56 protein-coding genes, 1 pseudogene and 1 riboswitch (1 of these 58 cut by a window edge) are annotated in these 55,102 nt (G+C 61.3%); of the genes and pseudogenes, 35 read left to right on the top strand and 22 right to left on the bottom strand.

Annotated features, from left to right (window positions below):
* The first annotated feature begins 328 nt into the window (after positions 1-328).
* The 3 genes from ACVWVP_RS15735 to ACVWVP_RS15725 all read left to right on the top strand — a co-directional run bounded on the left by ACVWVP_RS15735 (position 329) and on the right by ACVWVP_RS15725 (position 2,422).
* The gene (locus tag ACVWVP_RS15735; protein WP_178925563.1) at positions 329-1,450 is read left to right on the top strand and encodes a beta-ketoacyl-ACP synthase III; all 1,122 of its coding nucleotides are present in this window, start codon (positions 329-331) and stop codon (positions 1,448-1,450) included.
* Between the two features lie 130 nt (positions 1,451-1,580).
* A complete protein-coding gene (locus ACVWVP_RS15730; RefSeq protein WP_176996277.1) occupies positions 1,581-2,195 on the top strand; it encodes an RNA polymerase sigma factor in 615 nt (204 codons plus the stop codon).
* The gene (locus ACVWVP_RS15725; protein WP_178925562.1) at positions 2,189-2,422 is read left to right on the top strand and encodes an anti-sigma factor family protein; all 234 of its coding nucleotides are present in this window, start codon (positions 2,189-2,191) and stop codon (positions 2,420-2,422) included. The genes ACVWVP_RS15730 and ACVWVP_RS15725 overlap by 7 nt, the downstream gene beginning before the upstream one ends.
* Before the next feature lie 121 nt (positions 2,423-2,543).
* Here ACVWVP_RS15725 and ACVWVP_RS15720 read toward each other — a convergent pair whose 3' ends face one another.
* A complete protein-coding gene (locus ACVWVP_RS15720) occupies positions 2,544-3,866 on the bottom strand; it encodes a putative porin (protein WP_178925561.1) in 1,323 nt (440 codons plus the stop codon).
* A gap of 282 nt (positions 3,867-4,148) precedes the next feature.
* Between ACVWVP_RS15720 and ACVWVP_RS15715 the strand changes: the two genes are divergently transcribed.
* Entirely contained in the window at positions 4,149-5,273 is a 1,125-nt protein-coding gene (locus ACVWVP_RS15715; protein ID WP_457407043.1) for a GNAT family N-acetyltransferase, read from the top strand.
* A gap of 91 nt (positions 5,274-5,364) precedes the next feature.
* Here ACVWVP_RS15715 and aqpZ read toward each other — a convergent pair whose 3' ends face one another.
* The 5 genes from aqpZ to ACVWVP_RS15690 form a co-directional block, all read right to left on the bottom strand.
* Positions 5,365-6,066, bottom strand: coding sequence for an aquaporin Z (aqpZ, locus tag ACVWVP_RS15710; protein ID WP_259172954.1), 702 nt, complete (start codon positions 6,064-6,066; stop codon positions 5,365-5,367).
* Positions 6,067-6,327: 261 nt separating this feature from the next.
* Positions 6,328-8,160, bottom strand: a complete 1,833-nt coding sequence (locus tag ACVWVP_RS15705) for an ABC transporter ATP-binding protein (protein WP_457407041.1) — start codon at positions 8,158-8,160, stop codon at positions 6,328-6,330.
* 83 nt (positions 8,161-8,243) lie between these two features.
* A complete protein-coding gene (locus tag ACVWVP_RS15700; RefSeq protein ID WP_178925282.1) occupies positions 8,244-8,807 on the bottom strand; it encodes a peptidylprolyl isomerase in 564 nt (187 codons plus the stop codon).
* A gap of 3 nt (positions 8,808-8,810) precedes the next feature.
* The gene (locus ACVWVP_RS15695) at positions 8,811-9,614 is read right to left on the bottom strand and encodes an alpha/beta fold hydrolase (RefSeq protein ID WP_178925280.1); all 804 of its coding nucleotides are present in this window, start codon (positions 9,612-9,614) and stop codon (positions 8,811-8,813) included.
* A 14-nt stretch (positions 9,615-9,628) separates the two neighbouring features.
* Positions 9,629-10,552 (bottom strand): LysR family transcriptional regulator, encoded by a 924-nt coding sequence (locus ACVWVP_RS15690; protein WP_178925278.1) that lies wholly within the window; start codon positions 10,550-10,552, stop codon positions 9,629-9,631.
* Between the two features lie 49 nt (positions 10,553-10,601).
* Here ACVWVP_RS15690 and ACVWVP_RS15685 point away from each other — a divergent pair, with 49 nt between their 5' ends.
* From ACVWVP_RS15685 to ACVWVP_RS15675, 3 genes are all read left to right on the top strand, one after another.
* Positions 10,602-10,916, top strand: a complete 315-nt coding sequence (locus ACVWVP_RS15685) for a 3-phosphoglycerate kinase (RefSeq protein ID WP_259172951.1) — start codon at positions 10,602-10,604, stop codon at positions 10,914-10,916.
* Between the two features lie 151 nt (positions 10,917-11,067).
* On the top strand, positions 11,068-11,667 hold the full coding sequence (locus ACVWVP_RS15680) for an FMN-dependent NADH-azoreductase (RefSeq protein ID WP_457407036.1): 600 nt from the start codon (positions 11,068-11,070) through the stop codon (positions 11,665-11,667).
* Positions 11,668-11,870: 203 nt separating this feature from the next.
* The gene (locus ACVWVP_RS15675) at positions 11,871-12,737 is read left to right on the top strand and encodes a carboxylate/amino acid/amine transporter (protein ID WP_178926095.1); all 867 of its coding nucleotides are present in this window, start codon (positions 11,871-11,873) and stop codon (positions 12,735-12,737) included.
* 126 nt (positions 12,738-12,863) lie between these two features.
* On the opposite strand, the gene ACVWVP_RS15670 is transcribed toward ACVWVP_RS15675, so the two are convergent.
* Positions 12,864-14,162, bottom strand: coding sequence for a mechanosensitive ion channel family protein (locus ACVWVP_RS15670; RefSeq protein WP_259172948.1), 1,299 nt, complete (start codon positions 14,160-14,162; stop codon positions 12,864-12,866).
* Positions 14,163-14,355: 193 nt separating this feature from the next.
* Between ACVWVP_RS15670 and ACVWVP_RS15665 the strand changes: the two genes are divergently transcribed.
* Entirely contained in the window at positions 14,356-15,702 is a 1,347-nt protein-coding gene (locus ACVWVP_RS15665) for a DEAD/DEAH box helicase (RefSeq protein WP_176996262.1), read from the top strand.
* A 51-nt stretch (positions 15,703-15,753) separates the two neighbouring features.
* Here the strand turns inward: ACVWVP_RS15665 and ACVWVP_RS15660 are convergent, their stop codons facing one another.
* Positions 15,754-16,029, bottom strand: coding sequence for a hypothetical protein (locus ACVWVP_RS15660; protein WP_178919852.1), 276 nt, complete (start codon positions 16,027-16,029; stop codon positions 15,754-15,756).
* A 154-nt stretch (positions 16,030-16,183) separates the two neighbouring features.
* Between ACVWVP_RS15660 and ACVWVP_RS15655 the strand changes: the two genes are divergently transcribed.
* On the top strand, positions 16,184-16,573 hold the full coding sequence (locus ACVWVP_RS15655; RefSeq protein ID WP_017134854.1) for a hypothetical protein: 390 nt from the start codon (positions 16,184-16,186) through the stop codon (positions 16,571-16,573).
* A gap of 127 nt (positions 16,574-16,700) precedes the next feature.
* Here the strand turns inward: ACVWVP_RS15655 and ACVWVP_RS15650 are convergent, their stop codons facing one another.
* From ACVWVP_RS15650 to ACVWVP_RS15635, 4 genes and pseudogenes are all read right to left on the bottom strand, one after another.
* Positions 16,701-17,567, bottom strand: a complete 867-nt coding sequence (locus ACVWVP_RS15650; protein ID WP_259172947.1) for a DUF6279 family lipoprotein — start codon at positions 17,565-17,567, stop codon at positions 16,701-16,703.
* A gap of 66 nt (positions 17,568-17,633) precedes the next feature.
* Complete coding sequence (locus ACVWVP_RS15645) at positions 17,634-18,356, bottom strand: TorF family putative porin (RefSeq protein ID WP_176996257.1); 723 nt, start codon at positions 18,354-18,356, stop codon at positions 17,634-17,636.
* A gap of 207 nt (positions 18,357-18,563) precedes the next feature.
* On the bottom strand, positions 18,564-18,743 hold the full coding sequence (locus ACVWVP_RS15640) for a hypothetical protein (RefSeq protein WP_003193095.1): 180 nt from the start codon (positions 18,741-18,743) through the stop codon (positions 18,564-18,566).
* Positions 18,744-18,877: 134 nt separating this feature from the next.
* A pseudogene (locus ACVWVP_RS15635) lies at positions 18,878-18,928 on the bottom strand (hypothetical protein); the annotation flags it as partial.
* 138 nt (positions 18,929-19,066) lie between these two features.
* Here ACVWVP_RS15635 and ACVWVP_RS15630 point away from each other — a divergent pair.
* From ACVWVP_RS15630 to ACVWVP_RS15620, 3 genes are all read left to right on the top strand, one after another.
* A complete protein-coding gene (locus ACVWVP_RS15630; RefSeq protein WP_034099624.1) occupies positions 19,067-19,903 on the top strand; it encodes a CvfB family protein in 837 nt (278 codons plus the stop codon).
* A gap of 153 nt (positions 19,904-20,056) precedes the next feature.
* Positions 20,057-20,455, top strand: a complete 399-nt coding sequence (locus ACVWVP_RS15625; RefSeq protein ID WP_457407030.1) for a DUF2177 family protein — start codon at positions 20,057-20,059, stop codon at positions 20,453-20,455.
* Positions 20,456-20,653: 198 nt separating this feature from the next.
* The gene (locus tag ACVWVP_RS15620; RefSeq protein ID WP_457407029.1) at positions 20,654-22,096 is read left to right on the top strand and encodes an NCS1 family nucleobase:cation symporter-1; all 1,443 of its coding nucleotides are present in this window, start codon (positions 20,654-20,656) and stop codon (positions 22,094-22,096) included.
* Here ACVWVP_RS15620 and ACVWVP_RS15615 read toward each other — a convergent pair.
* Complete coding sequence (locus ACVWVP_RS15615; protein ID WP_259172940.1) at positions 22,008-23,207, bottom strand: MFS transporter; 1,200 nt, start codon at positions 23,205-23,207, stop codon at positions 22,008-22,010. The two genes, ACVWVP_RS15620 and ACVWVP_RS15615, sit on opposite strands and share 89 nt — an antisense overlap.
* Before the next feature lie 103 nt (positions 23,208-23,310).
* Here ACVWVP_RS15615 and ptrR point away from each other — a divergent pair, with 103 nt between their 5' ends.
* The 3 genes from ptrR (at position 23,311) to ACVWVP_RS15600 (ending at position 25,313) form a co-directional block, all read left to right on the top strand.
* Complete coding sequence (gene ptrR / locus ACVWVP_RS15610; RefSeq protein WP_178919847.1) at positions 23,311-24,204, top strand: putrescine utilization regulator PtrR; 894 nt, start codon at positions 23,311-23,313, stop codon at positions 24,202-24,204.
* Between the two features lie 143 nt (positions 24,205-24,347).
* Positions 24,348-24,470, top strand: a complete 123-nt coding sequence (locus ACVWVP_RS15605; protein ID WP_003193089.1) for a PA1414 family protein — start codon at positions 24,348-24,350, stop codon at positions 24,468-24,470.
* Positions 24,471-24,710: 240 nt separating this feature from the next.
* Positions 24,711-25,313, top strand: coding sequence for a peptidoglycan recognition protein family protein (locus ACVWVP_RS15600; RefSeq protein ID WP_457407025.1), 603 nt, complete (start codon positions 24,711-24,713; stop codon positions 25,311-25,313).
* 432 nt (positions 25,314-25,745) lie between these two features.
* Here ACVWVP_RS15600 and ACVWVP_RS15595 read toward each other — a convergent pair whose 3' ends face one another.
* The 4 genes from ACVWVP_RS15595 to speB are packed head-to-tail and all read right to left on the bottom strand — an operon-like array spanning position 25,746 to position 30,069.
* Entirely contained in the window at positions 25,746-27,128 is a 1,383-nt protein-coding gene (locus ACVWVP_RS15595; RefSeq protein WP_176996250.1) for a sodium:solute symporter, read from the bottom strand.
* 35 nt (positions 27,129-27,163) lie between these two features.
* Positions 27,164-28,675, bottom strand: coding sequence for a purine-cytosine permease family protein (locus ACVWVP_RS15590; protein WP_457407021.1), 1,512 nt, complete (start codon positions 28,673-28,675; stop codon positions 27,164-27,166).
* Between the two features lie 21 nt (positions 28,676-28,696).
* A complete protein-coding gene (locus tag ACVWVP_RS15585; RefSeq protein WP_178919843.1) occupies positions 28,697-29,119 on the bottom strand; it encodes a YybH family protein in 423 nt (140 codons plus the stop codon).
* On the bottom strand, positions 29,119-30,069 hold the full coding sequence (gene speB / locus ACVWVP_RS15580) for an agmatinase (protein ID WP_259172935.1): 951 nt from the start codon (positions 30,067-30,069) through the stop codon (positions 29,119-29,121). Before speB ends, ACVWVP_RS15585 begins: the two co-directional genes overlap by 1 nt.
* A gap of 265 nt (positions 30,070-30,334) precedes the next feature.
* Here speB and ACVWVP_RS15575 point away from each other — a divergent pair, with 265 nt between their 5' ends.
* From ACVWVP_RS15575 to ACVWVP_RS15545, 7 genes are all read left to right on the top strand, one after another.
* On the top strand, positions 30,335-31,228 hold the full coding sequence (locus ACVWVP_RS15575) for a LysR family transcriptional regulator (RefSeq protein ID WP_017134867.1): 894 nt from the start codon (positions 30,335-30,337) through the stop codon (positions 31,226-31,228).
* 6 nt (positions 31,229-31,234) lie between these two features.
* Positions 31,235-31,840, top strand: a complete 606-nt coding sequence (locus ACVWVP_RS15570; protein WP_457407017.1) for a tRNA-uridine aminocarboxypropyltransferase — start codon at positions 31,235-31,237, stop codon at positions 31,838-31,840.
* A gap of 131 nt (positions 31,841-31,971) precedes the next feature.
* Entirely contained in the window at positions 31,972-32,874 is a 903-nt protein-coding gene (gene cysM, locus ACVWVP_RS15565) for a cysteine synthase CysM (RefSeq protein WP_178919840.1), read from the top strand.
* Complete coding sequence (gene rlmD, locus ACVWVP_RS15560; RefSeq protein ID WP_457407014.1) at positions 32,874-34,226, top strand: 23S rRNA (uracil(1939)-C(5))-methyltransferase RlmD; 1,353 nt, start codon at positions 32,874-32,876, stop codon at positions 34,224-34,226. The genes cysM and rlmD overlap by 1 nt, the downstream gene beginning before the upstream one ends.
* Positions 34,227-34,363: 137 nt before the next feature.
* Positions 34,364-36,607: a GTP diphosphokinase gene (gene relA, locus ACVWVP_RS15555; protein ID WP_176996244.1), complete on the top strand. Its 2,244-nt coding sequence runs from the start codon at positions 34,364-34,366 to the stop codon at positions 36,605-36,607.
* Positions 36,608-36,745: 138 nt separating this feature from the next.
* The gene (gene mazG, locus ACVWVP_RS15550) at positions 36,746-37,579 is read left to right on the top strand and encodes a nucleoside triphosphate pyrophosphohydrolase (protein ID WP_259172931.1); all 834 of its coding nucleotides are present in this window, start codon (positions 36,746-36,748) and stop codon (positions 37,577-37,579) included.
* Between the two features lie 25 nt (positions 37,580-37,604).
* A complete protein-coding gene (locus ACVWVP_RS15545; protein WP_176996243.1) occupies positions 37,605-38,150 on the top strand; it encodes a DUF2058 domain-containing protein in 546 nt (181 codons plus the stop codon).
* 167 nt (positions 38,151-38,317) lie between these two features.
* On the opposite strand, the gene ACVWVP_RS15540 is transcribed toward ACVWVP_RS15545, so the two are convergent.
* The 4 genes from ACVWVP_RS15540 to purM all read right to left on the bottom strand — a co-directional run bounded on the left by ACVWVP_RS15540 (position 38,318) and on the right by purM (position 41,315).
* A complete protein-coding gene (locus ACVWVP_RS15540; RefSeq protein ID WP_178919837.1) occupies positions 38,318-38,506 on the bottom strand; it encodes a hypothetical protein in 189 nt (62 codons plus the stop codon).
* A 378-nt stretch (positions 38,507-38,884) separates the two neighbouring features.
* On the bottom strand, positions 38,885-39,598 hold the full coding sequence (locus ACVWVP_RS15535) for a DUF3108 domain-containing protein (RefSeq protein WP_178919836.1): 714 nt from the start codon (positions 39,596-39,598) through the stop codon (positions 38,885-38,887).
* A gap of 8 nt (positions 39,599-39,606) precedes the next feature.
* A complete protein-coding gene (gene purN / locus ACVWVP_RS15530) occupies positions 39,607-40,257 on the bottom strand; it encodes a phosphoribosylglycinamide formyltransferase (protein WP_178919835.1) in 651 nt (216 codons plus the stop codon).
* Positions 40,257-41,315: a phosphoribosylformylglycinamidine cyclo-ligase gene (gene purM, locus ACVWVP_RS15525; protein ID WP_457407007.1), complete on the bottom strand. Its 1,059-nt coding sequence runs from the start codon at positions 41,313-41,315 to the stop codon at positions 40,257-40,259. The genes purN and purM overlap by 1 nt, the downstream gene beginning before the upstream one ends.
* Before the next feature lie 355 nt (positions 41,316-41,670).
* Between purM and ACVWVP_RS15520 the strand changes: the two genes are divergently transcribed.
* The 5 genes from ACVWVP_RS15520 (at position 41,671) to ACVWVP_RS15500 (ending at position 46,263) form a co-directional block, all read left to right on the top strand.
* A complete protein-coding gene (locus ACVWVP_RS15520; protein WP_457407005.1) occupies positions 41,671-42,711 on the top strand; it encodes a DUF2066 domain-containing protein in 1,041 nt (346 codons plus the stop codon).
* Positions 42,712-42,753: 42 nt separating this feature from the next.
* Positions 42,754-43,827, top strand: coding sequence for an AI-2E family transporter (locus ACVWVP_RS15515; RefSeq protein WP_176996238.1), 1,074 nt, complete (start codon positions 42,754-42,756; stop codon positions 43,825-43,827).
* A 203-nt stretch (positions 43,828-44,030) separates the two neighbouring features.
* Positions 44,031-44,735 carry a DnaA regulatory inactivator Hda gene (gene hda, locus ACVWVP_RS15510; protein ID WP_457407003.1) on the top strand — a complete coding sequence of 235 codons (705 nt, stop codon included), beginning with the start codon at positions 44,031-44,033 and terminating at the stop codon, positions 44,733-44,735.
* A gap of 213 nt (positions 44,736-44,948) precedes the next feature.
* Positions 44,949-45,578, top strand: a complete 630-nt coding sequence (locus ACVWVP_RS15505) for a C40 family peptidase (RefSeq protein WP_178919833.1) — start codon at positions 44,949-44,951, stop codon at positions 45,576-45,578.
* Between the two features lie 145 nt (positions 45,579-45,723).
* Positions 45,724-46,263: a C40 family peptidase gene (locus ACVWVP_RS15500; RefSeq protein WP_176996236.1), complete on the top strand. Its 540-nt coding sequence runs from the start codon at positions 45,724-45,726 to the stop codon at positions 46,261-46,263.
* A 42-nt stretch (positions 46,264-46,305) separates the two neighbouring features.
* Here ACVWVP_RS15500 and ACVWVP_RS15495 read toward each other — a convergent pair whose 3' ends face one another.
* Positions 46,306-47,619: a PQQ-dependent sugar dehydrogenase gene (locus ACVWVP_RS15495; RefSeq protein WP_457407000.1), complete on the bottom strand. Its 1,314-nt coding sequence runs from the start codon at positions 47,617-47,619 to the stop codon at positions 46,306-46,308.
* A 99-nt stretch (positions 47,620-47,718) separates the two neighbouring features.
* Positions 47,719-47,976, top strand: a riboswitch (cobalamin riboswitch).
* Between the two features lie 79 nt (positions 47,977-48,055).
* Between ACVWVP_RS15495 and cobO the strand changes: the two genes are divergently transcribed.
* From cobO to cobT, 8 genes are all read left to right on the top strand, one after another.
* Complete coding sequence (cobO, locus tag ACVWVP_RS15490) at positions 48,056-48,667, top strand: cob(I)yrinic acid a,c-diamide adenosyltransferase (RefSeq protein ID WP_025855821.1); 612 nt, start codon at positions 48,056-48,058, stop codon at positions 48,665-48,667.
* A complete protein-coding gene (locus tag ACVWVP_RS15485) occupies positions 48,664-50,055 on the top strand; it encodes a cobyrinate a,c-diamide synthase (protein ID WP_457406998.1) in 1,392 nt (463 codons plus the stop codon). The genes cobO and ACVWVP_RS15485 overlap by 4 nt, the downstream gene beginning before the upstream one ends.
* Positions 50,052-50,702 carry a 5,6-dimethylbenzimidazole synthase gene (gene bluB / locus ACVWVP_RS15480; protein ID WP_178919829.1) on the top strand — a complete coding sequence of 217 codons (651 nt, stop codon included), beginning with the start codon at positions 50,052-50,054 and terminating at the stop codon, positions 50,700-50,702. Before ACVWVP_RS15485 ends, bluB begins: the two co-directional genes overlap by 4 nt.
* A complete protein-coding gene (cbiB, locus tag ACVWVP_RS15475; RefSeq protein WP_176996231.1) occupies positions 50,699-51,607 on the top strand; it encodes an adenosylcobinamide-phosphate synthase CbiB in 909 nt (302 codons plus the stop codon). The genes bluB and cbiB overlap by 4 nt, the downstream gene beginning before the upstream one ends.
* Positions 51,600-52,589, top strand: a complete 990-nt coding sequence (gene cobD, locus ACVWVP_RS15470) for a threonine-phosphate decarboxylase CobD (RefSeq protein ID WP_259172925.1) — start codon at positions 51,600-51,602, stop codon at positions 52,587-52,589. Before cbiB ends, cobD begins: the two co-directional genes overlap by 8 nt.
* Positions 52,586-54,037: a cobyric acid synthase gene (locus ACVWVP_RS15465; protein WP_457406996.1), complete on the top strand. Its 1,452-nt coding sequence runs from the start codon at positions 52,586-52,588 to the stop codon at positions 54,035-54,037. Before cobD ends, ACVWVP_RS15465 begins: the two co-directional genes overlap by 4 nt.
* Before the next feature lie 175 nt (positions 54,038-54,212).
* Positions 54,213-54,734 (top strand): bifunctional adenosylcobinamide kinase/adenosylcobinamide-phosphate guanylyltransferase, encoded by a 522-nt coding sequence (gene cobU, locus ACVWVP_RS15460; protein WP_457406993.1) that lies wholly within the window; start codon positions 54,213-54,215, stop codon positions 54,732-54,734.
* A protein-coding gene (cobT, locus tag ACVWVP_RS15455; RefSeq protein WP_457406990.1) for a nicotinate-nucleotide--dimethylbenzimidazole phosphoribosyltransferase crosses the window boundary here: on the top strand, positions 54,731-55,102 show its beginning. Its footprint extends 684 nt past the window's final position; the window shows 372 of its 1,056 coding nt (coding positions 1-372); its start codon is at positions 54,731-54,733; its stop codon lies beyond the right edge, outside the window. Before cobU ends, cobT begins: the two co-directional genes overlap by 4 nt.

Here is a 55,102-nt window from a genome sequence, read left to right as displayed (position 1 = left end):
TTTGTGTGGGACCGGGCTTGCTCGCGAATACGGTGAGTCAGTCAACAGATGTACTGACTGACACTCAGCTTTCGCGAGCAAGCTCGCTCCCACAATTGAATGCATGCCAAGGCAAACCGGTGTTTGTCCGCAGATAGCGCCAAATATCGAGGTTTGTGGCAAACTTCGCGCCTATAAATGCCGGGATCGTCGTGACAGGCTGGTGCGCAGCCACGGCGCGATGGAATAAAGCGTTGCCAGTTTGATGCCCGCTGGACTGCATCGAACGACTTAAAGTTTGGTACGACGGTACCAATATCTTCTGCCTGACAGATTTAGAGGAACGACCGTGCATAACGTCGTCATCAGCGGCACCGGCCTGTACACCCCGGCCAACAGCATTTCCAACGAAGAGCTGGTGCAGTCTTTCAATGCTTACGTGCAACAGTTCAACAGCGACAACGCCGCCGCCATCGAGCGCGGTGATGTGCAGGCGCTGACCGAATCCAGCGCGGCGTTCATTGAAAAAGCATCGGGTATCAAGAGCCGCTTCGTGATGGACAAGGACGGCATTCTCGACCCGCAGCGCATGGCCCCGCGTCTGCCCGAGCGCAGCAACGACGAGTGGTCGGTGCTCTGCCAGATGGCCGTCGGCGCTGCCGAACAGGCCCTGCAACGTGCCGGCAAGACCGCGGCCGACATCGACGGCGTGATCGTCGCCTGCTCCAACCTGCAGCGTGCCTACCCGGCCATCGCCATTGAAGTCCAGGAAGCCCTGGGCATCGAAGGCTTCGGCTTCGACATGAACGTGGCGTGCTCGTCGGCCACCTTTGGCATCCAAAACGCCGCCAACAGCATCCAGCTGGGCCAGGCCCGTGCGATCCTGATGGTCAACCCGGAAGTCTGCACCGGCCACCTGAACTTCCGCGACCGCGACAGCCACTTTATCTTTGGCGACGCGGCCACCGCCGTGGTCCTGGAGCGTGCCGACCTGGCGACCTCCGAGCACCAGTTCGACGTGGTGAGCACCAAGCTGCTGACCAAGTTCTCCAATAACATCCGCAACAACTTTGGCTTCCTCAACCGCACCGCGGAAGAGGGCATCGGCGCGCCCGACAAGCTGTTCGTGCAGGAAGGCCGCAAAGTCTTCCGCGACGTCTGCCCGATGGTGGCCGAACTGATCGGCGTGCACCTGGAAGAAAACCAGCTGAACGTGGCCGACGTTAAACGCTTCTGGCTGCACCAGGCCAACCTGAGCATGAACCACCTGATTGTGAAGAAACTGCTGGGCCGCGAAGCCACAGTGGAAGAAGCGCCGGTAATTCTCGATACTTACGCCAATACCAGCTCGGCCGGTTCGGTGATTGCCTTCCACACCTACCAGGACGACCTGCCCAAGGGCTCCGTCGCGGTACTGAGCTCCTTCGGTGCGGGTTATTCGATTGGCAGCGTGATCCTGCGCAAACGCTGATCCATCAGCCGGTCACGGTCCAATGTGGGAGTTGGCTGGCCTGCGATGACGAGGGTGAATTCACCGCCGCTATCGCAGGCCAGCCAGCTCCCACAGGTATCGGATTTCCACAGCAGGATTGAGGTAAACGATGGCAGCAGCGGACGACACGCACCTGCTTGAACGGCTGCTCAAGGGTGAGCAACGCGCCTACAAGGAGCTGGTCACCACCTACCAAAGTGCCATGCGTGCAGTGGCCTACGCCATCGTCGGCCAGCGCCATGCCGATGAAGTGGTGCAGGACGCCTGGTTGTCGGTGGTGCGCAACCTGGCCAAGTTCGAAGGGCGTTCCAGCCTCAAGACCTGGCTGCTGACCATCACCGCCAACTCTGCCAAGGGCCGCTACAAACAGAATCGCCGCGAAGTGCTGCTCGACGACTTGCCGTCACCCCACGGCACCATCGGCGATGACCGCTTCGTGCCGGACGACGGTCATTGGGCGGTCGCCCCGTATGCCTGGCACCAGGACACGCCCGAGGCCCTGTTGACCGAGGATGAACTGCGCAAATGCCTGGAGCATACGATCCTGAGTTTGTCCGAATTGCAAAGCAGCGTGCTGGTGTTGCGTGAACGCCAGGGGCTGGAATTGGAAGAGATCTGTAATCTTCTGACGCTCTCGCTCTCCAATGTCCGTGTGCTGTTGCATCGAGCACGGCTTAAAGTCTTCGCCACGGTGGAGCATTTTGAGGAAACGGGCGAATGTTGACCTGTAAAGAACAAGTGGCGCGGTCCAGTGATTATCTCGACGGGCAATTGACCTTTCGCGAGCGTCTGCTGGTGCGTCATCACTTGATGTTCTGCCCCAACTGCCGGCGTTTTATCCGCCAGATGCGCCTGATGCAGGCGACGCTGAAGATCATGCCGGAGGAACCGGTCAAGGATGTGGACGCGCTGGCTGAACGCCTGGCGGCCGAGCGGCTGAAGGATCAGTAAAGGCGGGGGTAAAGGCAGACTCGCGTGACGGAGTCGAACGGATGATGGGGACCGACCCATTCACGCGAGGCTGTGAAAGGCGCCTCGGGCCGTCCTGGCCCAAGGCGTGTTACGTGCTGAATCAGAACTTGGCTTCAGCATCCAACTGCAGGGTGTTGGTGTTGGCGTCGCGCTGAGTACGGCTGGAGAAGTCAGCCTTGGTCAGGAAGTACGTGGCGCCCAAGGCGAAGTTCTTGTCGATGTCGTAGCTGACCTTGAACTTGTGGCCACGGGAACCGGTGGTGCCGTTGGCGAAGTCAGAGTCGGTGAAGGCACCCACGACCGCGTTACGCTGAATGTCGCGGTAGTTGTAGTCCAGGTTGAAACCGAACACCTTGGACTTGGCACCCAGCAACCAGGCAGTGTCCTGGTCGGTCACAGCGTCGTTGTTCTTCACGTACTGGCCGTAGAACGCCAGCGGCACTGCCAGGCCACCGATGTCAGCCTGGGCAAACCCTTCGTACAGACGGAATTCGTTGTCCGCCGAGTTGCCGTTGACGGCCAGTGCGCACGGCGTCGTGGTGGTGGTGCAGCGGCTGTCCTTGTCGTTCTGGTAGGCGTAGACGCTGCCGCCCAGGGTCAGTTTCAGGTTGTCGGTGACCGAGAAGCGGGTCCCCAACTGGCCGGACGTCAGGCGCAGGTCGTGACGGAATTGCACGCCGTCGCCGTCGACGTTGTCCTTGAGGTTGTAGTTACCGATGCTGCCGAACAGCTCGGCGCTGCTACCCAGAGGGTATTTGTAGGTCAGTGCCAGACCTTCGGGGTTGATGTCGCTATCCCAGATCACGTCGCCCATGTTGACCCACGGTTGCAGCATCTTGCCGCCAATCACGTGCAGGTTCTTGATCTGGTCAGGGTGGTAGTCGATGTAGCCGAGGTCCAGCCAGATCGACTTCTTGTCGAAGTAGTTGTCCTGGTCCTGGTTGGTGGAGCGAGCGTCGTCGCTGCTGCCGGTGGCGATACGGATGCCGGTATCAACTTGGGAGTTGATTTCGGTGTACGCGCCCAGGCGGGCACGGATGCGCTGACGGTCCTTGTCGCGGCCGCCGTTGTTGGATTCGCCCTGGATCTTCACGGTTTCCTGACGGAAACGCACGTCACCCTTGAACTGAGTCTTGGCAGCCCAAGCGAGCTTCTGGTCGAAGCTGCTCAGCTCGTTGGTTTTTTTCGCGGTGGCCGCGATCTGCTCGTTGGTCTCTTGTTGAGCTTGCTGTGCGATCTGCTTTTCTTTCTGGTCTTTGGCCAATTCCGCTTGCAGCTCGGTGTACTGCGAAGCGGTGATCTGGCCGTTGGCCTTGAGCATGTCGAGCAATTTAGCGTCGACTGCGGCGTTGGCCGGAATGCTCAGGGCCAGTAGCAGGCCGCCGCACAGGAGCGCCGCAGTTTTAGTGGAAGCAAGACGCATATCAATCTCCGAAAGTGAGGAGGGATGGCAAACCATCCAGGACACAACCGACCGATTTCGGACGGACAAGTAGCCGCTCGGTATAACCGGGCGCTCTAAAAACAGGCGTCAGTATCACGATCGTTTATGACGGAGCAGTGGCTAAGTGATGTCATGTAGATGACAAATAATTTAAGAAGGAACTAACTGGCATGGGTTTTGTCGCGCCATTTGAAGGTGTGCGAACCCCGGCGATAAGCGATACTCGCCAGGCTTTCACGCCCCGACGTAGTGAGGATGCCGATGCCGTTGCAACGCCTGGACAGCCTGTCCGAAATCGCCCCGCAGGCCTGGGATGCCCTGGTGCCGCAGGCCCAACCGTTTGTGCGGCATGCGTTCCTGAGCGCGCTGGAAGACAGTGCCAGCCTGGGCCCGCAATCGGGCTGGCAGCCGGAGCATTTGCTGCATTGGGAGGGCGAACGCCTGGTGGCGGCGTTACCCAGTTACCGCAAGTGGCATTCCTACGGCGAGTACGTGTTCGACCATGGCTGGGCGGACGCCTGTGAGCGCGCCGGTATCGACTACTACCCCAAGCTGCTCACGGCGGTGCCGTTCAGCCCGGTCAGCGGGCCGCGCCTGCTGGCGGCGAATGCCCAGGACGGTTTCGAGTTGCTCAAGGCGTTGCCGGGTTACCTGGAAATCGAAGGGCTCTCCAGCGCCCACATCAACTTCACCGATCCATTGGCTGACGAAGCGCTGGCACAACAGCCGGGCTGGTTGCAGCGCCTGGGTTGTCAGTTTCACTGGCAAAACCGTGGCTATCGCGACTTCCAGGATTTTCTTGATGCGTTGAGTTCACGCAAGCGCAAACAGATGCGCAAAGAGCGCGAGCAAGTGGCGGGGCAGGGCATCGCGTTTGAATGGCTGAAAGGCCATGAACTGAGCGAGGCGCAATGGGACTTTGTCTACGCCTGCTACGCCAATACCTACGCGGTACGTCGCCAGTCTCCCTACCTGACCCGCGCGTTTTTCAGCCTGCTGGCCGAGCGCATGCCCGAAGCGATCCGTGTGGTGCTGGCCAAACAAGGCTCGCGCCCGGTGGCGATGGCGTTCAGCCTGATTGGTGGCGACAGCTTCTACGGCCGCTATTGGGGTTGCCTGGCTGAGTTTGACCGTCTGCATTTCGAAACCTGTTTCTACCAGGGCATGGACTACGCCATCGCCGAAGGCTTGCAGCGCTTCGACGCCGGTGCCCAGGGCGAGCACAAGTTGATTCGCGGCTTCGAGCCGGTGATCACCCGATCGTGGCACTACCTGCGCCATCCCGGGTTGAAGAATGCCGTGGAGGATTTTCTCGAGCGTGAACGCGTGGGCATTCATGCCTATGCCGAAGAGGCGCGGGCAGCGCTGCCCTACCGACAGGCATAAGGTGAATGTAGTGAGCGGGCTTGCCCCGCGCCGCGGTGTGTCAGTTACATCGCGGCGCGGGGCAAGCCCGCTCACTACAGCGCCCGTATGCTCAGGCCGGCTCCTCCTTGCCGAGCCATCGATAGGTCACGCCGCCAATCACCGCGCCCAGGATCGGCGCGAGCCAGAACATCCACAACTGCTGGATCGCCCACCCGCCGACGATCAGCGCCGGGCCCGTACTGCGGGCCGGGTTGACCGAGGTGTTGGTCACGGGAATGGAGATCAAGTGGATCAACGTGAGGGCCAGGCCGATGGCGATGGGCGCAAGGCCCGGTGGGGCACGACGGTCGGTGGCGCCGAGGATGATCAGCACGAACATCGCCGTCATCACCAGCTCACAGACAAACCCCGCTGCCAGGGAATAACCTCCCGGCGAATGCTCGCCATAGCCGTTGGACGCCAGGCCGCTGGCCAGTTCGAAGCCTGGTTTGCCGCTGGCGATGAAGTACAGCAGCGCAGCAGCGACGGTGCCGCCGATGACCTGCGCGACGATGTACGCCGGTAATTCCCGGGCAGGAAACCGCCCGCCCACGACCAGCCCCACCGACACCGCCGGGTTGAGGTGACAACCGCTGATATGGCCGATGGCAAACGCCATGGTCAGCACCGTGAGCCCGAACGCCAGGGCCACACCCAGCAACCCGATCCCGACTGCGGGAAATGCTGCGGCCAACACCGCACTCCCGCAACCGCCCAACACCAGCCAAAACGTACCTAACCCCTCCGTCACTGAACGTTTGAACAAAGACATGAAGCCCGTCCTTGATAGATCGCTCTACCGAATCAGTAAATCAGTGATGCTCCCTGCAGATTTACTTCAGCACCCCTCTGGGCACTGCTGTGAGTACAGCATGGTTACGCCACAATTCCAGGCCATAAAAAAGCGCCAGGCCCTTTAAAACCGGGACCTGGCGCTATTTAAACTGTAGGAGCCGGCTTGCCGGCGATGAGGCCCTTAATAGCGTTGCAAGATTCAAGGCCGCCATCGCCGGCAAGCCGGCTCCTACAGGGGTCAGTCGATGCCGACGAACCCCCCGGTCTGGTGATGCCACAATCGCGCATACAGCCCGCCATGGGCCAGCAGCTCGGCATGGCTGCCGCTCTCGGCGATCTGGCCTTTCTCCAGCACCACCAGGCGGTCCATGCGCGCAATGGTCGACAACCGGTGCGCAATCGCTATCACCGTCTTGCCTTGCATCAGGGTTTCCAGGCTCTCCTGGATCGCCGCTTCCACTTCCGAGTCCAGGGCCGAGGTGGCTTCGTCCATGATCAGGATCGGCGCGTCCTTGAGCAGCACGCGGGCGATGGCAATGCGCTGGCGTTGCCCACCGGAGAGTTTCACCCCGCGTTCGCCCACGTGGGCGTCCAGCCCGGTGCGGCCTTCGGAGTCGGACAATAATGGGATGAACTCATCGGCCCGCGCCTTGTGCACGGCGGCCCAGAGTTCTTCGTCGGTGGCCTCGGGCTTGCCGTACAGCAGGTTGTCGCGAATCGAACGGTGCAGCAGCGAGGTGTCCTGGGTGATCATGCCGATCTGCTCGCGCAACGACTCCTGGGCGACTTCGGCAATGTTCTGGCCGTCGATCAGGATACGTCCGCCTTGCAGGTCGTAAAGGCGCAACAATAGGTTGACCAGGGTCGACTTGCCCGCACCGGAGGGGCCGATCAGACCGATCTTCTCGCCGGCCCTGATCTCAAGGTTCAGGCCGCCAATGATCCCGCTCTTCTTGCCATAGTGGAAATCCACCTGCTCAAAACGTACTTCGCCGTGGGGCACGCTCAGGCGCGGCGCGTTCTCGCGGTCGATCACCGCCAGTGGCTGGGCGATGGTCTTCAGCCCGTCCTGCACCTGGCCGATGTTTTCGAAAATGCCGTTGACCACCCACATGATCCAGCCGGACATGTTGACGATACGGATCACCAAACCGGTGGCCAGGGCGATGGCGCCCACGGAGATCAGCGACTGGGTCCACAGCCACAAGGCCAGGCCGGTGGTGGTCACGATCAGCAGGCCGTTCATGCTGGTGATCACGATGTCCATGCTGGTCACCACGCGGCTGGCCAGCTGGGTTTTCTCGGTCTGCTCGACGATCGCTTCCTTGGCGTACTCCTGCTCATAGCTCGTATGGGCGAATAGCTTCAGGGTGGTGATGTTGGTGTAGCCGTCGACGATGCGGCCCATCAGCTTGGAGCGCGCCTCGGAGGAAATCACCGAGCGTTCCTTCACGCGAGGCACGAAGTAACGCAGCGCCAGGCTGTAGCAGATGATCCAGGTCACCAGCGGGATCATCAGGCGCCAGTCGGCTTCGGCAAACAGCACCAGGGAACTGATGGCGTAGATCGCCACGTGCCAGATCGCGTCCACGGCGGCCACGGCGGAGTCGCGCAGGGAGTTGCCGGTTTGCATGATGCGCTGGGCGATACGCCCGGCGAAGTCATTCTGGAAGAAGTTAAGGCTCTGTTTGAGCACATAGCTGTGGTTTTGCCAGCGAATCAGGCTGGTCATGCCCGGGCTGATGGTCTGGTGCACCAGCAGGTCGTGCAGGGCGCCGAAGATCGGGCGCAACAACAGGGCGACCACGGCCATCCAGATCAGCTCGCTGCTGTGGATCTGGAAGAAGTCTGCGGGCGGCGTGCCCTGCGCCAGGTCGATGATGCGGCTCAGGTAGCTGAACAACGCCACTTCGATCAACGCGCCGATCAGGCCCACCACCAGCAGGGCGGCGAAGTGCGGCCATACCTGGCGCAGGTAGTAGAGGTAGAAGGGCAGGACTTTATCGGGAGGGGCCGCGCTGGGAGCGTCGCGGAAGATATCGATCAGTTGTTCAAAACGACGATAGAGCATTAGGGTTGACGCCCGCCTGGCGGGCTCTCCTGTTCAAATGCGCGCGGTGCCTTGTGGGCACCACGCGAAGCTACCTGCAGACCTCAGTCGATGCGCTTGGCCGACTTGATCACGACAGGATCGATTGGCACGTTCTGCATGCCCTGCTTGGTGGTGGTCTGGGAGTTGACGATGATGTCGACCACGTCCATGCCTTTGACGACTTTGGCGAACACGGCATAGCCGGCGTCACGGCCCGGGTCGAGGAAGGCGTTGTCGGCCACGTTGATGAAGAACTGGCTGGTGGCCGAGTTCGGGTCATTGGTGCGGGCCATGGACAGGGTGCCACGTACGTTATGCAGGCCGTTGCTGGCTTCGTTTTTGATCGGCGCTTCGGTCGGCTTCTGCGACATCTGCGCGGTGAAACCACCGCCCTGGACCATGAAACCCGGGATCACGCGGTGGAAAATCGTGTTGGTGTAAAAGCCCTTGTCGACATAGGCCAGGAAGTTCTTGGTGCTGATCGGCGCCTTGACCGGGTCCAGTTCGATTTCGATGTCACCGTTGGTGGTGGTGATCAGCACGTGGGGCGCCTTGGCAGGCTCGGCGGCCATCAGGTTGGCAGCGAACAGAACGGAACCGGCGAAGAAGGCGATTTTTTTCAACATGGGTCAGTGATCCTGGGTAGTGGTTTCGACTGTCTTTAGAAAATCGAGCAGGGTAGCGTTAAAGACTTCGGGTTGATCCAAGGGCGTGGCATGGCGGGAATCCTCGATCACCACCAGCCGCGCATCGGGCAGCAGTTTTACATAGTTTTCTTTCTGCGCCACGGGGGTGTAGTCGTGGTCGGCGCTGATGACCAGCGTAGGACAGGCAATTCGGGAAAGTTGTTCCTGCACGCCCCAGCCCACAATCGCATCGAAGCTGGCGAGATAAGCACGTTTGTCGTTTTTTGCCCAGCGTTCGGCCATCTTGCGGCGCAGGTCGGCCTGCTCCGGCTTTGGAAAAAGCCGGTCGCCCAGGGCCTTGCCAATGGTGGCTAGGCTGAGCACCCGCGCCAGGCTCCAGCGCTTGGCCCATTGCCAATAATCATCGGCGCTGCGCACCTTGACCTCGGGGGCGCTGTTGACGATGCACAGGCTCTTGACCTGGCTCGGTTCGTCCACCGCCAATTGGAATGCGATCATGCCGCCCATGGACAAGCCCACCACATGGGCGGGTGGCAGGTTGAGGTGTTCGATCAGGGCCAACAGGTCAAAGGTAAAACCCTGAATGCTGTAGCGTTCGCGGGGTTTGTCGGAGCGCCCATGGCCGCGCACGTCCACCACGATCAGGCGGTAGTGCCTGGCCAGCACCGGGATCTGCAGTTCCCAGTCCTGGCTGCTGGAGCCCAGGCCGTGGATCAGGATCAGCGGCGTGCCGTGGCCGTATTCCTCGTAGTGCAGGCTGCAGCCTTCATGGTCGAACCAGGCCATGGGTGAACTCCGTTTCAGGCTTGTTGTGGCGCGGCGAAAGGTGCATCCAGGGGCGCGGTGTCAAAGGTGCGCAGCAGATCGATCAGGATCTGCGTGGCCGGGCCCAGGGGTTTGTCCTTGTTCGAATACAGGTAGAAGGTCGGGTTGCGGCTGCCGCCTTTTTCCAAGGGTAGCTGCTTGAGCAGGCCCTCGCTGAGTTCGCGCTCGATCATGTGCCGGGGCAACCAGGCAAAGCCCAGGCCGCTGCTGACGAAGGTGGCGGCGGTGGGCAGGCTGCCGACGGTCCAGCGCTGCTCGGCGCCCAGCCAGCCGACGTCCCGTGGTTGCTGGCGGCCGGAGTCGCGGATCACCACCTGCATCTGGCTCTCCAGGTCCTGGAAACTCAGCTCGCGATTGAGGCGGTGCAACGAGTGGTCGGGATGGGCCACGGCGATAAATTCCACATCGCTCATTTCCGTGCCCAGGTAACCCGGGATGATGAACCCGCTGATGGCCAGGTCGGCCATGCCATCGAGCAACAACTCCTCGACACCCGACAGCACCTCTTCACGCAGGCGCACACGGCAGCCCCGGCTTTGCGGCATGAAGGCGGTGAGGGCGCGCACCAGGCGCGCGTTGGGGTAGGCGGCGTCCACCACCAGGCGTACTTCGGCTTCCCAGCCCTGCTCCATATGGTGAGCAAGGTCTTCCAGCTGGCTGGCGTTCTTCACCAGTTGCCGGGAGCGGCGCAACAGCACTTCACCGGCGTCGGTCAGCACGGCCTTGCGCCCGTCGATGCGCAGCAGCGGCACGCCGAGCTGGTCTTGCATGCGGGCCACGGTGTAGCTCACCGAGGACTGCGAACGGTGCAGCGCTTCAGCCGCCTGGGCGAAGCCACCGTGGTCGACCACGGCTTGCAGCGTGCGCCATTGATCAAGGGTAACGCGGGGCGCTTTCAAGATGAGCTCCTCTTGTCCTAAGCTGGCAGTCCTTATTGGAGACTGCCGAATGAGAAAATTCTGTTGTGTGTTGCTGGCGATGCTGCCGCTGAGCGCCTTTGCCTACCCCATCGACGTGACGAAAAAGATCGACGGCGTGAAAGTGGACTACACCGCTTCCGACGTGGACGGCGACATCAGTTCGATCCAGCTCAATAACTACGGCACCAACGATGCCGTGTGTTCGGTAACCTTCACCAATGGCCCGGAATCGCCGCGCATGCGCAAGGTCACGGTGCCGGCTGGCAAAAGCACCAACACCACGGTCAAGTTCAGCCGCGCCATTATCAAGATGCGGATCGCCTTGGCTTGCGCACCGAAATAAAGCAGTGGCGGAGCATGCCTACAGCAATACTCCGCTTATAAACAAATTTATAGATGGGTTATAGCAGTTTTTTGCGCTTTTTTATCGAATGGGCCCTGGTTAATCTTTTCTCCATCGACTTACAGCAATTACAGATGGAGCCTACGTAGCCATGTCCAACGTTCTGATCATCGAAAGCAGCGCCCGCCCGCAGGATTCAATCTCCCGCCAACTGACCCAGCAGTTCATCAGCCAATGGCAGGTCGCCCACCCGGCGGATCAGATCACCGTACGTGACGTGGCCCTCAACCCGGTCCCGCACTTGGACGCCAACCTGCTCGGCGGCTGGATGAAACCGACTGAACAGCGCAGCGCTGTGGAACAGGCTTCCTTGGACCGCTCCAACGAATTGACCGACGAACTGTTGGCTGCCGACGTGCTGGTGATGGCTGCGCCGATGTACAACTTCGCCATCCCGAGCACCCTCAAGGCCTGGCTGGACCACGTGTTGCGCGCCGGTGTCACCTTCAAGTACACCGCCACCGGTCCTCAGGGTTTGCTCACCGGCAAGCGTGCCATCGTGCTGACTGCCCGCGGCGGCATTCACACCGGCGCCAGCTCCGATCACCAGGAACCCTACCTGCGCCAGGTCATGGCCTTTATCGGTATTCACGACGTCACCTTCATTCACGCCGAAGGGGTGAACCTGAGCGGCGACTTCCAGGAGAAGGGCATCAACCACGCCAAGGCGCTGTTGGCGCAGGTCGCGTGATCCTTTAATCGTCAGATAATCGCGCGGTGTTTATCTAAGCCCACGCAAACCCTTCAAGTACGCGTAAGAACCTCCCTTTGCACTTGTTGCTCCTGAGTGCTCCTGCCCGACTGACGCTATAGCGAGGTCGGGTTTTTTTTTGCCCCGAGTTTCGTGTCGCCCCGAAAACCTTTAATGTCCCGCCCATTCGAAACGAGGCGCGCATGGGCTATCTACTGGTTGTCACCCTGATTCAGGCATTTTCCTTCAGCTTGATCGGCGAATACCTCGCCGGTCACGTCGACAGTTACTTCGCGGTGCTGGTGCGCGTGGTGCTGGCCGGCCTGGTGTTTATCCCCCTGACCCGTTGGCGTTCGGTGGAACCGGCCTTCATGCGCGGCATGCTGATGATCGGTGCGCTGCAATTTGGTGTGACCTATGTGTGCCTGTACCTGAGCTTTCGCGTGCTGACGGTGCCGGAAGTGTTGCTGTTTACCATCCTCACACCGTTGCACGTGACGCTGATCGAAGACGCCCTTAACCGGCGCTTCAACCCGTGGGCGCTGGTGGCGGCACTGGTGGCCGTCGCGGGGGCGGCAGTGATTCGCTTCGACCAGATCACCCCGAACTTCCTCGGTGGCTTCCTGCTGCTGCAACTGGCCAACTTCACCTATGCCGCAGGCCAAGTGATGTACAAGCACCTGGTGGCGCGTTACCCGAGCGACCTGCCGCATTATCGTCGCTTCGGCTACTTCTACTTGGGCGCCTTGATCGTGGTGCTGCCGGCATTCCTGATGTTCGGCAAAGCCAACTTCCTGCCCGAAGCCCCGTTGCAATGGGGCGTGCTGGTGTTCCTCGGTTTGGTCAGCACTGCGCTGGGCATGTACTGGTGGAACAAAGGCGCGTGCCTGGTACAGGGCGGCACCCTGGCGGTGATGAACAACCTGCACGTGCCGGTGGGGTTGCTGCTGAACCTGCTGATCTGGAACCAGCATGAGCCGCTGGGGAGGCTGGCGTTGGGCGGGTTGGTGATTGTGGGGGCGGTGTGGATCAGTCGGTTGGGTGCGCGCAAGCAGCCAGCCTCACACTGAAACCCGTGTGGGAGCGGGCTTGCTCGCGAATGCGGGGTGTCAGAGAAGGATGTGCTGACTGATACACAGCCTTCGCGGGCAAGCCCGCTCCCACACAAGCTCGCGCCTACAGTGGGCTTGGTGGCGTCAGGCTGATTTATTTTCCAGGGACGGCAAATGGCTGGCGCCCAATACCGCAGGCAACACCCCCGCACGCAAATCATTGCCACTCGGCTGCTGATACAAGCTCAAGCCAAACTCCGGTAGCACCGCCAGCAGATAGTCAAAAATATCCCCCTGAATGCGCTCGTAATCGGCCCACGCGGTGGTGCGGGTGAAGCAGTAGATCTCCAGCGGCACGCCCTGGGCGGTGGTCTGCATCTGGCGCACCATGCAGGTCATGTTTGGCTGGATGTCTGGGTGGCTTTTCAGGTAGGCCAGGGCGTAGGCGCGGAAGGTGCCGAGGTTGGTCATGCGGCGGCGGTTGGCCGACAGTTGTGCGCTGTGGCCCTGGGCTTCGTTCCAGGCCTTGAGTTCGGCCTGCTTGCGCCCGATGTAATCGGTGAGCAGGTGCACCTGGGTCATACGCAACTCTTCATCGTCCCGCAGAAAGCGCACGCCGCTGGCGTCGATGAAGAGGCTGCGTTTAATCCGCCGCCCACCCGAGGCCTGCATGCCGCGCCAGTTCTTGAACGACTCGGACATCAGACGCCAGGTTGGGATGGAGACGATGGTCTTGTCGAAGTTCTGCACCTTGACCGTGTGCAGGGTGATGTCCACCACGTCGCCATCGGCGCCCACCTGGGGCATTTCGATCCAGTCGCCGACCCGCAGCATGTCGTTGCTGGTCAGCTGCACGCTGGCGACGAACGACAACAGGGTGTCCTTGTACACCAACAAAATCACCGCTGACATCGCACCCAGGCCCGACAGCAGCAACAGCGGCGAGCGGTCGATCAGGGTGGCGACGATGATGATCGCGGCAAACACGAACAGCACCATCTTGGCCAGTTGCACATAGCCCTTGATCGAGCGGGTGCGGGCGTGCTCGGTGCGCGCGTAGATGTCCAGCAGCGCGTTGAGCAGGGCGCTCACCGCCAGGGTCATGAACAGGATGGTGAAGGCCAGGGCCACGTTGCCAATGAACAGGGTGGCGGTCTTGCTGAGGTCCGGCACCAGGTAGAGGCCGAATTGAATCACCAGGGATGGCGTCATCTGCGCCAGGCGGTGAAACACCTTGTTGTGCCGCAGGTCGTTGAGCCAGTGCAGGGGGGGTTGCCGGCCGAGCAGTTTGACGGCGTGGAGAATGAGGTAGCGCGCTACCCGTCCAAGTAGCAGCGCCACCACCAGCAACACCAGCAAGCCCAGGCTGGAATGCAGCAGGGGGTGTTCATCGAGGGCGCCCCAGAGGTCTTGGACGTTGAGCCAGAGCTGTTTGATATCCATGGGTGAAACCGATTCTTCTGTAGGACAAGACGGGGCGATTAGAGCATTTAAGTGCAACAAAGTTGATGTTGTGGACAAACACACTGACAAAAAAGCAGCTGATTAGCACCGTTCGCGTAAAGAAACTCGGTTTGGACGCCCGAAACCGGTAACCTATGGCGCTGATATTTTGTATTTCTTCGAGGTAGCACCCGTGTTTTCCCAATTCGCCCTGCACGAACGCCTGCTCAAAGCCGTGGCCGAGCTTAAATTTGTCGAGCCTACGCCTGTGCAAGCAGCGGCCATCCCGCTCGCGCTCCAAGGGCGTGACCTGCGGGTGACAGCTCAAACCGGTAGCGGCAAGACGGCGGCTTTCGTCCTGCCGGTGCTGAACCGCCTGATCGGCCCGGCCAAGGTTCGTGTCAGCATCAAGACCCTGATCCTGCTGCCGACCCGCGAGCTGGCCCAGCAGACCTTGAAGGAAGTGGAGCGCTTTTCGCAGTTCACCTTCATCAAGTCCGGCATCATCACCGGCGGTGAAGACTTCAAGGTGCAGGCGGCCATGCTGCGCAAGGTGCCGGACATCCTGATCGGTACCCCAGGCCGCATGATCGAGCAACTCAACGCCGGCAACCTGGACCTCAAGGAAGTCGAAGTGCTGGTGCTCGACGAAGCCGACCGCATGCTCGACATGGGCTTTGCCGATGACGTGCAGCGCCTGGTGGGCGAATGTGTCAACCGCCAGCAGACCATGCTGTTCTCCGCCACCACCGGTGGCTCGACCCTGCGCGACATGGTCGCCAAGGTGTTGAACAACCCTGAGCACTTGCAGGTCAACAACGTCAGCGACCTGAATGAGACCACGCGTCAGCAGATCGTGACCGCCGACCACAACGTGCACAAAGAGCAGATCCTCAACTGGCTGTTGGCCAACGAGACCTATCAGAAGGCCATCGTGTTCACCAACACCCGCGCTGCCGCCGACCGCATCTACGGCCGTCTGGTGGCCCAGGAATACAAGGCGTTCGTGCTGCACGGCGAAAAAGACCAAAAGGATCGCAAGCTGGCCATCGACCGCCTGAAGGCCGGTGGCGTGAAGATCCTGGTGGCCACCGACGTGGCTGCACGTGGCCTGGACGTTGATGGCCTGGACCTGGTGATCAACTTCGACATGCCTCGCAGCGGCGACGAATACGTGCACCGTATCGGTCGTACCGGGCGTGCTGGCAACGATGGCCTGGCCATCTCGCTGATCTGCCACGGCGACTGGAACTTGATGTCGAGCATCGAGCGCTACCTCAAGCAGTCGTTCGAGCGCCGCACCATCAAGGAAGTCAAAGGCACCTACACCGGGCCGAAGAAGGTCAAGGCATCGGGCAAGGCCGTCGGGGTGAAGAAGAAAAAGACCGACGCCAAGGGTGACAAGAAGAAAACCGGCGCCAAGTCGCCGACCAAGCGCAAGATCGCCAACCGTCCGAAGACCGACAACCTGTCGCTCGTCAGCAAGGACGGCATGGCCCCGCTCAAGCGCCGCAAGCCAGAGGCACCCGCTGCCGAGTAAGGCAGGGGTGAAATAAAAAAAACCGGACGATTGTCCGGTTTTTTTATGGCCTCAGCTTTTGGCCTTGGCTGCGGCTTCCTTGAGTTCTTTCAGACGTGCGTCGATCAGCTGGCACTTGTCGGGGAAGTCCGCGCTTTCGGTGTCCAGGTCCATCTTCTGCAGTTCGTCGTTCATCTCCTTGGCCTTGGTCGGGTTCTGTTCGGTCAGCTTGGCCACTGCCTGGGCCAGTTCCTCGCGCTTGGCCGTCGCCTCATCGGGCGTGCAGGCCCAGGCGGGCAGTGCGGCGGTTAACGTGGCGACGATGGCCAGGTTCATCAGGGTTTTCATGGGCAGACCTCCTTGGCGGTTATGTGCTGTTGAGGCCGCGAACGTCTGGAAAGTTCAGAGAAATGACGTCCGTCTATTCGGCTGAACGGCCAGCGACGTAGCCTGTCCACCCTTTGACAGGCCACTTTTCCACCGGCCTGCAGGAGGAATCAGGATGACGACTTACAACTGGGATCTGATTGAACGACTGTTGCATGAAGTGCAGAACGGCGAAGGCAGCTTTGCGCCGCGCAAATACGCCGAGCAGGAAGCGGCCGAGAAGGCCACGGCGGGAGAGTCCACCGGTAACCTGGACGCGCTCAAGAAGACCGCTGCGGATTATGAAGCGCTGCTATTCAAGCGCGGCTTCATCGAGTCGCGGCCCGAGGAAGAGGGCGGCAATGGCGAGAATTTCATCCTGACGGCACTCGGTGCGCAGTTGCTGGCGCTGATCGACAGCTCGATTCCCGGCAATGATCACCCGCGTCAAGTGCTGGACGAACAGGCCGATGCGCTGGACCCGGCGACCTTTGCCGAGGTGGCTTCAAAGGCCCAGATTGCCTGAGCATTCTCTGTGGAAGCTGGCTTGCCTGCGAAGGCGGCGGCAGGGTCGATAGAGCTGTTGACTGGCTGGCCTATCGCACTCGCGGGCAAGCCCGCTCCCACAGAAGTCTGTTCCCGCCCAGCCCGTTTTAGTTTGAAGCGTTCTTCAGGCATTTAAGTGCCTTGAAGTCGCTGCGCACGCCGTCGATTTTCTGCGTCAGTTTCACGCGCTGTTGTGCGGTGCTTTCGGCCATCAGGTCCACGATCAGGCTGCGCGCCGCCGCCTCGGTCTGTGCATACGCAATTTTGTATTGCGGCGTCCAGAGGCTTTCCCGATCCACCAGCAATTGCTGCATTTTCTGCGGGAAGTCGGCGCTTTGCCGTTGTTTCACCGCGTCGATAAATTGCGCCTGCCAGCGGGCGCGGTTGCCGATCCATTGCTGGTTTTGCTCTCCCAGGCTGATGGACCAGGCCGTGACCCGGTTTTTCTGGCTGTCGCTCAACGGCCCCATCCAGGCGTCCAAGCGTTTATTCATGCGTTCGGCGCGGTCCTGGATTTGCTTGGCCAGCGGAGGCTTGAGGTATTCGTCCTGGCGCTTACGCAGGTCCTTGGCCAGCGCGTCGTTCATTTCCTTGACCTGCTGATCGTCCAATCCCTGCAACAACTCAATAGCCGACGGGGTAATTTCACGGGCGACGTCGGCAATGGCTTGTTTGGCTTCGGCCGTGCGGGTCTGCAAGGCGGCGTCGGTGACCTGGTTGTCGTCGACCATGTGTTGCAGGCGATCGAGCCAGTCCAGGTAGCCCGGCAGTTGGGTCGTGCAATGCCAGGCCAGGTGTTCCTTGAGTTTGTCGTTGAACCAGCTCTTCTGCCCGGCATGCATGTCCAGGTAGTCGCTGAGGGTCCAGGGGATGATCACATCGAGGTTGCGATAGGCCAGGCCCACGCGGCTGCAGGCGGTGAGCGCCAGGCTCAGGGTCAGCAAGATCACCAGTAGTTTGAGCCGACGCAGCATGGGCGGGTCCTTGCGCAGAGGAAGTTAATGCATGTGAACCCGCGTCGGGCGCGACAGTTCAGATCCTCAATAAAACGACCGTGCAGCCTTCAGGGTCAACAGCCCATCGCATTGCGAATTGTGTCCGGAGTAGGCCGAGCAGTCGCCGCCGCTGAGGCTGGAGTCGCTGTAGATCAGGTTCAGGTCCACGCCCATCCACTCTCGGGAGAATTGCACCGACCAGTCGCTGAAGCTGCGGATGGAGCCGCCGTCCACCGAGACCGGGGTGCCCAACTGATGGGTGGTGTACTTCATGCTGACGCCGATGCCGAATGGCTGAGTACCACCCAAGTCGGCAAACAGGGTGCTGTCTTGGCGGTCCGGGTCGTTGCTGAACGAGGCGCCGAAACGATTGCCCAGCAGGTTGAGGCCGCCGTAGAACTCCTGGCTGTCGAGGGGGCTGAGCTTGGGGTAGCTGTAGTGGATCAACCCGACTTCATAGCCCAGGGTCTGGTCGAAGGGGTGCTTGAAGCCCATGTACGAGTCGACCTCCAGGTTGCTGGTGGAGGACAACCCCATATTTGGCGAAAACTGGCCGATGTACAGGCCGCTGTCGTGGCTCAGGTCCAGCCCGCCATGGAACGAGTCGCTGCCTGGCGAGGTGGGCTTGACCAGGCCCTGGGCCATGCTGCGGCTGGGGGTAGTGCCCAGTTTCAGGTCGAAGTCACCCAGTTCGCGCTGGAAGATCTGTGCTTCGGCGAGGGGGCTGGCTGCCAGGGCAGTGACCAGGAAAATGCAGGGTTTGAACATGCTTCACTCCATGAAAAGCGAGGAGCAGTGACGGAAAAAATCGAGCAGATGCCCGTGCTAGACGTGTGCAAGCATACCGGCGAATGCGGGGTGTTGAGGCCCGTTCGTCGATTGGCGCATCAGGGAATTAAGCAGGAGGATGTTTCGGGCTCTAGTCCTAGCGCCTTGAAGGCAAGGCGCTTAGGGACCAGGTGCAATGCGCAGGTATTACTTTTTGCCCAGGCTGATCTGCTTGGACGGGCCGAAAGTCTGGCCGCTCACGCCCTTGGCAATTTGCTGGATTTCGCCGCCGGACTTGAGGAAAGCCGCGATCTGGCTGTTGATCGATTCGCTGGTTTCAACGGCGGGAGCTGGCTTTGCTTTGCTGTTGGATGCTTTTACGCGCATGGCGGCCACTAACCTGTAGAAAATTAACTTGGCCAGGCATCGTACAGGAAATACTTGACAATTGCTTGGTAAATATCCCCCGGGAATAACGCGCAGGGTTGAAAATAACCCAAGTTCATCTTTGAAATAAGCCCCTAACTTACTGTTTTAACTCGAAACCACGGGGGAATAAGGCGATTTTGCCGTCACGCAATCGAGCCCGATGATCGGACGAGCGGGGCGGTGCCAGTGAAAGGCCACGCCAGCCCGCGATTTTTCAGGCGCACGCGCGTGTCGGGCGCAACTCGGGTAGAATGCCGCCCACGTAACGAGGGTATCTGGAAATGGCTTTAGTCGGTCGCTACAACAGCTTGCAAGTGGTTAAACACACTAACTTTGGTTTGTACCTGGACGGTGCGCAAGACGGTGAAATCCTCTTGCCCAATCGGTATATCCCCAAAGATATTCCCAGTGAAGATGAAGACTGGCTTAACGTTTTCATTTATTTGGACAGCGATGACAAACTTATCGCCACCACTGAAAAGCCAAAAGTTCAAGTGGGCGAATTTGCCAGTTTGAAAGTAGTGGAAGTCAACAGTATTGGTGTATTCCTCGATTGGGGCCTGCCCAAGGACTTGCTGTTGCCGTACTCGGAAGAGAAGCGCCAGTTGAGTGCCGGTGAATATTGCGTGGTGCACGTCTACCTCGACAAGCACACCAAGCGCATCACCGCCACCGCGCGCCTGGACCGCTACCTGGACAAGACCCCGGCCAACTACCAGGTGGGCCAGGAAGTCGACCTGCTGGTGGCCGAGGCCACGGACATGGGCTTCAAGGCGATCATCAACAACAAGCACTGGGGCCTGATCCACAAGAACGAAGTGTTCAAGTTCCTGCGCCCGGGCAAGGAAGAGAAAGGCTTTATCAAGGAGATCCGCGCCGATGGCAACATCAGCCTGAGCCTGCAGCCGGTCGGTCAGGAAGCGGCCTCAAGCCTCAACTCGAAGATCCTTGCCAAGTTGCGCGAAAACAACGGCACCCTGCCGGTGAGCGACAAGAGCGACCCGGCCGTGATCAGCAACTTGTTCGGCGTGAGCAAAGGCAACTTCAAGAAGGCCATTGGTGCGCTCTACAAGCAGGGCCAGATTGTGATCCATGCCGATCGCATTGAACTAAGCTGACCACGCGCGCCTCTTTGTAGGAACGGGCTTGCTGTGGCGAGGGAGCTTGCTCCCGCTGGAGTGCGAAGCGCTCCCAAATCGTGGGGCCGCTTCGCCGCCCAGCGGGAGCAAGCTCCCTCGCCACAAAAGGCCGGCTCCTACAGAGGGTGTGCAATGTCCAGGAAAGTTATTTACGCCTACCTAGGCACATTGCTCGCCTTCCTGGTACTTGACGGGCTCTGGCTGGGCGTCCTCATGGGGCCGACCTACAAAAGCTTTCTCGGGCCGTTGATGCTGGATCAGCCTCGCTTGCTGCCCGCCGTTCTGTTTTATCTCCTGTATGCCCTCGGTTGCGTGGTGTTCGTGGTGCTGCCCAGCGTCAGCTGGCAGCGCGCGGCGCGCCTGGGGGCCTTGCTGGGCCTGGTGGCCTATGGCACCTACGATCTGAGCAACTGGGCCACCCTGCGCGGTTGGTCCAGCGGGCTGGCCGTCATGGACATGGCCTGGGGCACATTCCTCACCGCGGTCTGCTGCACCGTGGGCTACCTGTGTGCACAACGAGTGCAGAGGTGATTGTGTACAGGATTTGTATGCACCGTTGCTGAGCACCTCTCCCGTGTTTAAAGCGCTATAACCGCCTTTGGAGCGCCGTACCACGGGGATTGTGTGCTATTGGCACGCAATCTGCTGAATGCCTCGTATACAAACTCTGCCGCCTCCCGTATGCACACTGCTACGGTGGGGCAGGCCGGTATTTCGAGGAGCCCAGCGATGACCGAACAATTGCCCAAAGGCTACAGCCCGCGCCTGTACAACAAGGACCTGGGGCCACTGCCGCAGAAATGGACCTGGTACAACATCTTCGCTTTCTGGATGAGCGACGTGCACAGCGTCGGCGGCTATGTATTCGCCGCCAGCCTGTTTGCCCTTGGGCTGGCCAGCTGGCAGGTGCTGATCGCCTTGCTCGCCGGCATCTGCATCGTGCAATTGATCGCCAATCTGGTAGCCAAGCCGAGCCAGCAGGCCGCGGTGCCGTACCCGGTGATTTGCCGGCTGGCCTTCGGGGTGTTCGGTGCAAATATTCCAGCAGTGATCCGGGGAGTCATCGCGGTGGCCTGGTATGGGATTCAGACGTACCTGGCGTCGAGTGCCTTGATCATTGTGGTGCTGCGGTTTTTCCCACAGATGGCGGTGTATGCCGAGCCGCACTTCGCAGGCCTTTCCTATTTGGGTTGGTTTGGTTTCCTCAGCCTGTGGGTGTTGCAGGCGGCGGTGTTCTGGGCGGGCATGGAGTCCATCCGCCGCTTTATCGATTGGGCAGGGCCGGTTGTCTACGCGGTGATGTTCGCCTTGGCGGGCTGGATCGTGTGGAAGGCGGGTTGGGCCAACATCAGCTTCACCCTGGCGGAAAAATCCTTGTCGGGTTGGCAAGCATTCGGCCAGGTGATCGTGGCGACTGCGTTGGTGGTGTCGTACTTCTCGGGCCCGACGCTGAATTTCGGTGATTTCAGCCGGTACTGCCGCAGTATGCAGGACGTGCGACGCGGCAATTTCTGGGGGCTGCCGGTGAATTTCCTGGCGTTCTCGCTGGTCACTGTGGTGATCGTCTCGGGCACCTTGCCGGTGTTCGGTGAAATGCTCCACGACCCGATCGCCACCGTGTCGCGCATCGACAACAGCATGGCCGTATTGCTCGGCGCCTTTGCCTTCGTGACCGCCACCATCGGCATCAATATCGTGGCCAACTTCGTTTCACCCGCCTTTGACTTCGCCAACGTCGCGCCGAGCAAGATCAGCTGGCGCGCCGGCGGGATGATCGCTGCCGTGGCCTCCATCTTCATCACCCCATGGAACCTGTTCAACAACCCACTGATGATCCACTACACCCTGGATATTCTCGCCGCCTTCATCGGGCCGCTGTTCGGGATCCTGCTGGTGGACTTCTACCTGATCAAAAAGCAGAAGATCGACGTGGATGCCTTGTTCGATGACCGCCCAAGTGGGCGTTACTACTTCGACGGCGGCGTGAACTGGACAGCAGTCAAGGCGCTGGTGCCAGCGACGCTGGTGGGCGTCGCCATCACCTTCACTCCGGCGTTGCAGGGCATGGCCAACTTTGCCTGGTTTACCGGGTGTTTCCTGGGAGGGCTGTTTTTCCTGGTGCTCGCTCGGCGCGAGCAGGTGCGTCTGCCCGCGCCGCTGGTTGCCGGTTGACCAGCACCGCACCCGCCAACACCAGCCCGCAGCCGGCCACTATCAACGCTGGCTGCAGCCCACCGCTCAGGTGGCTGCTCACCGAGGCCAGCAACGGCCCGCTCAATTGGCCGATGGCAAAGCTGGCGGTGAGCAGGCCGGTGCTGCGCTGGTAGCCGTGAGGCGCCACGTCACGCAAGCGCGCCATCACCAGTTGCATGCACGCCAGGAAAGGCGCGCCACACAGCAACACGCCCAGCGCCAGGCCCCAGCCATTGCCCAGCAGGCAAGCGAATACCCCGGCCGCTTGCAGCCACAGTGTGGTCATCAGCCAGCGGCGGGTGGTGTGCGGGTCCTTGCGGCGCAGGCTCGCCGCCACCACGCCCAGCGCTGCCGCCAGGCCGAAGCACGGCCAGAACAGATCGGCTTGCCAGGCGCCCTTGAACTGCGCGCTGGCCATCTGCGAGAGGAAGGTGGCCGGGATGATGTAACCCAGGCCGTACAGGAAGTAGATCCAGCACAGGTGCGCGATGCTCTCGTTGCTGCCGGCCTCGGAGGCGTGGGGCACCGTGAGGGTCGGCTGTGGCAGGAACGGCAGGACCATCAGCAGCATCACCAGCGCCACAATCCCGTACACCAGCCACAGTGTCGCCGAGTTCTGCCCCAGCAAGTTGGAGCCCAGGGCCAGCAGCCCGGTCAGCAGGATCCCCAGCCCAGGCCCTGCAAACACCAAGGCACCCAGGCGCGGGCGGCCGATGCTGACCGCCAGCGGCTGGCTCAGGCTGGTGATCATCACCAACGCCCAGGCACTGGCGACGCCGGTGCCAAAGCGCAGCAATAAATGTGGCCAGAACCCGTGGGCCCAGTACGAAGCCAGGGTCAGCAGCACACACAGCCACAGCCCACCGTACAGGCGGCCGCGTACGTGGTGATGGCTGCGGGCGAAGATCGAATCCACCGCCCCGACGAAGTAGCCCAGGTAGTTAGCGGCCGCAATCAAGCCGGCGCCGGTCAGGTCGATCTGCCCTTCACTGAGCAGATGGGGCATTTGCGGGGTGAGGGCGAAGCGGCCAATGCCCATGGCCATCATCAGGGCGATAAAGCTGGCGAGTAAGCGAATGCGGGGTGACATGGTCAAGTTCCTGCTGGTAAGCGAATGACCTTCAGGCTAAAGCCGATTGACTTTCTGTAAAAATGAATAATAGTGAGTAACTTGTTCAGTTTTGGAGAAAGGTATGGAGTTCAGTCAATTGCGCATTTTCCAGGCCGTGGCCGAAGAGGGCTCCATTACCCGCGCGGCCGATCGCCTGCACCGTGTGCCATCGAACCTGTCGACGCGCCTCAAGCAAATGGAAGAGCAGCTCGGCGTCGAACTGTTTGTGCGTGAGCGCCAGCGCCTGCAGCTTTCTCCCGCCGGCAAAGTGCTGCTGGACTACAGCACGCGCCTGCTGGCCCTGCACGACGAAGCCCATGGCGCGGTTCAAGGCGGGCAGCCGGCCGGTGAGTTCGTGCTGGGCAGCATGTACAGCACGGCGGCCGTCCATCTGCCGAAGTTGCTGGCGCGTTATCACAAGGCTTACCCGATGGTGAACTTGCAGGTGCAATCGGCCCCCAGTGGCGAATTGCTCGAAGGCCTGATTACCGGTCGTCTCGACGCGGCCTTTGTGGATGGCCCGATCACCATTGCCTCCCTGGACGGCGTGCCGTTATGCGAAGAGCGGCTGGTGCTGATATGCGAGGCTGATCACCCACCGGTGCGCGGCCCGCAGGATGTTGCCGGGCGTTCGGTGTTCACGTTCCGCCGCAGTTGCGCCTACCGCACGCGGCTGGAGACCTGGTTTTCCCATGAGCACGTGGCGATGGGGCGGGCGATCGAGATCGAGTCCTACCAGGGCATGCTCGCCTGTGTGATCGCCGGTTCCGGGGTGGCGTTGATGTCCGAGTCGATGCTCGACAGCCTGCCAGGCAAGGACAGCGTGTCCGTTCATCCCCTGACAGGGCCATTTGCCATTGCTACCACCTGGTTGATGTGGCGAAAGGGTATGCTCGGCGCTAACCTCAACGCATGGATCGACTTGCAGCAAGAAGGCAAGGCCGAATTCGTGCAAGACACCCGTGCGATTGCTTGAGCGATCCGTCAGGATTCACATCAATCTGGTAACAGTTCGTTGTGGTTTCGTTCAAGCATTACGTAGGACTTAGGGCTACTATCAGTGTAGGAAAAGTCGACAGGTATCTCGCCGGCTCGCATCACCCTCAAAGGGGGCAAACCATGAAAGAGAAAATTCAAAACTGGCTCCATGACCTTGGCGTTGCGCTGGGCTTGATCGAGCCGCCGCTGCAGCCGGTGCCAATCCGCACGGATGACGAGCAACGCCGGCCACGGCGCAGGTAAGCGTAAGGCGCTCATACGATCAGCTATTGAACGTGCGGGCGCTGATGCTACAGGTATTGTTTCAGGGCAGCTCCGGTTCCCTGTGATCTGAGCGCACCTCCCTTTTCGTAACGCCTCCCCCGTTTATCGTCTGACGATGCACGTGCCATCGTCAGACCCTTCTGCTTATCCCGTCATCCACGCCTTTTCCCAGTTTCAGCCTCTATATTTTTGTCTTCCCAAGGATGAAAAGGCATCGGAATGTCGAGCATTGATAACGAAGGCATGTTGATTTCCAGCAAGGTCGAACTCCGCCGTTTCCCAGCGATCGAGCAGGGGGATATGCGTAGCGTGCGCGCCCTGGTGGTCCACCAGACCGACGCCCCGACGGCGCAGCACACTTTCAACAGTTACCGAAATAAGGGCAACGGCGCGCACTTTCTTATCGAAAAGGATGGTGCGATCTACCAGACGGCCAGCATGAAAAAACGCTGTTATCACGTCGGGAGATTACTGCGTTCCAAGTGTCAGGCGGTGGATAAGTCAACGTGTGACGCCGCTCAGATGAAGGTTATTGAATCACTCACCTGGGAGTTGCAGTTCCGCGCGTTGGATCGGTATGAACGCACCAAGAACTACCCTGAGCGTTACCCCATGAATGCCGATTCATTAGGTATCGAGCTGGTCGGAAAACACTTGGATGAAACGCATTATGAGAAGGTGACGGCGTTGCAAAATCAATCGCTGCAATGGTTGGTCTCTGAGCTATACGGTCATTTCAGCCTGACTTCCAAGGACGTCTACACCCACCCGCAAATTTCGTATAAACATCTGGGTGAAGCCGGCAGCGCGGTGTGGCAATGAGGTTTTGGCCAGCGGTGGTTGCGGTGTTACTTGTGGGGTGCTCGCCTGTCAGCGACGTGTCGATTACACGTTTTGAATCTGTGGAGCCTGAGTCGTGCCGAGCATCGGACGTTGCACTCGATGAGCGGCAAATCGCCTCTTTCTTCAAGCGTGCCGAGCGCATTGATGGGCGCACGCTGCATGACGAATACAATTGGGCACCTTGTCACCTTGAGGGCACCCTGACGTATCAGGGAAAGGCCTGCACTTGGCACGTACGCGCAGGACACACGGGCGAAATCGTCTGCCCGGGGGTACAGCAGTATTTTGGCTGCAAGACCTGCTACGACTTGTTTGGAGGGGGCGAGCCCTAGAAGTAATCAGAACAAAAAAAACGGGCACGACATCCGACGTCGTGCCCGCTGAAGAAACTGCTCTAAATCCTGTTACACATCAAACCGCTCGCGCCGCCATCGCCTCCGGTTTGCGCGACAACAAGCTCACCAGCACGAAGCTCACCAACCCGACCGCCAGGCTGTAGTAGATCGGCGTGTTGGCATCCAGGCCATCCTTGAACATGAACACCAGTGCGGTCACAAAGCCCAGGGTCATGGAGGTGATTGCGCCGGAGGTGGTCGCCCGCTTCCAGAAGATCGCGCCGATCAGTGGGATCAGCATGCCGCCCACCAACAGGTTGTAGGCCAGGGTCAGTGCGCTGATCACGTCGTTCACCACCAGCGCGATACCCAGTACGGCAATACCGGTGAGCATCGTGAACAGGCGGTTGATCGCCAGGCTCGACTGCTTGCCGCCGCGCAGGCGTGGCAGCAGGTCTTCGGTCAGAACGGTGGAGGCGGCCAACAGGCCAGCGCTGGCGGTGGACATCATCGCGGCCAGGGCCGCCGCAATCACCAGGCCACGGATGCCGTCCGGCAGCGACAGTTTGACGATGGCGGCGAAGGCGTTGTTGACGTTGTCCAGGTTCGGGATCAACACATGCGCAGCCATGCCGATCAATGCGCAGGCCAGGCCGTAGAGAATGCAGTAGAAACCGGCGAAGGTGCCCGCGTACTTGGCGACCTTTTCATCTCGGGCAGTGAACACACGCTGCCAGATGTCCTGGCCGATCAGGATGCCGAAGAAGTAGATCATGAAGTAGGTGATGATCGTGTCCCAGCCGATTTCGGTGAAGCTGAAATTCGACGCCGGCAGCTTGGCCACCAGCTCATCCCAGCCGCCGACGCGGTACAGGCAGATCGGCAGCAGGATAAACATCAGGCCGACGGTCTTGATCACGAACTGCACGATGTCGGTGAGGGTCAGCGACCACATGCCGCCGATGGTCGAATACACCACCACCACGCCACCGCCCAGCAGCACCGAGATCCAGAACGGCAGGCCGAACAGCACTTGCAGCACGGTGCCAATGGCCAGGATCGAGGTCACGCCGATCATCAAGGCGTAGGCCAGCATGATCACCGCGCTCGCTTGGCGGGCCATGGGGTTGTAACGTTTTTCCAGCACCTGGGTCACGGTGAAGATCTTCAGCTTCAACAGCGGCTTGGCCAGGAACAGGTTCAGCGCAATGATCCCCATGCCCAGCGCGGCGCACAGCCAGAAGCCGGAGATGCCGTGCACATAACCCAGGCGCACGGTGCCGACGGTGGACGCACCGCCCAATACCGTGGCGGCCATGGTGCCCATGTACAGTGAAGGGCCCAGGTTGCGACCGGCCACCAGGTAGTCTTCGTGGGTCTTGGCGCGGCGCATGCCGTAATAGCCGAGCACGAGCATGCCGGCGGCGTAGATGAGTACGACGAATAAATCCAAAGCCATGACGGCGGGTCTCCGATTATCTTTTTTATGAGCGATCAGGCGGCTTGTTGCAGCGCCGGTTTAACGCGCGCATCCGTGCGCTTGCTGCGAGGGTCCGCCGGGCCGTAGACAGCGGCCGGTTCCGGAAACACGCGAAGCAAGGTCAGGTACACCACCGACGCCAGTCCCAGCGTCACCGGCAGGCTGATGTCGATGCCATCGGCCAGGTTGCCCAGTGGCCCGACAAACTGCCCCGGCAGGTTGACGAAGCACAGCCCCACCAGTGCGCTCGGGATCCAGGCCCCCAGCCCGCGCCAGTTCCAGCCATGGCTGAACCAGTAGCGACCACCGGTTTCACCGCGGGTGAACACCTGCAGGTCATCCGGGCAGTAGTAACCACGGCGCACGATCAGGCCGATGATCATCATCACCATCCACGGTGTGGTGCAGGTGATGATCAGCACGGCGAAGGTCGACACGCTCTGCACCAGGTTGGCGGCGAAACGTCCGATGAAGATGAAGGCAATCGACATCACCCCAATCAGCAACGTGGCCTTGACCCGCGACAGCAGGCGCGGGAACACGCTGGACATGTCCAACCCCGTGCCATACAGCGAGGTGGTGCCGGTGGACATGCCGCCGATCACTGCGATCAGGCACACCGGCAGGAAGAACCAGCTCGGTGCCACGGCCAGCAAACCGCCGACGTAGTTGTTGGCCGCGATGTAGTCCGGTGCCTTGATTGCCACGATGGTCGCGGTGGCCAGGCCGAACAGGAACGGGATCAGGGTGGCGATCTGCGCCAGCACCACCGCCAGCATGATGCGCATTTTCGGCGTTTCACGCGGGATGTAGCGCGACCAGTCACCGAGGAACGCCCCGAAGGAAATCGGGTTGCTCATGGCCACCAGCGCGGCACCGATAAACGCCGCCCAGAAGCCAGTCTGGCCCAGTGCGACGGTGCCGGCGAAGTGGCTGTCGAACGCCGGTGCGAAGGCAAAGATGCCCAGCAGGAACAGCAGGCTCGCCGCCCACACCGCAATGCGGTTGACCCACAGCATGAAGCGGAAGCCGTAGATGCACACCGTGAGCACGAGCAGGGCGAACAAACCATAGGCCAGGCCCAGGGTCAGGTCAGTTTCCGGCAAGCCCACCAGGCGTTTCGCACCGCCTACCAGCGCGTCACCTGAACTCCACACCGACAGTGAGAAGAAGGCAATCGCCGTCAGCAATGACAGGAACGAGCCGACAATCCGCCCGTGCACGCCGAAGTGCGCACCGGAAGACACGGCATTATTAGTCCCATTGATCGGCCCGAACAGGCCCATGGGCGCCAGGATCAGCGCACCCACCAACACGCCCAGCACAATCGCCCAGACACCGGCCTGGAACGACAAGCCGAACAACACCGGGAAGGAACCCAGCACGGCGGTGGCAAAGGTATTGGCACCGCCGAAGATCAGTCGGAACAGATCCTTGGGGCCGGCAGTGCGTTCGTGGTCCGGGATCTGTTCGACCCCGTTGGTTTCTATTTTGCGAATACTGTTTTCGTTGTTTTTATTATTCATGATCAGCTCCGATCACATTGGCTAAGGGGGCGGCAGCCCTTCCGGCATTGCGGACAAATGTTCGTGACAGGCCAGCCACAGGCCTTGTTCTTGTTGTTCGCTCGCCCCTTGTCGCTTGAAGACAATGGTCTCGCGTTCCTGGCTAAAAAATTGCTCCCCGTTCATGCGCAGCTCGGTGGCCACGTCATGAATAAAAATCGCCACGTCGCCTTGCAGGCTGACAACGGCGTTGCTCGACGTGCAGGACAGCACCTCGAACCCCTCGTCCTGGCGCCAGCTGTCCCACAACGCCTGGTAGGCGTCGCGGCTGAGCAGCGGCTGGGGGAGGGTGTAGAACACAAAGCTGGCATCGGCCGTGAACGCGCCGAAGTAGGCGGCGCGGTCATTGCGGGCGAAGGCCGACACCAGGTCGGCCGCGGCTTTCAGTACGTCTTGGGTGCTCATCAGCGGTGGGCCACGCCGGGCAGTACGCAGAGCATCTCGTACAGCAGGTTGGCGCCGAGCAGCGAGGTGTTGCCGGTGGTGTCGTACGGCGGCGAAACTTCTACCAGATCACAACCAATTAGGTCGAGGCCCTGGCAGCCCCGGATGATCTCGATGGCCTGGATGGTGGTCAGCCCGCCGATTTCCGGAGTGCCGGTGCCAGGCGCCCAGGCCGGGTCGATACCGTCGATATCAAAGCTCAGGTACACCGGACCGCCGCCGACTTTTTCACGCACCTCGGCCATCAGCGGGGCCAACGACTGGTGCCAGCACTCTTCGGCCTGCACCACACGGAAGCCCTGCTTGCGGCTCCAGTTGAAGTCTTCGGCGGTGTAGCCCTGGGCACGCAGGCCGATCTGTACCACGCGGTCGCAGTCCAGCAAGCCTTCTTCCACCGCACGGCGGAAGGTGGTGCCGTGGGCGATTTTCTCGCCGAACATGTGGTCGTTGACGTCGGCGTGGGCATCGATGTGCACCAGCCCGACCTTGCCGTGTTTCTTGTGGATCGCCCGCAGGATCGGCAGGGTGATGGTGTGGTCGCCACCCAGGGTCAGGGGGATCACATCGTGCTCGAGGATCTCGTCGTAGGCTTCTTCGATGATGCGCACGGCGTCGAGCAGGTTGAAGGTGTTGATCGCCACGTCGCCGATGTCGGCCACCGACAGCGAGTCGAACGGTGCAGCGCCGGTGGCCATGTTGTACGGGCGGATCATCACGGATTCGGCGCGGATCTCGCGGGGCCCGAAGCGGGTGCCGGCGCGCAGGGAGGTGCCGATGTCCAGCGGCACGCCGACAAAGGCGGCGTCCAGGCCCTTGGCCGTTTGCAGGTGGGGCAGGCGCATCATGGTGGCGATGCCGGCGAAGCGCGGCATTTCGTTGCCGCCCAGTGGTTGGTGGAAAATCTTGTCCACGGGAGTGCCTCATCGTTGTTTTGTTTATTAGGGGCCGATAATGCGAAATACCTGGAAACGAAAGAATCGGCAGGGGCAAATACTTAGTTCAGATTTTTCTAAACTAATGCCAGCAGGTAGACTGTCTGAAAGGTTCTGTGGTGATTGGACTCTGTAGTGAGCGGGCTTGCCCCGCGCGGCGATGTATCAGCCGCCACGAGCCAACCTGATATACCGCCGCGCGGGGCAAGCCCGCTCACTACACTCCAACCCTTGCGGAGATCCGATGGCCAACGCCTTGCCCGACCTGAAACTCCTGCGCATCTTCGTCAGCGTCGTGCGGCACCAAGGGTTCGCCAACGCCCAGCACGAACTCAACCTGTCCACGTCGGCTATCAGCACCTACATGAGCCAACTGGAATCGGCGTTGGGCCTGGTGCTGTGCCATCGCGGCCGGGGTGGATTCAGCCTGACCAGTAAAGGCGAGCTGTTCCATCAGGAAACCCTGCGGTTGCTGGGTGAGCTCGAAGGTTTCGAGCAATACGCCGCCGCTCTCAAAGGCGAGTTGCGCGGCACCCTCAAGCTCGGTGTGCTCGACTCCACCGTCAGCGACAAAGCCTTGCCGTTCGCTGAAGTGATCGGTGCTTACAGTCTTGAACACCCGGCCGTTCACCTGCACTTATCGGTGATGAGCCCGTACGAACTGCAGCTGGGCGTACAGGACAATCGCCTGGACCTGGCCATCGGTGCCTTTTCCAACCGCATGAGCGGCCTGATCTACATGCCGCTGTACCGCGAACAGCACTGGTTGTATTGCAGCACGCGCCATCCTTTATTCAACGAGCGGCGTATCCCCGAGCAAGTGATCACCCAGCAACGCATGGTCGGGCGCGGTTACTGGAGCCAGGCGGAACTCGCCCGCCACGGCTTCAAGCACAGCGCCGCCACGGTGGAAAGTATGGAGGCGCAGCTGATCCTGGTGCTGTCCGGCGCCTATATCGGTTACCTGCCCGAACACTACGCCCAGGCCTGGGCCGATAAGGGCGACCTGCGCGTGCTACTGCCGGCGACCTTTGGCTACCAGGCGCCGTTTTCCATGATCATGCGCCGTGGCCGCAGCCGCGAGCCGCTGATCCAGACCTTCCGCGATTTGCTCAAAGCCCAGCTCAACCAGGCCTGAAAAACCATGTCCAGACCCCAATGCTCCCGTTGCCTCAGGCCCGTCGCCCATTGCCTGTGCCCGTTGATCCCAAGCCTCGACAGCCGTACCCGGGTGCTGCTGTTGCAACATCCGAGCGAGGTCAACCATGCACTCAATACCGCACGGTTGGCGGCGCTGGGGCTGAACAACGCGCAGTTGGTGGTGGGGGAGGTGTTTGAGGATTTGGCATCGTTACTGAGCCCGCCGGGTTATCAAGCGCGGTTGCTGTTTCCGGCTGACGACGCCCAGCCGTTGCAGGCCTATGCACCGGGCGATCACGCGCTGTTGCTGGTGGTGCCCGATGGCACCTGGCGCAAGGCGCGCAAACTGCTGCACCTCAATCCGCTGTTGGCGGCGTTGCCACGGGTAACGCTGGCGGAAGGCTCCGTGTCCCGTTATCGGTTGCGCAAGGCACCCGGCCCGGGCGCGTTGTCGACAGTGGAAGCGATCGTGCAGGCATTACAGGTGTTAGAGGCGCCGGCTTCATTCGAACCGTTGCTCAAACCTTTCGAAGCCCTGATCGAGGGACAGATTGCGGCGATGGGGGAGGAGGTGTTTCGCAAGAATCATGGCGACGGGCGGATGGGGTAGCAGGGGCACCCTCCCAGCCAACACATCACCTACTTATTCCTTTAAGCCATAAGCACCGCACTTTGCGTGATATGGCCCGCGGGCCTTTCCCGGTATGATGTGCGCCCCGCAGTCTGGATTGCGAATACGCCATGACCTTGCAGTACCCTACAATCGCCGATTGCGTCGGCAACACGCCCCTGGTCCGCTTGCAACGCATGGCGGGTGAAACCAGCAACACCCTGTTGCTCAAGCTCGAAGGGAACAACCCGGCCGGTTCCGTGAAGGACCGCCCGGCGCTGTCGATGATCACCCGCGCCGAGTTGCGCGGGCAGATCAAGCCCGGCGACACCCTGATCGAAGCTACCTCGGGTAATACCGGGATCGCCCTGGCCATGGCCGCGGCGATCAAGGGTTACAAGATGATCCTGATCATGCCCGATAACGGCAGCGCCGAACGCAAGGCGGCGATGACCGCCTATGGCGCCCAGCTGATCCTGGTCACCCAGGAAGAAGGCATGGAGGGCGCGCGCGACCTGGCCGAGCGCCTGGCCGCCGAAGGCCGTGGCTTGGTGCTGGACCAGTTCGCCAACGGTGATAACCCCGAGGCGCACTACACCACCACCGGCCCGGAAATCTGGCGCCAGACCGGGGGCACCATCACCCATTTTGTCAGTTCCATGGGCACCACCGGTACCATCATGGGCAACTCGCGCTACCTCAAGGAGCAGAACCCGGCGATCCAGATCGTTGGCCTGCAACCGATGGAAGGCGCGGCCATCCCCGGTATCCGCCGCTGGCCCGAGGAGTATCTGCCCAAGATCTACAACGCGACCCGCGTGGACCGCATCATCGACATGGCCCAGCGTGAAGCCGAAGACACCACCCGCCGCCTGGCCCGTGAAGAAGGCATCTTCTGCGGCGTGTCCTCGGGCGGCGCCGTGGCCGGCATGTTGCGCTTGTCCAAGGAAGTGGAAAACGCGGTGATCGTCGCGATCATCTGTGACCGAGGCGACCGCTACCTGTCGACCGGCATCTTTGACGAACCCAACTGATGGCCAAGCACGAGAGAGGCCTGCGCTTCCAACCGACGGGCGGCAGCCGGGCCCCACAGATTCCTGTAGGCAAGAAGCAAAAACTGACCATCGAGCGCCTGGCCAATGATGGCCGGGGCATTGTGTTCTTCGAAGGTCGTACCTGGTTTGTGAATGGCGCGCTGGCCGGCGAAGACGTCGAGGCGCGGGTGCTGGGCGCGCACGGCAAAGTGGTCGAGGCGCGTACCGAGCGGGTGTTCAAGGCCAGTGAACTGCGCCGGCCGGCGCCGTGTGCCCACGTTGGCCGTTGTGGCGGCTGCAGCGTGCAGCATTTGCCCCATGCCGAACAACTTGCCCTGAAACAGCGCATGCTCGCCGAACAATTGTCCCGTGTGGCGGGTGTCGAGCCGCAAGAGTGGGCGGCGCCTTTAAGTGGGCCGGAATTCGGCTACCGTCGCCGCGCCCGTGTGGCGGTGCGTTGGGACGCCAAGGCCAAACATCTCGAAGTAGGTTTCCGCGCCGTGGCCAGCCAGGACATCGTTGCCATCGACGATTGCCCGGTGCTGGTACAGGCCTTGCAACCGATCATGCAGCGCCTGCCGAACATGTTGCGACGCCTGAGCAAACCACAGGCCTTGGGGCATGTGGAGTTGTTCAGTGGCACGTCCATCGCCGTGTTGTTGCGGCATATGGCGCCGTTGTCCGACGCGGACCTGGCGGTGTTGAAAGAATTCTGTGTGTTCCATGAAGCCCAGTTGTGGCTGCATGGCGAAGGCCAACCGGAGCCTGTCGAATCCGACGCGGTGTTGGGCTTTCGGTTGGAGCAGTGGAATCTGGAGTTGGCTTACCGCCCGGGCGACTTCGTGCAAGTCAACGCTGGCGTGAACGAGGCAATGGTCGCCCAGGCCCTGGAATGGCTGGCGCCACAGCCCGATGAGCGCGTGCTGGACCTGTTCTGTGGCCTAGGCAACTTTGCCCTGCCACTGGCCCAGCAGGTGCGCGAAGTCGTGGCGGTGGAGGGCGTACAGACCATGGTCGACCGGGCGGCGCTCAATGCCGTCAGCAACAATTTGCATAATGCGCAGTTTTTTCAGGCCGATTTGTCCCAGCCTTTGACCGACGCAGAATGGGCCAAACAGGGCTTTTCTGCGGTACTCTTGGACCCACCCCGCGATGGTGCCCTGGAGGTCGTGCGCAAGCTGGCGACCCTCAAGGCCAAGCGCCTGGTGTATGTGTCCTGCAACCCGGCCACGCTGGCGCGGGACACGGTTGAGTTGGTCAAGCAAGGCTACCGGCTAAAGCGTGCCGGGATCCTCGACATGTTTCCGCAGACAGCGCATGTCGAGGCCATGGCGTTATTTGAAGCGGGCTAGGATGCCCGTTTAATCCGACTGGCCTGCATTCTCCAAGGCCGTGACCTGCCAGGGAGCGTGTGTAAGCTTTAATAGTTAAAGCAGGTCAGCGATGATTTTTGGCGCATCGAAGGTGCGTCGTAGGGAAGGTAAGCAAGATGGTACAGGTGAGAGCACACCAGCCGATCAACACCGACGGCAGTATCAATCTCGAGGCATGGCTGGATCATGCCGTCAGTGTCGACCCGGCACTGGACCGTGAAGCCTTGAAGGCCGCTTGCGAGTTCGCTCGTGAGTCGGAGCAGCAAAACAATGCGGCCAAGAACCTGTGGGCCGAAGGCACTTCAAGCTTTCGCACCGGGTTGGAAATCGCCGAGATCCTCGCCGATCTCAAGTTGGACCAGGACTCGCTGATCGCCGCCGTGCTCTATCGCGGCGTGCGTGAAGGGCATATCGCGTTGCCGCTGGTCAGCCAGCGTTTCGGCGCCGTGGTCGCCAAGCTGATCGACGGCGTGCTGCGCATGGCGGCCATCAGCGCCAGCCTCAGCCCGCGCCAATCCATGGTGCTGGGCACCCAGGGTCAGGTCGAGAACCTGCGCAAGATGCTCGTGGCCATGGTCGATGACGTGCGTGTTGCACTGATCAAGCTGGCCGAGCGCACCTGCGCGATCCGCGCGGTGAAGACCGCCGACGACGAAAAACGCAATCGCGTTGCCCGCGAAGTCTTCGATATCTACGCGCCGCTGGCGCACCGCCTGGGCATCGGCCACATCAAGTGGGAGCTGGAGGACCTGTCCTTCCGCTACCTCGAGCCCGACCAATACAAACAGATCGCCACGCTGCTGCACGAGCGGCGCCTGGACCGTGAGCGCTTTATCACCGACGTGATGAACCAATTGCGCTCCGAGTTGCAGGCCACCGGCGTTGAAGCCGACATCAGCGGCCGTGCCAAACACATCTATTCCATCTGGCGCAAAATGCAGCGCAAGGGCCTGGCCTTCAGCCAGATCTACGACGTGCGTGCGGTGCGCGTGCTGGTGCCGGAAATGCGCGACTGCTACACCGCGTTGGGCATCGTCCACACCCTGTGGCGGCACATTCCCAAGGAATTCGACGACTACATCGCCAACCCCAAGGAGAACGGCTATCGCTCGCTGCACACGGCGGTGATCGGCCCCGAGGGCAAGGTGCTGGAAGTGCAGATCCGCACCCACGCCATGCACGAAGAGGCGGAGCTGGGGGTGTGCGCGCATTGGCGCTACAAGGGCACCGACGTCAAGGCCGGGTCCAACCAGTACGAAGAGAAAATCTCCTGGCTGCGCCAAGTACTGGAATGGCACGAAGAGCTGGGCGACATCGGCGGCCTGGCCGAACAGTTGCGCGTGGATATCGAGCCGGACCGGGTCTACATCTTCACCCCTGACGGCCATGCCATCGACTTGCCGAAGGGCGCCACGCCGCTGGACTTTGCCTACCGCGTGCACACCGAGATCGGCCACAACTGCCGGGGCGCCAAGATCAACGGGCGCATCGTGCCGCTCAACTACAGCCTGCAAACCGGTGAACAGGTCGAGATCATCACCAGCAAGCACGGCACGCCGAGCCGCGACTGGCTGAACCCGAACCTGGGCTACATCACCACGTCGCGGGCACGGGCGAAGATCGTCCACTGGTTCAAATTGCAGGCCCGCGACCAGAACGTCGCGGCCGGCAAGACCCTGCTCGAACGCGAGTTGGCGCGTCTGGGCCTGCCGCAGGTGGACTTCGACAAGCTGGCCGAAAAGGCCAACATGAAGATCGCCGAAGACATGTTCGCGGCGCTGGGTGCCGGCGACCTGCGCCTGGCGCAACTGGTCAACCTGGCCCAGCAACTGGTCGAGCCGGAGCGCGGCAGCGAACAGCTGGAGCTGATCCCACGCAAGGCCACGGGCTACAAGCCGGGCAAGCGCGGCGACATCCAGATCCAGGGCGTGGGCAACCTGATGACGCAAATGGCCGGTTGCTGCCAGCCGTTGCCGGGCGACGCCATCGTCGGCTACATCACCCAGGGGCGTGGCGTGAGCATTCACCGCCAGGACTGCGCCTCGGTGCTGCAGCTGGGCGGGCGCGAGCCGGAGCGAATCATCCAGGTCAGCTGGGGGCCGGTGCCGGTGCTCACCTATCCGGTGGACATCGTTATTCGTGCCTACGACCGTTCCGGTTTGCTGCGTGACGTCTCGCAAGTGCTGCTTAACGAGCGGATCAACGTGCTGGCGGTCAACACCCGCTCGAACAAAGAGGACAACACCGCGTTGATGTCCCTGACCATCGAGATTCCGGGGCTGGACGCGTTGGGGCGGTTGCTGGGGCGCATTTCCCAGTTGCCGAACATCATCGAGACGCGACGTAACCGCACCCCTTGATTAGCTGGATGAGCGAGGTCTGAAATGTGGGAGCGGGCTTGCTCGCGAATGCGGTCTATCAGTCAAAAGTTTGTGGCTGACACATCGCATTCGCGAGCAAGCCCGCTCCCACATTTGATTTTCAGCGGATAGAGATCAATGTATTCACTAGATGACTTGCTGTACTTGATGAACCGCCTGCGCGACCCGCAATACGGTTGCCCGTGGGACATCAAGCAAACCTACGCCACTATCGTTCCACATACTCTGGAAGAAGCCTACGAGGTTGCCGATGCCATCGAGCGTGGTGACTTCGATCACCTGCAAGGCGAGTTGGGCGACCTGCTGTTCCAAGTGGTGTATTACAGCCAGCTGGCGCGGGAAGAGGGACGTTTCGAGTTCGCCGGGGTGATCGACAGCATCACCCGCAAGCTCATTCGCCGCCATCCCCATGTGTTCCCCACCGGTGATCTGTACGCGCCCTTGGATATCCCGCAGTTGAGCGAGGAGCAGGTCAAGGAACGCTGGGAGCAGATCAAGGCCGAGGAGCGTGCGGAAAAATCCGACGCGCCGGAGCAATTGTCCCTGCTTGATGATGTGCCCACCGCCTTGCCGTCTTTATCCCGTGCCGCCAAATTGCAGAAACGCGCCAGCCAGGTCGGTTTCGACTGGCCATCCGCACTGCCGGTGGTGGACAACGTGCGCGAAGAGCTGGATGAAGTGCTCGAAGCCATGGCTGATAACGATTCTGTGGCCATCGCTGATGAAGTGGGCGACCTGCTGTTTGCCGCCGTCAATTTGGCCCGCCACCTCAAGGTCGACCCGGAAACCGCGCTGCGTGGCGCCAATGCCAAGTTCGAACGACGTTTCCGATTTATCGAACAGGCATTGCGCGATACGCACAAACCCATAGAAGATTGCACCCTCGAAGAGTTGGACGCCCTGTGGGGTGAAGCCAAACGTCAGGAAAAGAATGTGTCCAGCTGCGGTTGAGCAGTTGCCTAAGTGAGTAAGCACCATGAGCCTTTCCCTTCGCGACCAGTTGCTCAAAGCAGGTCTGGTCAACCAAAAGCAGGCCAAGCAGGTCGGCAAAGAGAAACAGAAGCAGCAACGCCTGGTCCATAAAGGCCAGATCGAAGCCGATGACACCCAGGCGCGCCTGGCCCAGGAAGCGCAGGCCGAGAAGGTCAAGCGCGACCAGGAGCTGAACCGCCAGCAGCAGGAAAAAGCCGAGGCCAAGGCCCGCACCGCGCAGGTCAAGCAACTGATCGAGACCTCGCGCCTGCCTAAGTTGACCACCGAGGACTACTACAACTTCGTGGACGACAAGAAGGTCAAGCGCCTGTCGGTCAACACCTTGATGCGAAACAAGCTGAGCAACGGCTCCCTGGCGATCGTGCATCACGGTGGCGGCTACGAGGTCATCCCGCGTGAAGCAGCGCTGAAGATCCAGGAGCGTGCACCGGAGCGTATCGTGCAGCTCAATGTCCTCACTGAAAGCCAGGTGCCCGATGAGGACGATCCATACGCCGCCTACCAGATCCCGGACGATCTGATGTGGTAAGCCCGTAAACACAACAAACCCCGCCGTTGGCGGGGTTTGTTGTTAGCGGGCTTGCCCCGCGCCGGCTGCCTAGCGCCCCCCTTCAATACAAAACCCGCTCAAAAGGCGGGTTTTGTGTTTTCAGGCATCAAGGCTGCGTGGGCCAGGGACCCGAACCGTGCGAATACTCAGGAGCTTTGCGCCTGGCGTTTCAGTTCGAGAGATTCGAGCTCGTTTTTATAATTGTGGGCTTCGTTCTCGTTGTGAAACATGCCGACCAACTGATCTTGCTGATGTACATCCCAGATATGAATCCCGTGGGCTACTGCTTCGTGGGACATATGTTCGTCGTCGCGTTCAGTTACTTTTACAGTCATCTGCTTGCTCCAATCTCTGGTTGATCTGCGGCAAGTCGTCGCAGGCCTCTTTTATATGTTTTGTTAGCTTGCTAAGTAAACCGATTTTCTGCGCAACAATTCATTGCATAAAACGCAACTATCCTGCAGGCCGCGTAAACCGTGGGATTGCGTCGCAGGTCGTTGAGTTTTATGACAGAAGTTTCATGTTCGGGTCAGGCTTTTGGGGCTGTATTGGCCATGCTGACGCCATCGCCGGCAAGCCGGCTCCTACCTTTGGAGCGCATTCCCCTTGTAGGAGCCGGTTTGCCGGAGATAGCGGTAGAAGCTTCAACGCAAAACCAACAGGCAAAAAAAAGCCCCGCATTCCGCGAGGCTCTTCTCTGGCTCACCCGCCCATCAGCTGCCTTTGACAGCCTTGCCGTCAACGGTACCGTCGAGCAGCATGATGTTGTATTCCTTGCCGTCGGTTTCAACCTGGCGCAGGGCAACCAGGATGCCGCCCCAGTCCTTGGCAAACCACATCTGGGTGATGCGTTTGCTCTGCGACGGGTCGCGTACACGCTCGACCTTGATCGCATCGATGGAGCCGGCCTTGGTCTGGACCTTTTCCGGGCCGATCACACGGAAGTCGTAGGTGTCGACGTCAGTGCCTTCGACCACGCGGTAGCTCATGCTTTTCTTGCCGGCGGCCACGTCACGTTGCAGGGCCAGCTGGTAGGTCGACTTGTCGAGCATGCCACTTTCGAGGGTGACGTTGACCGGGTCCTTGTTTTCGAAACCGGTGACCTTGTTGGTCGTGCGGTCGAAGTCCAGGTTGATCTTCTTCGCCTTGCCCAGGCCGCCGCGTTCGAAGGTGTAGCTCTTCGGTTGCAGGGCGTCCTTGTCGAACTGGATCACGCTGGTTTCGGTGAGGCTGGCAATCATCATGGAAGCCTTGAAGTTCAAGGTCCAGGAGCCATTGTCGTTCTTGGTCAGGCTGCGTTCAGCCGAACCACTCATGGGCAACTGTTTCCAGTCGGCGGTGTAGCTGGCGGAGAAAGGGTGAAGGTCTGCTGCTTGCACGGCAGGCAAGGCGAACAGCGCAAAAGCGAAGAGCAAGGCGCGACGCATAAAATCTCCTAGGTTCGAATCAAGTGGCCGCTGGCCGCGAGTAACTGACCGTCCAATAATGCACCCTGTTCACCAAGAATCAACCGCCCCTCGGCAAACCAGCGAACAGCCAGCGGGTAAATCCTGTGTTCCTGGGTGTGAACCCGTTGCGCAAGCGTCTGCGCCGAGTCTGCAGACTCTACCGGAACCACTGCCTGTACGACCAGAGGCCCGCCATCGAGTTCCTCGGTGACAAAGTGCACGCTGCAGCCATGCTCGCTGTCGCCGGCGTCGAGCGCGCGCTGGTGCGTGTGCATGCCTTTGTACTTGGGGAGCAGGGAAGGGTGGATGTTCAGCAGGCGCCCTTCATAGTGGCGCACGAAGTCAGCGCTGAGGATGCGCATGAAGCCAGCGAGTACCACGAGTTTGGGGTTGAAGGCGTCGATCAGTTCGACCAGGGCGGCATCGAAGGCTTCGCGGCCTTCGAAGGCCTTGTGATCCAGCGAGCGGGTTTCGATACCCGCGTCCCTGGCGCGTTGCAGGCCGTAGGCGTCGCTGCGGTTGGAGATCACCGCAGCGATGCGCACCGGGCTGTCGCCGGTGCGCGTGCTGTCGATCAGGGCCTGCAAGTTACTGCCGGTGCCGGAGAGCAGCACCACGACATCACAGGTCTGAGACATTAATGAGCCTTGAGGTTCTTCAGTTCAACCTGGGCTGCGCCTTCCGGGGCAGTGGCGATCTGACCGATGACCCAAGGCTGCTCGCCGGCTTCACGCAGCACGTTCAGCGCGGTTTCAACGTGCTCTTGTGCCACGCAGATCACCATGCCCACGCCGCAGTTCAGCACGCGGTGCATCTCGGTTTCGTTGACGTTGCCTTTCTCTTGCAGCCAGTCGAAGACCGCAGGACGCTGCCAGCTGGCCACGTCGACAATGGCCTGGGCGCCTTTAGGCAGGACGCGCGGGATGTTGTCCAGCAGGCCGCCACCGGTGATGTGGGCCATGGCCTTGACGGCGCCGGTGTCCTTGATCAGCTTGAGCAGTGGCTTGACGTAGATGCGGGTCGGAGCCATCAGCAGGTCGGTCAGCGGCTTGCCGTCGAGCTGGGTGTTCTCGATGTCGGCGCCGGACACTTCGATGATCTTGCGGATCAGCGAGTAACCGTTGGAGTGCGGGCCGGAGGACGGCAGGGCCAGCAGGGCGTCGCCCGCGGTGACTTTGGAACCGTCGATGATTTCAGCTTTTTCTACAACGCCAACGCAGAAGCCGGCCAAGTCATAGTCTTCGCCTTCGTACATGCCCGGCATTTCAGCGGTTTCGCCGCCCACCAGGGAGCAACCCGACAGTTCGCAGCCAGCGCCGATACCGGTGACCACTTGTGCTGCGGTGTCGACGTTCAGCTTGCCGGTGGCGTAGTAGTCCAGGAAGAACAGCGGCTCGGCGCCGCACACCACCAGGTCGTTGACGCACATGGCAACCAGGTCGATGCCGATGCTGTCGTGTTTGTTCAGGTTCAGTGCCAGGCGCAGCTTGGTGCCCACGCCGTCGGTGCCGGAGACCAGTACAGGCTGCTTGTAGCCGGCCGGGATTTCGCAGAGGGCGCCAAAACCGCCCAGGCCGCCCATGACTTCGGGGCGCGCAGTGCGCTTGGCGACGCTCTTGATGCGTTCGACCAATGCTTCACCGGCGTCGATGTCTACACCGGCGTCCTTGTAGCTCAGGGAGGGTTGCTTGCTCATGATCCAGGCCTTTAGGGGGGATTTCTGGGTAACGACCGAGCGGGCAGGCGCTTTTTGTAAAAGGCCCAGCCGTTGACGGTCTGCGAAGGCGCGCGATTTTATCAGGCTTGAGGGGCAGCGGCCATCCTCGGGCCGACGGGCAGGGCCATATCCGTGAAAAAAGCCGGTTAAAAATTGCTGACCGAGTCTGCCAAGGCGCGTATTAAGGTATAGCCTTGAACCCGCTATCGTTATGACAGTACGAAAACTTACCAAGACCCTGTGAATGTTTTACCAGTCGCTGTGGTCACAGCCTTGGCAAACCGAGTTCACACGGTCTGTTCCAGCCGCTAATTTTGTCGTTCGGGAATCTTTCATGCGTCTGTGCAAATTCTTCTTTGTAGGCTGCTTGTCGTTGGTCAGCCTGGCGAGTCATGCCGAAACCCTCAATGGTCTTTACCAAGTACTTGAACCGGTCAGCAGCCAGTCGCCCCAGGAGCGCGACCAGGCCACCCAGCGCGCCGTGCAGACCCTGGTAATCCGCCTGACCGGCGACGCCAAGGCTGCCGATGGCCCGGGTCTGGCAGCCGTCCGTAAGGATCCGCAACAAATCATCAGCCAGTACGGCTACGACGCCGGCCCTCCGGAAAGCCTGCAAGTGGATTTCGACCCGGTGAGCACCGACCGCGCCTTGCGTGAGGCGGGCCTGTCGATCTGGGGCAGCAATCGGCCGTCGATCCTCGGTTGGTGGCTGAACGATTCCACCGAAGGCAGCAGCCTGGTCGGTGATGGCCAGGCAGTTGCCCAGGCATTGCGCCGAGCCGCACAGCACCGTGGCTTGCCACTGCGCCTGCCGTTGGGTGACCTGGACGAGCAGGTGGTCGCCACCGCGCCGAACCTGGAAAGCGCCGATGCCACGCCCTTGCGCGCCGCGTCCGAGCGTTACGGCGCCGATGCGTTGCTGGCGGTGCATGCGCGCCAGGAAGGCAACCAATGGCAAGCCAAGTGGCGCTTGTGGCTGGGTGACAAGAGCGAGCAGGGCACCGCCCAAGGCGCTGATACCGGCGCCGTCGCCGATGCGGTGATGCTGGCGGTCAGCCAGAAGCTCGCGCCACGCTTCGCGGTCAAGCCGGGCGTGAGTACGGAACAATTGCTGGAAGTGCAGGGCATGACCCTTGAGCGTTATGCCGCATTGGGCCATCTGCTTGAGCCGTTTGGTGGGCAGCCCCTGTTGGTCGATGGCAATCGCATCGTGTATCGCGTCAATGGCAGTGCCGATCAGTTGCGTACTCAGTTGAGTCTGGCCAAGTTGCAGGAGGTGCCAGCGGGTGAGGCACCTGCACAGCAGTCGGCAGTGGACGGCACTCAACCGGCCCCTGCTCCCGAGCCTCAGGCGCAACTGCGTTTTCGTTGGTAAATGTTCTTCCTTATATAGAAGCAGCTAGAGATGGAGTGGTTTATGGCGGATACGCGTCGTTGGGTGTGGCTTGGCGGGATTGTCCTGCTGTGCGGTTTTGTGTTTTTGCTGCATTCGATCCTGACGCCATTCCTGGTTGCGTTGCTGCTGGCTTATCTGTTCGATCCGGTGGTGGATCGCCTGGAAAAAGTCGGCCTGTCGCGCACCTGGGGCGTGGTGGCGGTGTTCGCCTTGTTCACCTTGATCATCACGGCGTTGGTGCTGGTGCTGGTGCCGATGTTGGCCAAGCAGCTGTTTCGTCTCTATGAGCTGGCGCCGCAGATGCTCGACTGGCTGCAGCACACGGCCATGCCGTGGGCCCAGGCCAAGCTGGGGTTGTCGGATGGGTTCTGGAAGTTCGACAAGGTCAAGGCGGCCATCAGTGAGCACATGGGCCAGACCACCGATATCGTTGGCGTGGTGCTCAGCCAGGCCACGGCGTCCAGCCTGGCGTTGATTGGCTGGCTGACCAACCTGGTGCTGATCCCGGTGGTGGCGTTCTACCTGCTGCGTGACTGGGACATCATGATGGCCAAGATCCGCAGCCTGCTGCCGCGCAATCGTGAGGAGCGCATTGTCTCCCTCGCCGAAGAGTGTCATGAGGTGCTGGGGGCGTTTGTACGTGGCCAGTTACTGGTGATGCTGGCGCTGGGGATCATTTACGCAGCGGGCCTGATGGCGATCGGCCTGGAATTGGGCCTGTTGATCGGCCTGATCGCCGGCCTGGCCGCTATCGTGCCTTATATGGGGTTTGTGATCGGTATCGGCGCGGCGCTGGTGGCGGGGTTGTTCCAGTTTGGTGGCGACCTGTATCCGATGCTGGGTATCGTTGCGGTGTTCATGGTGGGTCAGGCGTTGGAGGGGATGGTGCTGACGCCGCTGCTGGTGGGAGATCGGATCGGCCTGCACCCGGTGGCCGTGATCTTCGCGATCCTGGCGGGCGGTGAGCTGTTCGGCTTTACCGGCATCCTGCTGGCGCTGCCGGTGGCGGCGGTGATCATGGTGCTGGTGCGCCATGTGCATGATCTGTACAAGGATTCGGATGTGTACACGGGGGTGGAAGACCCCGACCTGTAACCCCTTCGTCACAAACCCGGCCCAGGCCGGGTTTGTGGTTTATGGCACCGGGGTGTCAAACAATTTGCGCAAATCGCCCAGGTTAACGCAAACCTTTGATTTTGCTTGTGGTCTGCTGCATTGTGCGCCCGGCGTCACGGGTATAAACTTTGCAAACTTTACACAGAGGCCACTAACGGTTCGTTTGGAGCCGTTCAGTCAGCATGAAACCGATTCAGCTGCCCTTGGGTGTGCGTCTGCGTGACGACGCCACCTTCATCAACTACTACCCAGGCGCCAATGCCGCTGCACTCGGCTATGTCGAGCGGCTTTGCGAAGCCGACGCCGGGTGGACTGAAAGCCTGATCTACCTGTGGGGCAAACACGGCGTGGGGCGTACCCACCTGCTGCAGGCCGCGTGCCTGCGTTTCGAGCAGATGGGCGAGCCGGCGGTTTACCTGCCCCTGGCGGAGTTGATGGATCGCGGGATCGGTATCTTCGACCATCTCGAACAATACGAGCTGGTGTGCCTGGACGATCTGCAAGCGATCGCCGGCAACGCCGAGTGGGAAGAGGCGTTGTTTCACCTGTTCAACCGCCTGCGTGACAGTGGGCGGCGCCTGTTGATCGCGGCATCCACCTCGCCACGCGAATTGCCGATCAAGCTGGCCGACCTCAAGTCGCGCATGACCCTGGCGTTGATCTTCCAGATGCGCCCGTTGTCCGACGAAGACAAACTGCGCGCCTTGCAGCTGCGCGCTTCCCGTCGCGGCCTGCACCTCACTGACGAAGTGGGGCACTTTATCCTCACGCGCGGCACTCGAAGCATGAGTGCGTTGTTCGACTTGCTCGAACAACTCGACCAGGCCTCCTTGCAGGCCCAGCGCAAGCTCACCATTCCCTTCCTCAAGGAAACCCTCGGCTGGTAGCCAACCCTTGTGTTTCGGGGCTTCTGGCAAATTACAGGCGCCAGAAAACCTGCGTTTGGGCCGGTTTGGCCACGCAAAAGGCACGTATAGGGTGTTAAGGGCTTAGATGTCATAGTCCAAACAAGAAGTCACATAGATCACGATTGAATTTGCAAATCGATCTGATAGCGGGCATAGTCTCGACTTCTTTACATATCAGCCACGGTCGTGCCCATGCTAAATCGCTTCGCACCCCTCGTGCCCCTCGCACTCGTTACCCTGTTGTTTGGTTGCGCCTCCCACCCTCAGCAAGTGGCAGAGCAGCAGAAAACCCAACAGCAGTCCCAGGCAAAATTCGTTGCATCGCAGTCTTCCACTGTCTATGAGGAAGAAGTTGCAACCGAGAAGGAACTGGCCGACTTCGCCGGCAACAAGCCTTACCAGCTTCCAGTTCTGGCCGACAGCATTCTTGAACGTGGCATGTCCCTGATCGGTACCCGTTACCGTTTCGGCGGTACCTCTGAAGCCGGTTTCGACTGCAGCGGCTTCATCGGCTACCTGTTTCGCGAAGAAGCGGGCATGAACCTGCCACGCTCCACCCGCGAAATGATCAACGTGGATGCACCGTTGGTCGCGCGCAACAACCTCAAGCCGGGTGATCTGCTTTTCTTCAGTACGGCGGGTCGTGGTCGCGTAAGCCATGCAGGTATCTACCTGGGCGACAACCAGTTTATCCACTCCAGCAGCCGTCGCAGTGGCGGTGTTCGAGTCGACAACCTGGGTGACAGCTACTGGAGCAAAACCTTCATCGAAGCCAAGCGCGCACTCGCCATGGCCCCGACGACGGTTACCGCTAGCAAGTAAACTTAAAGTGATACTTGAAGTTTGACGTGTAAGCGCTAGAATCCCTGGATATTGTTGTAATCCGTTCGCGCGAGCTTTGCTTGCGCGTTCTGGTTTTCAGCGTTCGGCAGCGAAAAGCCGCATCCAGACCAGGATTGTTCTGCCCATGTCGACCTCAGCCCGCCTTATTCTTCTCGTTTGCGCCGCGCTCCTCAGCGCCTGCGCAAGCCGTCCACCGCCCCCTGCGTTCGTGGCGGCCAAGCCCAAGCCCGTGTTCAACTATTCCAGTCAGAGCTTCTCGCCTGCTGCCGAAGACGTGCTCTTCCGTGCGCTGGGCCTGGTTGGCACGCCTTACCGCTGGGGCGGCAACACACCGGACTCCGGTTTCGACTGCAGTGGCTTGATCGGCTTTGTCTACCGTGACGCGGCGGGTATCTCGTTGCCGCGCACCACCCGCGAGCTGATCGTGATGCGTGCCCAGGACGTCAGCGAAGAGAACCTGCAGACCGGCGACTTGCTGTTCTTCGCCACCGGTGGCGGTTCACAGGTCAGCCATGCCGGGATCTACGTGGGGGAGGGGCGTTTCGTACACGCGCCGCAAACCGGCGGTACGGTCAAGCTGGATACCTTGTCCAAGGCGTATTGGCAGAATGCTTACCTGAGCGCCAAGCGCGTGTTGCCAGCAAACCTGGCTCGCAACCCATAACACCCGTAGGAGCCGGCAAGCCGGCTCCTACGGGTTTTGTATTTATTTGGCTGGCGACACCCGCCACACCTTGTTCCCCACATCATCGGCCACCAGCAAATCCCCCTGCTGATCAACCACCACACCCACCGGCCGCCCCATGGCCTTCTCATCTTTATCGAGAAACCCCGTCAGCACGTCCACCGGTTGCCCTTTGGGCTGGCCCCCCTCGAACGGCACAAAGATCACCTTGTAGCCACTGTGTGGCTTGCGGTTCCACGACCCATGCTGGCCGATAAATGCCCCGTTGCTGAACTGCGCCGGCAGTTTGTTGCCCTCTGCGAAGGTCAGCCCCAACGATGCCGTATGCGGGCCCACGGCATAGTCCGGCGCGATGGCCTTGGCCACCAGGTCCAGGTTCTGCGGCGAAACGCGCACATCCACGTGCTGGCCGTAATAACTGAAAGGCCAGCCGTAGAAGCCGCCATCCTTGACCGACGTGATGTAGTCCGGCACCAAGTCGCTGCCGATCTCGTCACGCTCATTCACCGCCGTCCACAACTTGCCCGTCTGCGGCTCCCAAGCCATGCCATTCGGGTTGCGCAGGCCTGAGGCGAAGATGCGGTGCTGGCCCGAGGCGCGATCCACTTCCCAGATCGCCGCCCGACCTTCTTCCGCTTCCAGGCCGTTTTCGCCGACGTTGCTGTTGGAGCCGACGCTCACATACAGTTTGCTGCCGTCTTTGCTCGCTACTACGTTCTTGGTCCAGTGGTGGTTGATGCTGCCGCCTGGCAGGTCGACCACTTTGGTGCCGGCTTCCTTGATCGTAGTTTCGCCCGGTTGATAGGGGAAGCGCAGCAGTTGGTCCGAGTCCGCCACGTACAAATCGTTGCCGACCAGGGTCATGCCGAACGGTGAGTTCAGGTTCTCCAGGAACACTGTGCGCGTCTCGGCAACGCCGTCGTGGTCGGCATCGCGCAGCAGTGTGATGCGGTTCGGGCTCGGCACACCCGCGCCGGCGCGGCCCATGACCTTCTCCATGACCCAGCCGCGAATCCCCTTGGCATCATCCGGTTTGGGCGGCGCATTGGTTTCGGCCACCAGCACATCGCCGTTGGGCAGTACATACAGCCAGCGCGGGTGGTCCAGCCCTTCGGCGAACGCGGCCACCTGGGTGCCTGCGGCGGCCGTTGGTTTTGCGCCATCAGGCCAGCCGATCGCCGGGGCGATGTTGACGGTGGGGATCAGTGTCTTGTTCGGTTCGGGCAACTTGGGCGAAGGACCGGTGCCGTCCGACACCTGCAACGTTGAGCTTTCACCGCAGGCGGCGAGGGTGCCTGCGAGCATGATCAGTAAGGCGAGTCTGGTTTTATGCATGGTGTTCTCCTGAATACCTGTAAGGGTAGAGGAGTACGGCGGTCCGATGGTTCAAGTGCGAGGCCGGCTTTAATTGACGCTCCACCCCCAACCCACTAACCTTCGCGGCTTGTTCCAGGTGCTCTGTGGCGTATGCGTCGACAGGGTGAAACAGGGAAGCCGGTGAGTGAGCGCACTTGTACACAGTGCTGCCGCGATTCCGGCGCTGCCCCCGCAACGGTAAATGAGTCAAGACGCTGCCTTTTGCCACTGTATCGCGCGCGATATGGGAAGGCGCAACGTCGGTCTGCTCGCTCTTTTCACAAGGGCAGGGCGCCACTCATGAGCCCGGAGACCGGCCCGGAGCATCCAACAGCATCACGGTGGGCGATGCTTGGCTGTCTGTATTTTCTTTTCCCTGCCCGCCGTTTTTGTCCAGCCCCAACGGAGAGCTGCCATGACCGATTCCCCCGACCGCGACGAACGTCACCTGGCGCGCATGCTGCGCAAAAAAGCCGTGATCGACGAGCGCATCGCAAACTCCCCCAATGAATGCGGTTTGTTGCTGGTATTGACCGGCAACGGCAAAGGCAAGAGCAGCTCCGCATTCGGCATGCTGGCCCGGGCCATGGGCCACGGCATGCAGTGCGGCGTGGTGCAGTTCATCAAGGGGCGTAACAGCACCGGTGAAGAGTTGTTCTTCCGCCGCTTCCCCGAGCAAGTGCGTTTCCACGTCATGGGCGAAGGCTTCACCTGGGAAACCCAGGACCGCCAGCGCGACATTGCCGCCGCCGAAGCCGCCTGGGCGGTGTCCCGCGAACTGCTGCAAGATCCGGCCATCGGCCTGGTGGTGCTGGATGAGCTGAATATCGCCCTCAAGCACGGTTACCTCGACCTGGACCAGGTGCTCAGCGACCTGCAAGCCCGACCTCCGATGCAACACGTGGTGGTCACTGGCCGTGGCGCCAAACCCGAATTGATCGAAATGGGCGACACCGTCACCGAAATGGGCATGCTCAAGCACGCGTTCCAGGCCGGTATCAAGGCACAGAAGGGCGTCGAACTTTGAATCAGCCCCGTCATTGCCCGGCCGTCTTGATCGCCGCACCGGCGTCCGGCCAGGGCAAAACCACCGTCACCGCCGCGCTGGCCCGTTTGCACCGCAACCTGGGGCGCAAGGTGCGCGTGTTCAAGTGCGGCCCGGACTTCCTCGACCCCATGATCCACGAGCGTGCCAGCGGTGCGCCGGTGTACCAGCTGGACATGTGGATGGTGGGCGAGCAGGAAAGTCGCCGCCTGTTGTGGGAAGCGGCGGGCGAGGCCGACCTGATCCTCATCGAAGGCGTGATGGGCCTGTTCGACGGTACGCCCTCCAGCGCCGACCTGGCGCGGCACTTCGGTGTGCCGGTGCTGGGCGTGATCGACGGCACCGCCATGGCCCAGACCTTCGGTGCCCTGGCCCTGGGTCTGGCGCGTTATCAGCCGGACCTGCCGTTTGCCGGCGTGCTGGCCAACCGCGTCGGCACCTTGCGCCACGCGCAGTTGCTGGAAGGCAGCCTGACTGAAGGCTTGCGCTGGTATGGCGCATTGTCCCGCGAAACCGGGATCGAACTGCCCAGCCGACACTTGGGGCTAGTGCAAGCCAGCGAATTGAATGATCTCGATGTGCGCCTGGATGCCGCCGCTCAAGCACTGGGCAGCAGCTGCGAAGTCGCCTTACCGCCTCCGGTCACCTTTGCCGCGCCCGAAGTGATCGTGGCCGAGCCGTTGCTCGAAGGCGTGCGTATTGCTGTGGCCCGCGACGAAGCCTTCGCCTTTACCTACGGCGCCAGTCTCGACCTGCTACGCGCGATGGGTGCCGAGTTGCACTTCTTCTCGCCGATCCATGACCACCAATTGCCAGACGCCGAAAGCCTCTACCTGCCGGGTGGCTATCCGGAGTTGCACCACCAGGCACTGTCGCAAAACACGCCGATGCTCAAAGCCATCCGCGCTCACCATGCCGCCGGCAAACCCTTGCTCGCTGAATGCGGCGGCATGCTGTACCTGCTCGACTCGCTGACCGATGTCGATGGCGTCCGCGCCGAACTGGTGGGCCTGCTGCAAGGCGATGCCGTGATGCAGAAGAAACTCGCGGCCCTGGCCCTGCAGAATGTCGAGCTGCCCGAAGGCACGCTGCGCGGCCATACCTATCACCACTCCCTCACGACCACCGAGTGGCAGCCGATTGCCCGTGGCCTTAGCCCCAACGGTGGGCGTGGTGCCGAGGCGGTCTACCGGCAAGGCCGCATGACCGCGTCTTACGTACATTTCTATTTTCCATCCAATCCCGTGGCGGTTGCGGCATTGTTTGCGCCAGACCGGGAGGCCGCCATCGCAGGCAAGCCAGCTCCCACAATGTACCGAGTTGAAACCCCATCCAATGTGGGAGCGGGCTTGCCCGCGAAGAGGCCATGACTGACAACGCCTTCCCCGAAGCCGACCGCCAGGCCATCTACCGCGCCATCGCCGAACGCCGCGACATGCGCCACTTCAGCGGCGGCACCGTTGCCCCTGAGTTGCTGCACCGTTTGCTCCAGGCTGCCCATCAGGCCCCCAGCGTCGGCCTGATGCAACCCTGGCGCTTTATCCGTATCAGCGACCGCCAACTGCGTGGGCAGATTCAACAACTGGTGGAAGAAGAGCGCGTACGCACCGCCGAGGCATTGGGCGAACGCTCCGATGAATTCATGAAGCTCAAGGTCGAAGGCATTCACGACTGTGCCGAAGTGTTGGTCGCGGCGTTGATGGATGACCGCGAGCGCCATATCTTCGGCCGTCGTACCTTGCCGGAAATGGACATGGCCTCGCTGTCCTGTGCCATCCAGAACCTGTGGCTGGCGGCCCGTGCCGAAGGCTTGGGCATGGGCTGGGTCTCGCTGTTCGAGCCCCAGGCCCTGGCCGATCTGCTGGGCTTGCCGCCTGGCGCAAAACCCCTGGCGGTGCTGTGCCTGGGGCCGGTGGCCGAGTTCTATCCGGCACCGATGTTGCAGCTCGAAGGCTGGACCGAGCCTCGGCCGCTGAGTGACATGTTGTATGAGAATGCGTGGGGAGTGAGTCAATGAGTGTGGCCTTGCTGTGTGTCGCTGCGGTGGCGCTGGATGCGCTATTGGGCGAGCCCAGGCGCTGGCATCCGCTGGTGGCGTTCGGCAATTTCGCCGGGCGCATCGAGCAACGTTTCAACACCGGTGGGCGCGGTTGGCGCAGCCATGGCGTGACCGCGTGGTTTATCGCGGTGGTGCCGCTGACCCTGCTGGCCACGGCGCTGTCGTGGGCGCCGTATATCGGTTGGGTACTGGAAATTCTCGCGTTGTACTGCGCCCTCGGCATGCGCAGCCTCGGCGAGCATGTGATTCCGGTGGCGCAGGCCTTGCGCAGCGATGACCTGGACGAAGCGCGCAAACGCGTCAGCTACCTGGTGAGCCGCCAGACCAGCGAATTGGACAGCACCGAAGTCGCCCGCGCCGCCACCGAATCGGTGCTGGAGAACGGCAGCGACGCGGTGTTTGCCGCGCTGTTCTGGTTTGTAGTCGCCGGCGTGCCGGGCGTGGTGCTCTACCGCTTGAGCAACACCCTCGACGCCATGTGGGGCTATCGCAACGAACGCTTCGAGCGTTTCGGTTGGGCTGCGGCCAAGATCGACGACGTGCTCAACTACATTCCCGCACGCCTGGTGGCGTTGACCTACGCCGTGCTCGGCAAGACTCGCCTGGCGCTCAAATGCTGGCGCACCCAGGGCCCCACCTGGGATAGCCCCAACGCCGGCCCGGTGATGGCGGCGGGTGCCGGCGCCTTGGGTGTGGAGTTGGGCGGCGCTGCGATCTATCACGGTGAAGTGCACCATCGCCCGCAATTGGGCGAAGGCCCGGCGGCGGATGCCGATTCCATCGACCGGGGCTGGCAACTGGTGCAGCGCGGCGTATGGTTGTGGCTGCTGATCCTGTGCGCGGGGGCGCAATTCTATGCTTGAACACGGTGGCCGGCTGCGCAAGGCAGCGATTCAGTACGGGATTGCCGAGGCCGATTGGCTCGACCTGTCGAGTGGCCTCGCGCCCTGGCCGTGGCCGATCCCGGAGATCCCGTTGCGCGCCTGGGCCCGCTTGCCCGAAACCGATGACGGCCTGGAGCAGGCCGCCAGCGAATACTACGGCGCTGCGCACCTGTTGCCGGTGCCCGGTTCCCAGGCGGCCATCCAGTTGCTGCCACGCCTGCGCCGCGCCGGCAAAGTCGGCGTGTTGTCGCCGTGCTATGCCGAACACGCCGAAGCCTGGCGTCGCGCCGGCTATGTGGTGCGCGAGGTGCAGGAGCAGGAAGTCGACTTCTTTCTTGATGGCCTCGATGTACTGGTGGTGGTCAACCCCAACAATCCCACCGGCCTGAGCCTGACCCCACGACGCCTGCTCGACTGGCATTCGCGATTGGCCCAGCGCGGCGGTTGGCTGGTGGTGGACGAAGCCTTCATGGACGTCACCCCTCAATTGAGCCTGGCGGGCCAGGCCCACCAGGTTGGCCTGATCGTGTTGCGCTCGTTTGGCAAGTTCTTCGGCCTGGCCGGGGTGCGGTTGGGGTTTGTGCTGGCTGAACGCAAGCTGCTCAAGTTGCTGGCTGAACAGGTCGGCCCCTGGGCAGTCAGCGGGCCGACGCGCGTGTTGGGTCAGGTGTGCCTGCGCGACACTGCCGGTCAGGCGCGCCAACGCACACGTTGCATCGAGGCGGGCCAGCGTCTGTTTGCCTTGCTGGAACGCCACGGCTTCCAGCCCCAGGGCGGCTGTGCGTTGTTTCAATGGCTGATCACGCCCCACGCTGAACGCATGCACGAATTCATGGCCCAGCGCGGGATCCTGCTGCGGCTGTTTGTCCATGACAGCAGCCTGCGCTTCGGCTTGCCCGACACCGAGGCCGACTGGTTGCGCCTCGATGAGGCCCTGGCCGCCTACAAGGAAGCTTCATGAGTACATTGATGGTGCAGGGCACCACATCCGATGCCGGCAAAAGCACCCTGGTGACCGCCCTGTGCCGCTGGCTGGTCCGCCAAGGGGTGGCGGTCGCGCCATTCAAACCGCAGAACATGGCGCTCAACAGTGCCGTGACCGCCGAGGGCGGTGAAATCGGCCGCGCCCAGGCCGTGCAGGCCCAGGCCGCCAACCTGGCACCCCACACCGACATGAACCCGGTGTTGCTCAAGCCCAACAGCGACATCGGCTCCCAGGTCATCATCCATGGCCGCGCGGTCACCAGCATGAACGCGGTCGCCTATCACGACTACAAAGCCATCGCGATGCAGGCGGTGCTGGCCTCGCACGCGCGGTTGAGCCAAGCCTACCCGGTGGTGATCGTGGAAGGCGCCGGCTCCCCGGCAGAGATCAACCTGCGTGCCAATGACATCGCCAACATGGGCTTCGCCGAAGCCGTGGACTGCCCGGTGCTGCTCATCGCCGACATCAATCGCGGCGGCGTGTTTGCCCATTTGGTCGGCACGTTGGAGTTGTTGTCGCCCACCGAGCAAGCGCGGGTCAAGGGCTTCATCATCAACCGTTTTCGTGGCGATATCGCCTTGTTGCAGCCGGGCCTGGATTGGCTCGAGGCCCGCACCGGCAAACCGGTGGTGGGCGTGTTGCCCTATGTGATGGACTTGCACCTGGAAGCCGAAGACGGTATCGACAAGCGCCAGATCGACAAGGCTGCACAGGTGCTCAAGGTGGTGGTGCCGGTGTTGCCGCGTATCAGTAACCACACGGATTTCGACCCGCTGCGCCTGCATCCCCAGGTGGACTTGCAGTTTGTCGGCCCGGGTCAGCCGATTCCGGCTGCCGACCTGATTATTTTGCCGGGCTCCAAAAGCGTGCGCGCCGACTTGGCGTACCTGCGTGCCAATGGCTGGGACAACGCCGTGGCGCGGCATCTGCGCTACGGCGGCAAGGTGCTCGGCATCTGCGGCGGCTTGCAGATGCTCGGTGAGCAGGTGCACGACCCGCTGGGCCTGGAAGGGCCTGCCGGTTCCAGCGAAGGGCTGGGGCTGCTGGCGTTCAGCACGACCCTCGAAGCAGAAAAACAGCTGCGCAACGTACGCGGGCGCTTGCTGCTCGAAGACGCCGAAGTCAGCGGCTATGAGATTCACGCCGGCGTCACGACGGGCGATGCCCTGTTGCACGCCGCTGTGCAACTGGACGATGGCCGCAGCGACGGCGCCCAAAGCGCGGACGGGCAAATCCTCGGCACTTACCTGCACGGGCTGTTTGAAACGCCCGCGGCGTGCAGCGCCTTGCTGCGCTGGGCCGGGCTGGTGGATGTGCAGGAGGTGGATTACCACGCGCTGCGCGAACGTGATATCGAGCGCCTGGCGGACCTGGTGGAAAACCATCTGGATACCGAGTTGCTGCGCACGCTATGTGGGATTTGACGGTGCGCACACGACCCAAATGTGGGAGCGGCGGTGCGACGATTCGACTTGCTCGCGAATGCAGTCTCTCAGTTACAGATGCTTTGACTGAACCAGCGCGTTCGCGAGCAAGCCCGCTCCCCTATAGGAATGGGGCAGTTTCGAAAATCCAATCGGCGAAACAAGGCCTAACTCCATGCACCAACTGATTTTGGGCGGCGCCCGCTCCGGCAAAAGCCGTCTGGCCGAAAAACTCGCCAGCGACAGTGGCCTGCCGGTCACCTATATCGCCACCAGCCAACCCCTGGACGGCGAAATGAATGAACGTGTCGCCCTGCATCGCCAGCGCCGCCCCGACCACTGGGGGTTGATCGAAGAACCGCTTGAACTGGCGCGCGTACTGCGCGAACACGCGGCCACTGGGCAGTGCCTGCTGGTGGATTGCCTGACCCTGTGGCTGACCAACCTGCTGATGCTCGAAGACGCCGGGCGCCTGGCGGTCGAACGCGATCACCTGCTGGACACCCTGGCTGCGCTGCCGGGGGAAATCATTTTTGTCAGCAACGAGACCGGTCTGGGTGTCGTGCCGCTGGGCGAATTGACTCGCCGCTATGTGGATGAAGCCGGTTGGCTGCATCAAGCCTTGGCCGAGCGGTGTCAGCGCGTTGTCCTGACGGTCGCCGGCCTGCCCCTGACTTTGAAAGGTACTGCGTTATGACTGACTCCTGGTGGCTCAACCCCTGCAAAACCCTCGACGCCTCGGCGCACGCCCAAGCGCTGGCGCGCCAGCAGCAATTGACCAAACCGGCCGGTTCCCTCGGCCAGCTGGAAGCCTTGGCGGTGCAATTGGCCGGCTTGCAGGGCAGGGTCAAGCCGTCGGTGGATTCACTGTGGATCGCGATCTTTGCCGGTGACCATGGGGTGGTGGCGGAGGGGGTGTCGGCTTTCCCGCAGGAAGTCACCGGGCAGATGCTGCACAACTTTGTCAGCGGCGGTGCGGCCATCAGCGTATTGGCGCGGCAACTGGATGCGCGGCTTGAAGTGGTCGACCTGGGCACGGTAACGCCTGCACTGAACCTGCCTGGC

This window comes from Pseudomonas sp. TE24901 (assembly GCF_054058375.1).
The sequence above is the reverse complement of the archived record's forward strand: the minus strand, read 5'-3'. Positions and strand labels throughout refer to the sequence as shown.

Excerpts from the sequence above, each read along its gene's own strand:
- ACVWVP_RS15730 (WP_176996277.1), top strand. The coding sequence starts at position 1,581 with ATGGCAGCAGCGGACGACACGCACCTGCTTGAACGGCTGCTCAAGGGT.
- ACVWVP_RS15725 (WP_178925562.1), top strand. The coding sequence starts at position 2,189 with ATGTTGACCTGTAAAGAACAAGTGGCGCGGTCCAGTGATTATCTCGAC.
- ACVWVP_RS15720 (WP_178925561.1), bottom strand. The coding sequence starts at position 3,866 with ATGCGTCTTGCTTCCACTAAAACTGCGGCGCTCCTGTGCGGCGGCCTG.
- ACVWVP_RS15715 (WP_457407043.1), top strand. The coding sequence starts at position 4,149 with ATGCCGTTGCAACGCCTGGACAGCCTGTCCGAAATCGCCCCGCAGGCC.
- aqpZ (WP_259172954.1), bottom strand. The coding sequence starts at position 6,066 with ATGTCTTTGTTCAAACGTTCAGTGACGGAGGGGTTAGGTACGTTTTGG.
- ACVWVP_RS15705 (WP_457407041.1), bottom strand. The coding sequence starts at position 8,160 with ATGCTCTATCGTCGTTTTGAACAACTGATCGATATCTTCCGCGACGCT.
- ACVWVP_RS15700 (WP_178925282.1), bottom strand. The coding sequence starts at position 8,807 with ATGTTGAAAAAAATCGCCTTCTTCGCCGGTTCCGTTCTGTTCGCTGCC.
- ACVWVP_RS15695 (WP_178925280.1), bottom strand. The coding sequence starts at position 9,614 with ATGGCCTGGTTCGACCATGAAGGCTGCAGCCTGCACTACGAGGAATAC.
- ACVWVP_RS15685 (WP_259172951.1), top strand. The coding sequence starts at position 10,602 with ATGAGAAAATTCTGTTGTGTGTTGCTGGCGATGCTGCCGCTGAGCGCC.
- ACVWVP_RS15680 (WP_457407036.1), top strand. The coding sequence starts at position 11,068 with ATGTCCAACGTTCTGATCATCGAAAGCAGCGCCCGCCCGCAGGATTCA.
- ACVWVP_RS15675 (WP_178926095.1), top strand. The coding sequence starts at position 11,871 with ATGGGCTATCTACTGGTTGTCACCCTGATTCAGGCATTTTCCTTCAGC.
- ACVWVP_RS15670 (WP_259172948.1), bottom strand. The coding sequence starts at position 14,162 with ATGGATATCAAACAGCTCTGGCTCAACGTCCAAGACCTCTGGGGCGCC.
- ACVWVP_RS15660 (WP_178919852.1), bottom strand. The coding sequence starts at position 16,029 with ATGAAAACCCTGATGAACCTGGCCATCGTCGCCACGTTAACCGCCGCA.
- ACVWVP_RS15655 (WP_017134854.1), top strand. The coding sequence starts at position 16,184 with ATGACGACTTACAACTGGGATCTGATTGAACGACTGTTGCATGAAGTG.
- ACVWVP_RS15650 (WP_259172947.1), bottom strand. The coding sequence starts at position 17,567 with ATGCTGCGTCGGCTCAAACTACTGGTGATCTTGCTGACCCTGAGCCTG.
- ACVWVP_RS15645 (WP_176996257.1), bottom strand. The coding sequence starts at position 18,356 with ATGTTCAAACCCTGCATTTTCCTGGTCACTGCCCTGGCAGCCAGCCCC.
- ACVWVP_RS15640 (WP_003193095.1), bottom strand. The coding sequence starts at position 18,743 with ATGCGCGTAAAAGCATCCAACAGCAAAGCAAAGCCAGCTCCCGCCGTT.
- ACVWVP_RS15630 (WP_034099624.1), top strand. The coding sequence starts at position 19,067 with ATGGCTTTAGTCGGTCGCTACAACAGCTTGCAAGTGGTTAAACACACT.
- ACVWVP_RS15625 (WP_457407030.1), top strand. The coding sequence starts at position 20,057 with ATGTCCAGGAAAGTTATTTACGCCTACCTAGGCACATTGCTCGCCTTC.
- ACVWVP_RS15620 (WP_457407029.1), top strand. The coding sequence starts at position 20,654 with ATGACCGAACAATTGCCCAAAGGCTACAGCCCGCGCCTGTACAACAAG.
- ACVWVP_RS15615 (WP_259172940.1), bottom strand. The coding sequence starts at position 23,207 with ATGTCACCCCGCATTCGCTTACTCGCCAGCTTTATCGCCCTGATGATG.
- ptrR (WP_178919847.1), top strand. The coding sequence starts at position 23,311 with ATGGAGTTCAGTCAATTGCGCATTTTCCAGGCCGTGGCCGAAGAGGGC.
- ACVWVP_RS15605 (WP_003193089.1), top strand. The coding sequence starts at position 24,348 with ATGAAAGAGAAAATTCAAAACTGGCTCCATGACCTTGGCGTTGCGCTG.
- ACVWVP_RS15600 (WP_457407025.1), top strand. The coding sequence starts at position 24,711 with ATGTCGAGCATTGATAACGAAGGCATGTTGATTTCCAGCAAGGTCGAA.
- ACVWVP_RS15595 (WP_176996250.1), bottom strand. The coding sequence starts at position 27,128 with ATGGCTTTGGATTTATTCGTCGTACTCATCTACGCCGCCGGCATGCTC.
- ACVWVP_RS15590 (WP_457407021.1), bottom strand. The coding sequence starts at position 28,675 with ATGAATAATAAAAACAACGAAAACAGTATTCGCAAAATAGAAACCAAC.
- ACVWVP_RS15585 (WP_178919843.1), bottom strand. The coding sequence starts at position 29,119 with ATGAGCACCCAAGACGTACTGAAAGCCGCGGCCGACCTGGTGTCGGCC.
- ACVWVP_RS15575 (WP_017134867.1), top strand. The coding sequence starts at position 30,335 with ATGGCCAACGCCTTGCCCGACCTGAAACTCCTGCGCATCTTCGTCAGC.
- ACVWVP_RS15570 (WP_457407017.1), top strand. The coding sequence starts at position 31,235 with ATGTCCAGACCCCAATGCTCCCGTTGCCTCAGGCCCGTCGCCCATTGC.
- cysM (WP_178919840.1), top strand. The coding sequence starts at position 31,972 with ATGACCTTGCAGTACCCTACAATCGCCGATTGCGTCGGCAACACGCCC.
- rlmD (WP_457407014.1), top strand. The coding sequence starts at position 32,874 with ATGGCCAAGCACGAGAGAGGCCTGCGCTTCCAACCGACGGGCGGCAGC.
- relA (WP_176996244.1), top strand. The coding sequence starts at position 34,364 with ATGGTACAGGTGAGAGCACACCAGCCGATCAACACCGACGGCAGTATC.
- mazG (WP_259172931.1), top strand. The coding sequence starts at position 36,746 with ATGTATTCACTAGATGACTTGCTGTACTTGATGAACCGCCTGCGCGAC.
- ACVWVP_RS15545 (WP_176996243.1), top strand. The coding sequence starts at position 37,605 with ATGAGCCTTTCCCTTCGCGACCAGTTGCTCAAAGCAGGTCTGGTCAAC.
- ACVWVP_RS15540 (WP_178919837.1), bottom strand. The coding sequence starts at position 38,506 with ATGACTGTAAAAGTAACTGAACGCGACGACGAACATATGTCCCACGAA.
- ACVWVP_RS15535 (WP_178919836.1), bottom strand. The coding sequence starts at position 39,598 with ATGCGTCGCGCCTTGCTCTTCGCTTTTGCGCTGTTCGCCTTGCCTGCC.
- purN (WP_178919835.1), bottom strand. The coding sequence starts at position 40,257 with ATGTCTCAGACCTGTGATGTCGTGGTGCTGCTCTCCGGCACCGGCAGT.
- purM (WP_457407007.1), bottom strand. The coding sequence starts at position 41,315 with ATGAGCAAGCAACCCTCCCTGAGCTACAAGGACGCCGGTGTAGACATC.
- ACVWVP_RS15520 (WP_457407005.1), top strand. The coding sequence starts at position 41,671 with ATGCGTCTGTGCAAATTCTTCTTTGTAGGCTGCTTGTCGTTGGTCAGC.
- ACVWVP_RS15515 (WP_176996238.1), top strand. The coding sequence starts at position 42,754 with ATGGCGGATACGCGTCGTTGGGTGTGGCTTGGCGGGATTGTCCTGCTG.
- hda (WP_457407003.1), top strand. The coding sequence starts at position 44,031 with ATGAAACCGATTCAGCTGCCCTTGGGTGTGCGTCTGCGTGACGACGCC.
- ACVWVP_RS15505 (WP_178919833.1), top strand. The coding sequence starts at position 44,949 with ATGCTAAATCGCTTCGCACCCCTCGTGCCCCTCGCACTCGTTACCCTG.
- ACVWVP_RS15500 (WP_176996236.1), top strand. The coding sequence starts at position 45,724 with ATGTCGACCTCAGCCCGCCTTATTCTTCTCGTTTGCGCCGCGCTCCTC.
- ACVWVP_RS15495 (WP_457407000.1), bottom strand. The coding sequence starts at position 47,619 with ATGCATAAAACCAGACTCGCCTTACTGATCATGCTCGCAGGCACCCTC.
- cobO (WP_025855821.1), top strand. The coding sequence starts at position 48,056 with ATGACCGATTCCCCCGACCGCGACGAACGTCACCTGGCGCGCATGCTG.
- bluB (WP_178919829.1), top strand. The coding sequence starts at position 50,052 with ATGACTGACAACGCCTTCCCCGAAGCCGACCGCCAGGCCATCTACCGC.
- cbiB (WP_176996231.1), top strand. The coding sequence starts at position 50,699 with ATGAGTGTGGCCTTGCTGTGTGTCGCTGCGGTGGCGCTGGATGCGCTA.
- cobD (WP_259172925.1), top strand. The coding sequence starts at position 51,600 with ATGCTTGAACACGGTGGCCGGCTGCGCAAGGCAGCGATTCAGTACGGG.
- ACVWVP_RS15465 (WP_457406996.1), top strand. The coding sequence starts at position 52,586 with ATGAGTACATTGATGGTGCAGGGCACCACATCCGATGCCGGCAAAAGC.
- cobU (WP_457406993.1), top strand. The coding sequence starts at position 54,213 with ATGCACCAACTGATTTTGGGCGGCGCCCGCTCCGGCAAAAGCCGTCTG.